The organism is Acinetobacter sp. ANC5681 (assembly GCF_023488045.1).
Taxonomy (GTDB): Bacteria; Pseudomonadota; Gammaproteobacteria; order Pseudomonadales; family Moraxellaceae; genus Acinetobacter.
The window spans coordinates 1-57,671 of record NZ_JAMFKZ010000005.1 but is presented as its reverse complement, the minus strand read 5'-3'; the positions used below and the strand labels follow the sequence as shown (position 1 = coordinate 57,671).

59 protein-coding genes and 1 pseudogene are annotated in these 57,671 nt (G+C 39.4%); 31 read left to right on the top strand and 29 right to left on the bottom strand.

All coding sequences use genetic code 11. The annotated features are described in order from the left end of the window. Nucleotides 1–88: 88 nt before the first annotated feature. Entirely contained in the window at nucleotides 89–1,030 is a 942-nt protein-coding gene (gene hemF / locus M5121_RS04750) for an oxygen-dependent coproporphyrinogen oxidase (protein ID WP_249570508.1), read from the top strand. Nucleotides 1,031–1,162: 132 nt separating this feature from the next. After that, nucleotides 1,163–1,951 (top strand): shikimate dehydrogenase, encoded by a 789-nt coding sequence (aroE, locus tag M5121_RS04745; protein ID WP_208728017.1) that lies wholly within the window; start codon nucleotides 1,163–1,165, stop codon nucleotides 1,949–1,951. Nucleotides 1,952–2,017: 66 nt separating this feature from the next. Here aroE and M5121_RS04740 read toward each other — a convergent pair whose 3' ends face one another. Continuing rightward, nucleotides 2,018–4,345: a hypothetical protein gene (locus tag M5121_RS04740; RefSeq protein ID WP_249570507.1), complete on the bottom strand. Its 2,328-nt coding sequence runs from the start codon at nucleotides 4,343–4,345 to the stop codon at nucleotides 2,018–2,020. 239 nt (nucleotides 4,346–4,584) lie between these two features. Between M5121_RS04740 and M5121_RS04735 the strand changes: the two genes are divergently transcribed. After that, nucleotides 4,585–6,408, top strand: coding sequence for an acyl-CoA dehydrogenase C-terminal domain-containing protein (locus M5121_RS04735; protein WP_087536039.1), 1,824 nt, complete (start codon nucleotides 4,585–4,587; stop codon nucleotides 6,406–6,408). A 53-nt stretch (nucleotides 6,409–6,461) separates the two neighbouring features. Here the strand turns inward: M5121_RS04735 and M5121_RS04730 are convergent, their stop codons facing one another. Continuing rightward, complete coding sequence (locus M5121_RS04730) at nucleotides 6,462–7,133, bottom strand: hypothetical protein (RefSeq protein ID WP_249570506.1); 672 nt, start codon at nucleotides 7,131–7,133, stop codon at nucleotides 6,462–6,464. A 346-nt stretch (nucleotides 7,134–7,479) separates the two neighbouring features. Here M5121_RS04730 and M5121_RS04725 point away from each other — a divergent pair, with 346 nt between their 5' ends. After that, complete coding sequence (locus M5121_RS04725; protein ID WP_249570505.1) at nucleotides 7,480–7,749, top strand: PspC domain-containing protein; 270 nt, start codon at nucleotides 7,480–7,482, stop codon at nucleotides 7,747–7,749. Nucleotides 7,750–7,810: 61 nt separating this feature from the next. Here M5121_RS04725 and M5121_RS04720 read toward each other — a convergent pair whose 3' ends face one another. From M5121_RS04720 to M5121_RS04705, 4 genes are all read right to left on the bottom strand, one after another. After that, nucleotides 7,811–8,923, bottom strand: a complete 1,113-nt coding sequence (locus tag M5121_RS04720; protein WP_087544136.1) for an HPP family protein — start codon at nucleotides 8,921–8,923, stop codon at nucleotides 7,811–7,813. Between the two features lie 111 nt (nucleotides 8,924–9,034). Beyond that, nucleotides 9,035–9,451, bottom strand: coding sequence for a lysozyme inhibitor LprI family protein (locus tag M5121_RS04715; RefSeq protein ID WP_249570504.1), 417 nt, complete (start codon nucleotides 9,449–9,451; stop codon nucleotides 9,035–9,037). 54 nt (nucleotides 9,452–9,505) lie between these two features. Continuing rightward, nucleotides 9,506–10,300 carry a TIGR03915 family putative DNA repair protein gene (locus M5121_RS04710; RefSeq protein ID WP_179994948.1) on the bottom strand — a complete coding sequence of 265 codons (795 nt, stop codon included), beginning with the start codon at nucleotides 10,298–10,300 and terminating at the stop codon, nucleotides 9,506–9,508. Nucleotides 10,301–10,302: 2 nt separating this feature from the next. Continuing rightward, a complete protein-coding gene (locus M5121_RS04705) occupies nucleotides 10,303–11,565 on the bottom strand; it encodes a putative DNA modification/repair radical SAM protein (protein ID WP_249570503.1) in 1,263 nt (420 codons plus the stop codon). Nucleotides 11,566–11,866: 301 nt separating this feature from the next. On the opposite strand from M5121_RS04705, the gene glyQ reads away from it, so the two are divergent. The 6 genes from glyQ to M5121_RS04675 all read left to right on the top strand — a co-directional run bounded on the left by glyQ (nucleotide 11,867) and on the right by M5121_RS04675 (nucleotide 17,750). Further along, nucleotides 11,867–12,856 (top strand): glycine--tRNA ligase subunit alpha, encoded by a 990-nt coding sequence (gene glyQ, locus M5121_RS04700; RefSeq protein WP_004660270.1) that lies wholly within the window; start codon nucleotides 11,867–11,869, stop codon nucleotides 12,854–12,856. Then, the gene (glyS, locus tag M5121_RS04695; protein ID WP_249570502.1) at nucleotides 12,856–14,925 is read left to right on the top strand and encodes a glycine--tRNA ligase subunit beta; all 2,070 of its coding nucleotides are present in this window, start codon (nucleotides 12,856–12,858) and stop codon (nucleotides 14,923–14,925) included. The genes glyQ and glyS overlap by 1 nt, the downstream gene beginning before the upstream one ends. Before the next feature lie 67 nt (nucleotides 14,926–14,992). Beyond that, nucleotides 14,993–15,952, top strand: coding sequence for a COG2958 family protein (locus M5121_RS04690; RefSeq protein WP_178883175.1), 960 nt, complete (start codon nucleotides 14,993–14,995; stop codon nucleotides 15,950–15,952). A gap of 198 nt (nucleotides 15,953–16,150) precedes the next feature. Further along, nucleotides 16,151–16,570: a hypothetical protein gene (locus M5121_RS04685; protein ID WP_249570562.1), complete on the top strand. Its 420-nt coding sequence runs from the start codon at nucleotides 16,151–16,153 to the stop codon at nucleotides 16,568–16,570. Between the two features lie 36 nt (nucleotides 16,571–16,606). Beyond that, on the top strand, nucleotides 16,607–17,053 hold the full coding sequence (locus M5121_RS04680; RefSeq protein WP_249570501.1) for a hypothetical protein: 447 nt from the start codon (nucleotides 16,607–16,609) through the stop codon (nucleotides 17,051–17,053). A gap of 154 nt (nucleotides 17,054–17,207) precedes the next feature. Further along, complete coding sequence (locus M5121_RS04675; RefSeq protein ID WP_249570500.1) at nucleotides 17,208–17,750, top strand: hypothetical protein; 543 nt, start codon at nucleotides 17,208–17,210, stop codon at nucleotides 17,748–17,750. Nucleotides 17,751–17,808: 58 nt separating this feature from the next. Here M5121_RS04675 and M5121_RS04670 read toward each other — a convergent pair whose 3' ends face one another. Further along, nucleotides 17,809–19,083 carry a hypothetical protein gene (locus M5121_RS04670; protein WP_249570499.1) on the bottom strand — a complete coding sequence of 425 codons (1,275 nt, stop codon included), beginning with the start codon at nucleotides 19,081–19,083 and terminating at the stop codon, nucleotides 17,809–17,811. A 121-nt stretch (nucleotides 19,084–19,204) separates the two neighbouring features. On the opposite strand from M5121_RS04670, the gene M5121_RS04665 reads away from it, so the two are divergent. Both M5121_RS04665 and M5121_RS04660 read left to right on the top strand, forming a co-directional pair. Further along, a complete protein-coding gene (locus tag M5121_RS04665) occupies nucleotides 19,205–19,984 on the top strand; it encodes a class I SAM-dependent methyltransferase (protein ID WP_249570498.1) in 780 nt (259 codons plus the stop codon). A gap of 19 nt (nucleotides 19,985–20,003) precedes the next feature. Next, entirely contained in the window at nucleotides 20,004–20,579 is a 576-nt protein-coding gene (locus tag M5121_RS04660; protein WP_249570497.1) for a hypothetical protein, read from the top strand. Between the two features lie 44 nt (nucleotides 20,580–20,623). On the opposite strand, the gene M5121_RS04655 is transcribed toward M5121_RS04660, so the two are convergent. After that, the gene (locus tag M5121_RS04655) at nucleotides 20,624–21,187 is read right to left on the bottom strand and encodes a hypothetical protein (protein ID WP_249570496.1); all 564 of its coding nucleotides are present in this window, start codon (nucleotides 21,185–21,187) and stop codon (nucleotides 20,624–20,626) included. Between the two features lie 169 nt (nucleotides 21,188–21,356). On the opposite strand from M5121_RS04655, the gene M5121_RS04650 reads away from it, so the two are divergent. Further along, a complete protein-coding gene (locus M5121_RS04650) occupies nucleotides 21,357–21,980 on the top strand; it encodes a class I SAM-dependent methyltransferase (protein ID WP_249570495.1) in 624 nt (207 codons plus the stop codon). Nucleotides 21,981–21,994: 14 nt separating this feature from the next. Here the strand turns inward: M5121_RS04650 and M5121_RS04645 are convergent, their stop codons facing one another. Then, nucleotides 21,995–22,462, bottom strand: coding sequence for a Holliday junction resolvase-like protein (locus M5121_RS04645; RefSeq protein ID WP_005156416.1), 468 nt, complete (start codon nucleotides 22,460–22,462; stop codon nucleotides 21,995–21,997). Nucleotides 22,463–22,590: 128 nt separating this feature from the next. On the opposite strand from M5121_RS04645, the gene M5121_RS04640 reads away from it, so the two are divergent. Beyond that, on the top strand, nucleotides 22,591–23,235 hold the full coding sequence (locus tag M5121_RS04640) for a ParA family protein (RefSeq protein ID WP_249570494.1): 645 nt from the start codon (nucleotides 22,591–22,593) through the stop codon (nucleotides 23,233–23,235). A 73-nt stretch (nucleotides 23,236–23,308) separates the two neighbouring features. Here the strand turns inward: M5121_RS04640 and M5121_RS04635 are convergent, their stop codons facing one another. Further along, a complete protein-coding gene (locus M5121_RS04635) occupies nucleotides 23,309–23,713 on the bottom strand; it encodes a hypothetical protein (RefSeq protein WP_249570493.1) in 405 nt (134 codons plus the stop codon). Between the two features lie 339 nt (nucleotides 23,714–24,052). Here M5121_RS04635 and M5121_RS04630 point away from each other — a divergent pair, with 339 nt between their 5' ends. Next, complete coding sequence (locus M5121_RS04630; protein WP_087544172.1) at nucleotides 24,053–25,150, top strand: AI-2E family transporter; 1,098 nt, start codon at nucleotides 24,053–24,055, stop codon at nucleotides 25,148–25,150. Nucleotides 25,151–25,253: 103 nt separating this feature from the next. Next, nucleotides 25,254–25,835, top strand: coding sequence for a superoxide dismutase [Cu-Zn] SodC (gene sodC, locus M5121_RS04625; protein WP_249570492.1), 582 nt, complete (start codon nucleotides 25,254–25,256; stop codon nucleotides 25,833–25,835). 65 nt (nucleotides 25,836–25,900) lie between these two features. Here the strand turns inward: sodC and craA are convergent, their stop codons facing one another. Together craA and M5121_RS04615 are read right to left on the bottom strand one after the other, a co-directional pair. Further along, nucleotides 25,901–27,130 (bottom strand): chloramphenicol efflux MFS transporter CraA, encoded by a 1,230-nt coding sequence (gene craA, locus M5121_RS04620; RefSeq protein ID WP_249570561.1) that lies wholly within the window; start codon nucleotides 27,128–27,130, stop codon nucleotides 25,901–25,903. A gap of 348 nt (nucleotides 27,131–27,478) precedes the next feature. Further along, nucleotides 27,479–27,850 (bottom strand): hypothetical protein, encoded by a 372-nt coding sequence (locus tag M5121_RS04615; protein ID WP_249570491.1) that lies wholly within the window; start codon nucleotides 27,848–27,850, stop codon nucleotides 27,479–27,481. 181 nt (nucleotides 27,851–28,031) lie between these two features. Here M5121_RS04615 and M5121_RS04610 point away from each other — a divergent pair, with 181 nt between their 5' ends. The 3 genes from M5121_RS04610 to M5121_RS04600 all read left to right on the top strand — a co-directional run bounded on the left by M5121_RS04610 (nucleotide 28,032) and on the right by M5121_RS04600 (nucleotide 29,930). Beyond that, on the top strand, nucleotides 28,032–28,904 hold the full coding sequence (locus tag M5121_RS04610) for a DUF4349 domain-containing protein (protein ID WP_249570490.1): 873 nt from the start codon (nucleotides 28,032–28,034) through the stop codon (nucleotides 28,902–28,904). Nucleotides 28,905–29,012: 108 nt separating this feature from the next. Then, nucleotides 29,013–29,603 carry an NAD(P)H-dependent oxidoreductase gene (locus tag M5121_RS04605; protein WP_249570489.1) on the top strand — a complete coding sequence of 197 codons (591 nt, stop codon included), beginning with the start codon at nucleotides 29,013–29,015 and terminating at the stop codon, nucleotides 29,601–29,603. A gap of 12 nt (nucleotides 29,604–29,615) precedes the next feature. Beyond that, entirely contained in the window at nucleotides 29,616–29,930 is a 315-nt protein-coding gene (locus M5121_RS04600) for a putative quinol monooxygenase (protein WP_249570488.1), read from the top strand. Between the two features lie 104 nt (nucleotides 29,931–30,034). Here M5121_RS04600 and M5121_RS04595 read toward each other — a convergent pair whose 3' ends face one another. Together M5121_RS04595 and M5121_RS04590 are read right to left on the bottom strand one after the other, a co-directional pair. After that, the gene (locus M5121_RS04595) at nucleotides 30,035–30,796 is read right to left on the bottom strand and encodes a nucleotidyltransferase domain-containing protein (protein ID WP_249570487.1); all 762 of its coding nucleotides are present in this window, start codon (nucleotides 30,794–30,796) and stop codon (nucleotides 30,035–30,037) included. Nucleotides 30,797–31,285: 489 nt separating this feature from the next. Further along, nucleotides 31,286–32,695 (bottom strand): D-2-hydroxyglutarate dehydrogenase, encoded by a 1,410-nt coding sequence (locus M5121_RS04590; RefSeq protein ID WP_249570486.1) that lies wholly within the window; start codon nucleotides 32,693–32,695, stop codon nucleotides 31,286–31,288. A 356-nt stretch (nucleotides 32,696–33,051) separates the two neighbouring features. Here M5121_RS04590 and serA point away from each other — a divergent pair, with 356 nt between their 5' ends. The 3 genes from serA (at nucleotide 33,052) to M5121_RS04575 (ending at nucleotide 36,219) form a co-directional block, all read left to right on the top strand. Beyond that, nucleotides 33,052–34,284 carry a phosphoglycerate dehydrogenase gene (gene serA / locus M5121_RS04585; protein WP_004909533.1) on the top strand — a complete coding sequence of 411 codons (1,233 nt, stop codon included), beginning with the start codon at nucleotides 33,052–33,054 and terminating at the stop codon, nucleotides 34,282–34,284. Nucleotides 34,285–34,389: 105 nt separating this feature from the next. After that, the gene (locus M5121_RS04580; RefSeq protein WP_249570485.1) at nucleotides 34,390–35,259 is read left to right on the top strand and encodes an EamA family transporter; all 870 of its coding nucleotides are present in this window, start codon (nucleotides 34,390–34,392) and stop codon (nucleotides 35,257–35,259) included. A gap of 93 nt (nucleotides 35,260–35,352) precedes the next feature. Further along, nucleotides 35,353–36,219: an EamA family transporter gene (locus M5121_RS04575; protein WP_249570484.1), complete on the top strand. Its 867-nt coding sequence runs from the start codon at nucleotides 35,353–35,355 to the stop codon at nucleotides 36,217–36,219. 25 nt (nucleotides 36,220–36,244) lie between these two features. Here the strand turns inward: M5121_RS04575 and M5121_RS04570 are convergent, their stop codons facing one another. The 3 genes from M5121_RS04570 to truB form a co-directional block, all read right to left on the bottom strand. Continuing rightward, nucleotides 36,245–36,703 (bottom strand): hemerythrin domain-containing protein, encoded by a 459-nt coding sequence (locus tag M5121_RS04570; protein ID WP_151831089.1) that lies wholly within the window; start codon nucleotides 36,701–36,703, stop codon nucleotides 36,245–36,247. 150 nt (nucleotides 36,704–36,853) lie between these two features. Further along, entirely contained in the window at nucleotides 36,854–37,624 is a 771-nt protein-coding gene (locus tag M5121_RS04565) for a sulfite exporter TauE/SafE family protein (RefSeq protein WP_005403299.1), read from the bottom strand. Between the two features lie 11 nt (nucleotides 37,625–37,635). Further along, complete coding sequence (gene truB, locus M5121_RS04560; RefSeq protein WP_249570483.1) at nucleotides 37,636–38,529, bottom strand: tRNA pseudouridine(55) synthase TruB; 894 nt, start codon at nucleotides 38,527–38,529, stop codon at nucleotides 37,636–37,638. A gap of 136 nt (nucleotides 38,530–38,665) precedes the next feature. On the opposite strand from truB, the gene M5121_RS04555 reads away from it, so the two are divergent. Next, complete coding sequence (locus M5121_RS04555) at nucleotides 38,666–39,709, top strand: lipase secretion chaperone (protein WP_249570482.1); 1,044 nt, start codon at nucleotides 38,666–38,668, stop codon at nucleotides 39,707–39,709. Nucleotides 39,710–39,814: 105 nt separating this feature from the next. Further along, nucleotides 39,815–40,786 (top strand): esterase/lipase family protein, encoded by a 972-nt coding sequence (locus M5121_RS04550; RefSeq protein WP_249570481.1) that lies wholly within the window; start codon nucleotides 39,815–39,817, stop codon nucleotides 40,784–40,786. A gap of 58 nt (nucleotides 40,787–40,844) precedes the next feature. Here the strand turns inward: M5121_RS04550 and rplS are convergent, their stop codons facing one another. From rplS to ispH, 12 genes are all read right to left on the bottom strand, one after another. Further along, a complete protein-coding gene (gene rplS / locus M5121_RS04545) occupies nucleotides 40,845–41,216 on the bottom strand; it encodes a 50S ribosomal protein L19 (protein WP_004660214.1) in 372 nt (123 codons plus the stop codon). Nucleotides 41,217–41,412: 196 nt separating this feature from the next. After that, nucleotides 41,413–42,153: a tRNA (guanosine(37)-N1)-methyltransferase TrmD gene (gene trmD / locus M5121_RS04540; protein ID WP_249570480.1), complete on the bottom strand. Its 741-nt coding sequence runs from the start codon at nucleotides 42,151–42,153 to the stop codon at nucleotides 41,413–41,415. 45 nt (nucleotides 42,154–42,198) lie between these two features. Next, nucleotides 42,199–42,747 carry a ribosome maturation factor RimM gene (gene rimM / locus M5121_RS04535; protein WP_249570479.1) on the bottom strand — a complete coding sequence of 183 codons (549 nt, stop codon included), beginning with the start codon at nucleotides 42,745–42,747 and terminating at the stop codon, nucleotides 42,199–42,201. 16 nt (nucleotides 42,748–42,763) lie between these two features. Beyond that, complete coding sequence (rpsP, locus tag M5121_RS04530) at nucleotides 42,764–43,021, bottom strand: 30S ribosomal protein S16 (protein ID WP_249570560.1); 258 nt, start codon at nucleotides 43,019–43,021, stop codon at nucleotides 42,764–42,766. A 149-nt stretch (nucleotides 43,022–43,170) separates the two neighbouring features. Then, nucleotides 43,171–43,599, bottom strand: coding sequence for a type IV pilin protein (locus M5121_RS04525; RefSeq protein WP_249570478.1), 429 nt, complete (start codon nucleotides 43,597–43,599; stop codon nucleotides 43,171–43,173). Between the two features lie 4 nt (nucleotides 43,600–43,603). Continuing rightward, nucleotides 43,604–44,149, bottom strand: coding sequence for a type IV pilin protein (locus tag M5121_RS04520; protein WP_283772259.1), 546 nt, complete (start codon nucleotides 44,147–44,149; stop codon nucleotides 43,604–43,606). Beyond that, entirely contained in the window at nucleotides 44,127–48,212 is a 4,086-nt protein-coding gene (locus M5121_RS04515) for a PilC/PilY family type IV pilus protein (RefSeq protein WP_502798269.1), read from the bottom strand. The genes M5121_RS04520 and M5121_RS04515 overlap by 23 nt, the downstream gene beginning before the upstream one ends. Nucleotides 48,213–48,298: 86 nt before the next feature. Continuing rightward, on the bottom strand, nucleotides 48,299–49,096 hold the full coding sequence (locus M5121_RS04510; RefSeq protein WP_249570476.1) for a type II secretion system protein: 798 nt from the start codon (nucleotides 49,094–49,096) through the stop codon (nucleotides 48,299–48,301). Next, nucleotides 49,093–50,040, bottom strand: a complete 948-nt coding sequence (locus M5121_RS04505) for a PilW family protein (RefSeq protein ID WP_249570475.1) — start codon at nucleotides 50,038–50,040, stop codon at nucleotides 49,093–49,095. Before M5121_RS04505 ends, M5121_RS04510 begins: the two co-directional genes overlap by 4 nt. Nucleotide 50,041: 1 nt before the next feature. Beyond that, the gene (gene pilV, locus M5121_RS04500) at nucleotides 50,042–50,557 is read right to left on the bottom strand and encodes a type IV pilus modification protein PilV (RefSeq protein ID WP_249570474.1); all 516 of its coding nucleotides are present in this window, start codon (nucleotides 50,555–50,557) and stop codon (nucleotides 50,042–50,044) included. Then, the gene (locus tag M5121_RS04495; RefSeq protein WP_249570473.1) at nucleotides 50,557–51,072 is read right to left on the bottom strand and encodes a pilus assembly FimT family protein; all 516 of its coding nucleotides are present in this window, start codon (nucleotides 51,070–51,072) and stop codon (nucleotides 50,557–50,559) included. Before M5121_RS04495 ends, pilV begins: the two co-directional genes overlap by 1 nt. A gap of 140 nt (nucleotides 51,073–51,212) precedes the next feature. Next, nucleotides 51,213–52,163, bottom strand: coding sequence for a 4-hydroxy-3-methylbut-2-enyl diphosphate reductase (gene ispH, locus M5121_RS04490; RefSeq protein WP_249570472.1), 951 nt, complete (start codon nucleotides 52,161–52,163; stop codon nucleotides 51,213–51,215). Nucleotides 52,164–52,265: 102 nt separating this feature from the next. Here ispH and gmk point away from each other — a divergent pair, with 102 nt between their 5' ends. From gmk to M5121_RS04455, 7 genes and pseudogenes are all read left to right on the top strand, one after another. Further along, nucleotides 52,266–52,889 carry a guanylate kinase gene (gene gmk, locus M5121_RS04485; RefSeq protein WP_004660188.1) on the top strand — a complete coding sequence of 208 codons (624 nt, stop codon included), beginning with the start codon at nucleotides 52,266–52,268 and terminating at the stop codon, nucleotides 52,887–52,889. A gap of 70 nt (nucleotides 52,890–52,959) precedes the next feature. Then, nucleotides 52,960–53,238 (top strand): DNA-directed RNA polymerase subunit omega, encoded by a 279-nt coding sequence (gene rpoZ / locus M5121_RS04480; protein WP_004660187.1) that lies wholly within the window; start codon nucleotides 52,960–52,962, stop codon nucleotides 53,236–53,238. A gap of 209 nt (nucleotides 53,239–53,447) precedes the next feature. Then, nucleotides 53,448–55,556: a RelA/SpoT family protein gene (locus M5121_RS04475; RefSeq protein ID WP_249570471.1), complete on the top strand. Its 2,109-nt coding sequence runs from the start codon at nucleotides 53,448–53,450 to the stop codon at nucleotides 55,554–55,556. Between the two features lie 172 nt (nucleotides 55,557–55,728). Next, nucleotides 55,729–56,118, top strand: a complete 390-nt coding sequence (gene ridA / locus M5121_RS04470) for a deaminase RidA (RefSeq protein WP_004660185.1) — start codon at nucleotides 55,729–55,731, stop codon at nucleotides 56,116–56,118. Between the two features lie 172 nt (nucleotides 56,119–56,290). Then, on the top strand, nucleotides 56,291–56,485 hold the full coding sequence (locus M5121_RS04465) for a bacterioferritin-associated ferredoxin (protein WP_004660183.1): 195 nt from the start codon (nucleotides 56,291–56,293) through the stop codon (nucleotides 56,483–56,485). Between the two features lie 266 nt (nucleotides 56,486–56,751). Then, nucleotides 56,752–57,216, top strand: a complete 465-nt coding sequence (gene bfr, locus M5121_RS04460; RefSeq protein WP_249570470.1) for a heteropolymeric bacterioferritin subunit Bfr — start codon at nucleotides 56,752–56,754, stop codon at nucleotides 57,214–57,216. Nucleotides 57,217–57,309: 93 nt separating this feature from the next. After that, nucleotides 57,310–57,671: pseudogene (locus tag M5121_RS04455) on the top strand (IS701 family transposase); the annotation flags it as partial.

Below are 57,671 nucleotides of genomic sequence, written 5' to 3'. Positions count from 1 at the left end.
TTCCAGTTTGAATCAAAAAATCAGCTTATTTTTTTTATGATTTCATGGTACATATCCTTCCATCTTTTTTAATGATTAGAAGGTTGAAATGCAGCATCCAACTTCAGCTGATATTCAACGTGTTCGTGAGTTTTTACTCGATCTACAGGCACGTATTTGTGCAGGATTAGAACAACAGGAACGTGCAGGCGGTGGTACCGCTGAATTTATCATTGATGATTGGCAACGAACCGAAGGTGGTGGCGGTCGCTCTCGTGTTCTGCAAAATGGTGACGTGATTGAAAAAGGCGGAGTGATGTTTTCCCACATCAACATCAGTAAACTTCCTGCTTCTGCAACGGAACGCCATCCACAGATTGCAGGCGCAAAAGCACAAGCCTTGGGTGTTTCTTTAGTGATTCATCCTAAAAATCCCAATATCCCAACTTCACATGCAAATGTACGTTTATTTGTTGCTGAACCTGAGGGTCAAGACCCTGTTTGGTGGTTTGGCGGTGGCTTTGATCTCACACCTTTCTATCCAGATGATCAAGATATTCAAAACTGGCATCAAACCGCTTATGACTTATGCCAACCATTTGGCGAAAATGTTTATGCTGAACATAAACAATGGTGTGATGATTATTTCTATTTAAAACACCGTGATGAGCAGCGTGGCGTGGGTGGTTTATTCTTTGATGATTTGAACCAATGGGACTTCGAAACTTGCTTTAAATATATTCAAGCCGTTGGTAATGGTTATTTAGAAGCAATCTTGCCTATTTTCGAAAAGCACCGTGAACAGCCTTACACCGAAGCTCAGCGTGAATTCCAATTGTATCGTCGTGGTCGCTATGTTGAATATAATTTAGTCTACGACCGTGGTACGTTGTTTGGCCTGCAAACAGGTGGACGTATTGAATCCATTTTAGTGAGTTTACCGAATCTTGCAGGCTGGTCGTATCGCCCTGAATGGGATGCCGACTCAATAGAAAAACGCTTAACAGATTATTATCTAAAACCAAGAGATTGGTTGAGTTTAAATAAGTAATTGACCGTAATTATTCAAAGCACCTGAATTTAGGTGCTTTTTTGTACCTAAAGATTATCGTATATTGTCTCAGCATAAGCATTCAAATATGTTTAATAGCCTCTGTCCTCTCTTTCAACTTTGGATAAAAGTATGACCAAACAATTTGCTGTCATTGGGAATCCAATTGAACAATCCCGCTCACCAGAATTGCATCATGCTTTTGCAGCAAAAACAGGCGTTGATTTGAATTATAAAAAAATTCTTGCTCCGCTAGATGGTTTCGAATCCGCAGTTAAAGCATTCTTCGATCAAAATGGTGTTGGCATGAATGTAACTGTGCCGTTTAAAGAGCAGGCATTTGCTTTATGTGATCAACTGACTGAACGTGCCAAAATTGCCAAAGCTGTGAACACCTTGTGGATGCAAGATGGCAAACTGTTTGGAGATAATACCGATGGTCAGGGTTTGGTTGCCGCCATTCAAGCCTTAGGTTGGGACCTTAAAAATAGTCGCATTTTAATCTTAGGTGCTGGTGGTGCAACACGTGGTGTCATTTATCCTTTAGTACAAGCAGGTGCAAAGCAGATTGTCATTGCCAATCGTACACTTGCTCGAGCTGAACAATTGGTCTCAGATTTAAAAGATGCCGTGCCGCAGGCGCAACTCTCAGCGCTCAGCTTGGAGCAACTCGCTGGTGAATTTGATTTTGTCATCAATGCCACTTCTGCCAGCTTAACTGGTGATACTTTACAGCTTCCTGAATGCTTGGTTTTTCACCATGCTTATGAAATGGCTTATGGCAAACCTTCAAGCTTTTTGGATCAAGCTCAAGAGCGTCAAGTTCCATCAACAGATGGTTTTGGTATGTTGGTGGGTCAAGCAATTGAAGCTTTTTCTATTTGGAATGGGGTCAAACCTGAATTAAAAGATTTCTTATAACCCATCTATAAATTAGTAAGCAAAAAAGAACCTGCATTGCGCAGGCTCTTTTCAAGTAATCGCCAATTATTTTGCCGTTAGCATTTTCAAATACACTTCTTTAAAGATTTCATAATCAATAAATTCATTGTGTTCAATCTTTAATGATTTAATGCTCTTTTCAGATAACTGATTTTTACGAGCATCGACATATACTTGTCCCAAAATCGTTGCGGTTTGTGCTAATAGTGGTTTTTCCTCACTCGAAACTCCATTATCACGCTCAAATTGAACTTGATACTGTTGAGCAAATAGCTGCTGTGGCTGCTTATATTGAGCTTGTAGCTTTTTCCAAGCTTGACGATCTTTATCACCATGCATCGCATCATTTACAATACGATTAACAGCTTGTCCCAACTTGTCATCAAACTGATCATCTTGCTCAAGATGATGTTTCTTCTGTAATGCTTCAATGCTCTTCAACGCCTTACCTTGTGGGTTATAGATGTCATCTGTGGCATACCAATAGGCATAAACAGCCGCGATTTCCTGCAATTCCTGACTTGTATAACGTTGTGCAATTTCTGCTTTATTTTCTATCAGCTTGGCAATAAATACTGCTTTAAATGTTTGCTCATAACTGTGTGTAGCATCATATCGCTGTTCTGCAATGATTTTGAGTTGATCTTCTAAAGATAACGTATAAGGTTCAGCTGAACGCTCTTGAATGCCTGTCTGTCCCAATTTCTCTGAGAAACTACCGATTGCTTGTTCCAACATTGAGCCTTTACTTGCTTCAGCCCATGTTTTCGCTCGTTTCAATTGAGCCTGATCAATTGGCGTTGCTTGGCCATAATTGGAAATCAACATATCTGCTTTAAGATTAAAACGAGACTTCAGTTCAGGGAGTGCATAATTCAAATCATAATCAATTTTAACTGCTCGCCCTTGCGCATCTAAACCAATATCCATGGTAAATGGATTACGTTTGTCTTGAGGAGGCAATGCTTTTTCAATCTCAGCCTGATACTTGATCCACAGCACTTTAAATGCCTGATCATCAATAAATTGATTTTGATCATATACAGCAAATTCTTTTTCTACGCTTTGTAATTTTTCGACATAAGATAGAAAACCTGATTCGGCTTTTTTCGTATTAAAAACATCAATATCGTAAATACTTTCACAGTACTGTACATCGCCATAAGCAGCCTGTTGAGCATTCTGAAGCGCTGTACATTGGGTCTCTGTTAAACCTTGCTCATCTTCCGAGGAAGAAGCTGCATCTGCGGCAGCATCAGCTGATTCTAAATCATCAGCAACTATTCCAGCTTCTTTGGCAACATCCATCGCTTGCTGCGCTGCATCGGATACCTTTGGAGCAGCTTCCTCTTCAACACCAAAGTGCTGATTCACTAAACGATATAATTGCTGACTGACGACACTTGCATCATCTGCGGAATCTTTACTCGCTAATATGGATGCCGCTGCATCAGGCTTGGTTTTGCTTACAGCATTGGTTTCATCAGCAATCAGCTTTTCTAAGTTTTGTTCTTTAATATTTAAAATGCTTTGCATTAAATATTTTTCATTCACTTTGCTGTACAAATTCGCTTGTAAAATTAATTCTTCAATCGATGTTTTTAAGCGAATTTTTTCGACTACTCCTAAATTTCGATCAGCAGCGGAGACAGACAATGCTTGAATGTTATTTTGATCAGCTAAACGGTAATACACAGCACTTGAAGCTTTCACATACTCTGCAAATTTTTTGTAATCCACTTGCTTAAACATTGCCTGATATTTTGAAAAATCCAAATAAGCTAAATTATTTTGATTTTCTTTGTTCACCAAATACGGCATCAAAGCAAAGTAATTGATATAAAACTTATAATTATTTAAATCTAGAACCATTGGCACTTTTGCTTGAACTAACAAGGTTGGTTTTTCATAACGTGCTGTCAGATTAAACGACCCCATTTTCTGACGATAATGCACAGAACCATCATATTCAAATTGCATATCATTCAATATATTGGCTATGATCCGAGCAAATTTATCAGCTTTAGAACCACCAGAACTTTTGGGCTGTTGTGCCAAAGCATTATAGAGTGCCTGCTTCTGTTTGCTGTTTAAATTAACCTTTTGCTCTTGTAAATATTGATCTACTTTTTGTTTGAGTGCTGCATCTAAGGTTGCCTTTTCTGACGAGGTGTTTGATTTATTTTGATCTAGGTCAACATGAACTTTAAATTTGCCACGATAATCGTAACTCGGATATTCATACATTGTATTCAGACTATTAATTGCCTTTTGCTCTAAATTCTGAGAACCTGAATTGGTTTTAATGACATGCTGTGAACATGCAGAAAGACTAAGACCTAACAAGCATAATGTTAAATATTTTAAATGCATAGCTTTACCAAACACCTTTATATCGTTATATTTTCAACTATAAAATAGATCATTTTTCACATATAATATATGCGAAGACTCTAACAGAAAAATGATTTTCTTACTCACAACTCATTTCGAAAATTAGCTTTTCTGACAATTTTTTCCCTAGAGTTTATCAATGTATTTTTATCACCATTGTGAATAATCAAAGTATCGAAACAGATAATCCAAAACGATTCAAATACAGGATTAAGATTATGCCAGCTTATAAAGCCCCGCTCCGCGATATTCGTTTCTTAATGAATGAAGTGTTTGATTATCCTGCACACTACCAAACTTTGGCAAGTGGACAGAATGCTGATAAAGATACAGTTGATATGATTCTTGAAGGTGCGGCAGATTACTGCGAAAACGTCCTTTCTCCACTGAACCAGTCAGGTGATGAAGAAGGCTGTACCTTTAACAATGGTGAAGTCACTACACCTAAAGGCTTCAAGGAAGCTTATGACCAGTTCGTCATGGGTGGATGGCAAGGTCTTTCCTATCCTGAAGAGTTTGGTGGTCAAGGTCTACCAATGTCTTTAAACCTCATCAAGTCTGAAATGATGGGTACTGCAAACTGGTCATTCACCATGTACCCTGGTTTAAGTACAGGTTGTATGAACACCATCATCCAGTTCGGTACAGATGAGCAAAAAGCGACTTATATGCCTAAACTGGTTGAGGGTACCTGGTCTGGCACAATGTGCTTAACTGAACCACAATGTGGTACGGACTTAGGTCAAGTAAAAACTAAAGCTGAACCTGCTGCTGACGGTACTTATAAAATCTCTGGTACTAAAATCTTCATCTCTGCGGGTGAGCATGATTTAACTGAAAACATTATCCACATCGTACTTGCGCGTCTTCCAGACGCACCTGCTGGTACCCGTGGTATCTCGTTATTCATCGTGCCTAAGTTCATCCCAACTGCTGACGGCGGTGTAGGTGAGCGTAATACCGTATCTTGTGGTTCAATCGAACACAAAATGGGTATCCGTGCATCAGCAACTGCGGTATTGAACTTCGATAACGCTACTGGTTACCTCATTGGTGAAATCAACAAAGGTTTGCATGCAATGTTTACTTTCATGAACACTGCACGTATTGGTACAGCGGTTCAAGGTATCGCACACGCTGAACTTTCTTTCCAAGGTGCTTTACCTTATGCGAAAGACCGTATGTCCATGCGTGCCCTTTCTGGCAAGAAAGAGCCTGAGCGCGTAGCTGATGCGATTATTCACCACGCAGACGTTCGCCGCATGCTTTTAACTCAAAAAGCTGTAGCTGAAGGTGGTCGTTCAATGATTTATCACGCTGCCAAACTTGCAGATAAAATGGCGGATGCATTGGCAAGTGGTGATCAAGCTGCTTATGAAGCTGCTGATGACAAACTAGGTTTCTATACACCGATTTTAAAAGGTTTCTTGACTGAATTAGGTTTAGAAGCTGCAAACCATGGTATCCAAGTATATGGCGGTCATGGTTTCATCAAAGAATGGGGCATGGAACAAATCGCACGTGATGCACGTATCTCAACATTGTATGAAGGTACAACGGGTGTTCAAGCACTTGACTTATTAGGTCGTAAAGTTCTTTTAAGCTCAAAAGGTAAAGTTGTTCGTGACTATACTGCTGAAATCTTAAAATTCTGTGCTGCACATGCTCGCAACAAGTATTTACGTCGCTTCGCTTGGGACTTAACTAAGGTTTGCGCTCAATGGAACACATTAACTGTTCGCATCATGCTTGCAGCACGTAAAGACCGTGACATCGTATCTTCTGCTTCTGCTGATTTCTTGATGTTCTCTGGTTATGTAATGATGGCTTACTTCTGGGCTCAACAAGCAGTGATTGCTTCTGAAAAACTAGAAGCTGGTAACGGCATTGAAACGCCTGAATTCTATAAAGCAAAAATCAAAGTTGCAGATTTCTACTTTGACCGTTTATTGCCACGTGCACAAGGTCACGCAGAATCAATGGTAACGACTTCACGTACTTTGACTTCACTTGCTCCAGAACACTTCAGCTTCGATTACTAATCGGAACTGACAAAAAAGAGCGCTTGATGCGCTCTTTTTTTATACTCATTTTTCTATTCCGCCTTTTCAAACAAATAGGCTTTTTTAGGAAATGGATATTCCTTAAAGAACTTACGGTTGCGACCCTGATCCCCATTCCAGATTTTATCCAGATCCATCACAAGATTCTGGTCCTGATTGATCCGATAATATAAATTCACATCCACCGCATCACAGCGCACAACGATCTCTTGTTCTGTGGGCTCAACATGCCATTGCACCTGCTTACAGGTTCGCTCTATTTTGGCCATATTGCGCGATGGATCTGAACCCAAACGCCCGAAACTGGTATTGGTCCAATAAACTGAACCATCTTCTAATAAATTTAAGATATATTCCGCTTCTTTTTCATCTTTGACACAACCAGCAAATGCATCAGTACAAGGAATACGCGCATGATAGCGCCCAACATATTGCATATCTTGTTGAGTCGGTTGCGTCATATGTTTAGAAGCAACATGAGGAACTGTTGCTTGTCCAGCTACCTCAGTCAGTGACATTCCTTCACTTGCACTTGTTCGTGCTTGCTCAGCATCTAACATGACTGGAATAGAACTTTCATCACTAGTTGGCTGCGCTTGGTTTGATGTTTTCATTGAATCTGGATGATAGCTATCACAAGCACTCAAGCCCAAACTCAATAAAAATCCTACACTAACATGCTGTAAGAAGAACCTGAACTGCATATCCACAAATCTCTAATATCAACATCGTTGTCACACTTTTTTCAAAAACATCCGATGGTTCTGCAAAATATAGGAAGCATTTGAATATTCGTCTATTCCCTCAAATGGGTAATTATGGCGGACGTAACTTAATGAAATAGCAAATTAACAAAGCAGTATGCTTTAAGTCGGTGCATTTTAGGTGATACTGTCGTTTTTTCCATCAGCCTTTTACACACCGTAACGATTCTCCCATCTGTTTAAACTTTAAAAAAACCAGTTCATCCCTATCTCATTATTAACAGCGGCTTATCATGAATGAAGCCTCATTCTGTTGCTGTATCAAATATTTTAGGAGAAAAATTAAATGACCAATTCTGGTTTATATCGCTCAAACCGACAAAGCATGATCGCTGGTGTAATGGGCGGTATTGCGGAACGTTTTGGTTGGAATGCAAATTTATTACGCTTGATCTTTGTAGTGATTTCACTCATGAGCGCAGCTTTCCCTGGTATTTTGGTTTACCTGATTTTGTGGTTAGTAATTCCAAAACAACAGCAAAGTCGCATTGATTATGTACAAGGCTATAATCAGCCCGTAAAAACCGTTTATGAAGACCAAAGCATAAAACGTTAATTTCTTTGCCTCTTTTGGTCGCTACGGTTGAATTTCCCCCTAATACAACCGTAGCTTTTTTTTATTCTGATTGAAGCTTTTGACGATTGAGTTGTTGTTGAAGCGCAGCGATCATATCCGCACGACTAATCATGCCAATCAAACGTTGATTTTCCACGACAGGAATATAATTAAAAGATTTTTCTACAAAATAAGGAATAAGATCTTGAATCGGTTGTAGCGGATCAACCGTTACTACGCGATGACTCATAATTTGATGGACATAGTGTTGCCATGAATTTCTTGGATCTGTTGCACCTTTAAACCACTCCACAACCTCATACAAAGCAAGTGTCCCGACCAAATTATGCTCTGAATTTACTACAGGCAAACTCATTAAATTTACCGCTTTGAATTTATCTAAGGCTTGCTGAATATCATCATCCTCATGTAGCTTAATCACATCACGACTCATAATATCTTGGCAAACAAATGAGTGATTCAAACGTTCATTGGCATGCTCTTGTGCCTCTAAAATGATCTTTTCTAAATCATACTGACTAATATCTAATAATTCTGTGTGGTGTGCTAAAGCATGTTTAATATCTTTAGGTTGGATCGAAACTTTCTGAGTTGGTGTCGGGTCTTTGGAACGCTCATTGACATGCGCTGTAATCGGATAATGACGTCCAATCAAACGATTGAAAAAGACAGCAATCAACAAAAGTAAAATTGAGTTGAGTAATACGGGATATAAAATAAAGTGGAATCCTAAACGATGTACAGCATCACCGCCTAAAACCGCGGTAATCGCCACTGCACCGCTTGGAGGATGCAATGAATCAGTTGTCATCATCATAAAAATGGCTAACCCAACTGCGACACTAAAAGCAGAGGTTAAATCAGGTAATAACTGTGTGCATGTCACACCAATTAAACCAGCCAATATGTTGCCAACCACAACATTCCACGGTTGCGCTAAAGGACTATTCGGAACTGCAAAAAGCAGTACAGAAGAGGCACCCATCGGGGCGATATACCATGCATTCATACCGCCCAATACATACCAACTGATTAAAGAGGATATTGCTAAACCACAAAGCGCGCCAAATCCTGAAAGTAAACGTTCTTTCAAAGGTAATACTTTGTAATTCGGTTTTAAGAAATTTAGCCAGTCTGATTGGGTTAAGCTCACAATGCACCTTGCTGGAATAGTGTTGTTTCATTGGTTGCAGCAGTATACGCCGACTCAGACTGAAGATGCATTTAAATTACAGTTTTAAATAATAACGAAAACTGATCAAGGTTAATTTAAATACTCCTCCAATTGCTCCAATCGCTCTGCATATTTTTGCATGGGGCAAAACTCATACATCGGCGAACCGATATAAGCACCAGCATTACGGCACTCTTGATCGACAAAATTTTTCCAGAGTTGTTGTGATTTCATGATGTCCTGATAGCGTTCAAGCTGCTTGTATTCCTGACTCTGTTTTTTTATTTGATCCAATACCTGCACAATCTGCTTTGCATATAAAGTTTTGGTTCTGGTACTACAGATCTCCACCACAGCATTATTGATATTGCCCAGTTTTAGCTGTTGAATGGTGTCATCGACACATTGGCTATAAGGATCTATCGCTTTATCTTGCGTTTTGGCAAATACCAAAGTACTCAAACAAGCCATAATCACTACTGCTGTTTTTAAAACTAATTTAGTCATGAATGTGCTCTTTTGTTATGTTGGTATTTTTAAAATAATAATCAAAAAAATGCCTTAAACATATTTTTCATTCAAATATCGCCAATAACGTTTTGGCAAATATTGCACATGCAATTTCACATTCTGACGTTCTTTAATATTGATACTATTGAAATAATCTTTCCAAAGCTGATCATATAATTCTTCTTGTTCATCTAATTCTAATTGGAAGTTTTGACTAGCCCCATTTTCAATATTACGGTCAATCTGATGAGCATCTAGAGACACCTCATGAATCTCGTGTAAGTCATAATACAGTCCATATTTGCGTTGTTCGTCATAAATGAGCCAACGTTGATCTTGATAACGACGCTTAAAATGCGGCTGTATCAAAGGTAATACATTAAAATCAGGTCGAACTAAACTTAAAAATAAACCATCTGTGGTTTTCTTAAACCGCACAAAAGCTTCCATACGATGCTTTTCGCGCCCGACCTTTTTCGTCCATTGCGAAATCGCTAAAACACTGGGATGAGAGTAATTTTTTTCGACTGAATGTTGATGCCGAAAAACATAGATACAGTAATTAAATAAATGCTGATAGGCATCCAACGATTCCGACAAATAAGCAAAATAAAATTGTCTCAGAGATGAATGCGAAAGTTTCTGCTGTAAAGCTGACCAAACACGTGCTGCATGTTGCTCGTGATTTGGAATTTCAACTACAGTGGCAAATAAACCATGCTGTGCACCTTGGTTTAAACACAGTTGCACGTGAAACTCTTTGAATTGAAAAGCACGAAATACGCAGTTGAGTAAACCGACCATAGAGCCATCAAAGTAGTAATAAACCACCGCATCACTGAGCATGTTTAAAATCCTAAACTCAATTGCGGTGACAGTTGTTTAACGTATTTAGATGAACCCTGCGTTAATATTTGCTGACGAATATCAGTCGTAGAAAGTTCCTTTTGAAACCGTGGACTGTCTTCACAGCGAATAAAAAACTGGGCACGTGAATACGCCACACCGAGTTGCTTCAATAAATCAGTATGTATCTTGCCAAAACGACGCGCTTGCACGATTTTGTTGGCTGACTTTACGCCGATGCCTGGTACACGAAGGATCATGCGATAGTCAGCACGATTTAAATCCACTGGAAACTGCTCGGGATGACGCAACGCCCAACTCAGTTTGGGGTCTACATCCAAATCTAAATGTGGGTGTTTTTCATTGACGATTTCATTGACTTCAAAACCATAAAAACGCATCAACCAATCACTTTGATAAAGACGATTTTCACGCAACAAAGGTGGTGCTGAACCGACAGCAGGAAGATAATTATTTTCCGTGTTGATTGGAATATAGCCTGAGAAATACACCCGTTTGAGTTTAAATTCCTTGTAATGTCGATCTGCCATCACAAGTACGTCTTGATCAGTTTCCTGATGTGCGCCGACCACCATTTGCGTGGTCTGTCCTGCGGGTACATATTTTGGCACATGCTTGATAATTTGACGTTCATCTTTGAGTTGAATGAGTCGATCACGCACGAGCCCCAAGTCTTTTTGTACTTCTTGATGTGATTTTTCAGGCGCAAATGCTTTTAACCCAACCTCGGTTGGCATTTCCAGATTAATGCTCATACGGTCAGCATAAAGCCCTGCTTCATGAATCAGTTCAGGCGATGCTCCAGGAATAGTTTTGAGATGAATATAGCCATTAAAATTTTCCTCTAGACGTAGTTTTTTCACTACTTGAAGCATCCGCTCCATCGTATAGTCTGCGGATTTAAAAATACCTGAGCTAAGGAATAATCCCTCTATATAATTACGACGATAAAAATTAATGGTCAGATCAACCACTTCTTGTACGGTAAATGCAGCCCGTTTCACATCATTAGAACGGCGTGACACACAATAAGCACAATCAAAAATACAGACATTACTGAACAAGATTTTCAGTAAAGAAACACAACGCCCATCTTCGGTATAGCTATGGCAAATCCCTGCCCGACTGGCATCGCCTAAACCTTTGTCTTTATTTTTACGGTCACTACCACTAGAGGAACAGGACACATCATATTTAGCTGCATCGGCAAGAATTTGTAATTTTTCACGAATGCGATCAGACATAGCAAACACCTCAGTGACAACATCATTTCAAAGCTAACATTTCATGATTTGAAAATTAAGATTGATAAAGATGTTATGCGTCATGAGGTGACGTTTATGTGAATGGTTTCCTATTCAGGACTTTGCCAACTGGGAAAATATGTCGGCTATGGGCTACGTTTTGAATTAACTCGAAAATTAAACAAAAGCGTTTAAATAATTTATTATCAGAACTTGTCGCTGAAACGCTCGAATCCTTTGCACTGCACCCGAAAATCCTTATACTTAAGCACAATTTTTGTTTGATTCCAGTGGATGCACCATGAGTCGTGCTATATCGCATATTGATACATTTCAGGGCTTAATTCTTGCCCTACAAAACTATTGGGCGGAGCAAGGCTGCGTCGTATTACAACCATATGATATGGAAATGGGCGCAGGGACATTCCACACTGCAACCTTCTTACGTGCATTAGGGCCAGAAACTTGGAACGCGGCTTACGTTCAACCTTCACGTCGTCCGAAAGACGGTCGTTATGGTGAAAACCCAAACCGTTTACAACACTACTATCAGTTCCAAGTGGTACTTAAGCCAAACCCAGATAATATCCAACAGCTGTATCTTGATTCATTAAAAGCAATCGGCATAGATACACTAACGCATGATATTCGCTTCGTAGAAGACAACTGGGAATCTCCAACACTGGGCGCTTGGGGCTTAGGTTGGGAAGTTTGGTTAAATGGTATGGAAGTGACTCAGTTCACTTACTTCCAACAAGTCGGTGGTGTTGAATGCTACCCTGTGACGGGTGAAATCACTTATGGTTTAGAACGTCTGGCGATGTATCTTCAAGGTGTAGACTCGGTTTACGATCTTGTTTGGACCAAAGGTCAATTCGGTACAGTCACTTATGGTGATGTATTCCATCAAAATGAAGTGGAACAATCGACCTATAACTTCGAATATGCACCAGTCGATAAAATGTTTGAGCTATTCGATTTCTATGAAGCTGAAGCATCTCGTTTAATCGAAGCTGAACTGCCACTCCCTGCTTACGAACAAGTGATCAAAGCATCGCATTGCTTTAACTTGTTGGATGCCCGTGGTGCGATTTCGGTAACTGAACGTCAACGTTATATTTTACGTGTCCGTACTTTGGCGCGTTCAATTGCTCAAAGCTATGTAGCTGCACGCGCGAAACTTGGTTTCCCAATGGCAGAACCACATTTGCGTGATGAAGTATTGGCTCAACTTAAAGCACAAGTTGAGGCAGAAGCAGCCCAAGCTGAAAAAGCGAAGGAGAATAAATAATGACAAAGCATACTGTTTTATTCGAACTTGGCTGTGAAGAACTTCCACCAAAAAGCTTAAAAACTTTACGTGATGCTTTAAAAGCTGAAACAGAAAAAGGCTTAAAAGATGCAGGCTTAAACTTCACTGCAATTGAAGCTTATGCTGCACCACGTCGTTTGGCACTCAAAATTGTTGATATTGATGCAGCTCAAGCAGACACACAAAAACGTTTTGACGGCCCTGCGGTACAAGCCGCTTATGATGCTGAAGGCAAACCGACTAAAGCACTTGAAGGCTTTATGCGTGGTCAAGGCATCACGGTTGATCAGCTTTCGACGTTCCAAGCAGGTAAAGTAGAAAAAGTTTGCTTCTTGAAAGATGTCAAAGGTCAAAGTCTTGATGCTTTGCTTCCACAGATTTTACAAGCAGCATTGGATAATTTACCAATTGCTAAGCGTATGCGTTCAGCGGCAAGCCGTACTGAATTCGTTCGTCCAGTAAAATGGGTGGTATTGCTTAAAGATGATCAAGTGATTGACGCAACCATTCAAGATCACAAAACAGGTAATGTGACTTATGGTCACCGTTTCCACGCGCCTGAAGCTGTAGTTTTGGCACATGCAAACGACTACTTAACAACATTAGAAAATGCGCATGTTGTTGCTGATTTTGAAAAGCGCCAAGCGACGATTCAAGCACAAGTCAAAACTTTGGCAGATGAAGTCAATGCGACTGCGATTGTACCAGCAGACTTACTTGATGAAGTCACAAGTTTGGTTGAATGGCCTGTTGCGTTACGTGCAACTTTTGAAGAGCGTTATTTGGCTGTTCCTCAAGAAGCTTTGATTACCACCATGCAGGATAACCAGAAGTATTTCTGCTTAATCAATGCTGAAGGTAAATTACAACCTTACTTCATTACCGTTTCAAATATTGAGTCTAAAGATCCGACTCAAATTATTGAAGGGAATGAAAAAGTTGTACGTCCTCGTTTGTCCGATGCAGAATTCTTCTTCTTACAAGACCAAAAGCAACCGCTTGCGTCTCGTAAAGAAAAACTCGCGAATATGGTATTCCAAGCACAATTGGGTACGCTTTGGAACAAATCAGAACGTATTGCGAAATTAGCCGTTGCGTTGTCACCAATTACGGGTGCAAATGCAATCGATGCGGAGAAAGCAGCGTTACTGGCGAAATGCGATTTGACCTCTGAACTTGTGGGTGAATTTCCTGAACTTCAAGGGATTGCAGGTACGTATTATGCGCGCCTTGAAGGTGAAAATCATGAAGTTGCCGAAGCGTTGGGTGAACAATATCTACCGAAGTTTGCAGGTGATGTGTTACCGCAAACCAAGACAGGTACAACGATTGCCCTTGCTGACCGTTTAGATACGCTGGTTGGTATTTTCGGGATTGGTCAAGCACCTACAGGTTCTAAAGACCCATTTGCATTACGCCGTTCTGCTATCGGTATCTTACGTTTGATCATTGAAAATGAACTTGATGTGACGATTGAAGAACTGGTTAACTTTGCGCTTCAAGGTTATGGCGACGTTGTTCAAGATCATGACAAGACCCGTGCGGATGCCGTTGCATTCCTTGAAGGTCGTTACCGTGCTAAGTATGAAGACCAAGGCGTTGCGGTTGATGTGATTCAAGCGGTTCAAGCACTTGCACCAAAATCTCCACTTGATTTTGATAAGCGTGTGACTGCGGTCAATCATTTCCGTACATTACCAGAAGCTGCTGCACTTGCTGCTGCAAATAAGCGTGTTGCCAATATTCTTGCCAAAGAAGCGACACCAGAAGGTGCTGTGGTTGAAGCGCATCTAGTTGAAGCTGCTGAAAAAGCACTTTATGCAGAACTTCAAACATTGACACCAGTGGTTCAGCCTTTACTTGCTGCACGTAACTATACAGAAGCGTTGTCTAAACTGGCTGCGCTTCGTGCACCGATTGATGCGTTCTTTGAGGGCGTAATGGTCATGGCAGATGATGCTGAATTAAAAGCCAACCGTTTACGTTTACTCGCTCAGTTGCGTGATTTATTCACAACGATTGCAGATGTAAGTGTATTGCAGGGTTAATGTTAAGTCATTGATGAATATGATAGACCCTGCTATAAATTAGTGGGGTTTATTTTTAGAGGCAATAATGAGCAAACTTTCTCAACCACAGCGTGTATTTGAGCTTTTAAAACAATCACCGTTAAAAAAATTTAAAGCTCGAGATATTGCCGAAGGAATTGTTACTTTATTTCCCGAAGATTATGTGGAAAAACGAAAAAACCCACGCTTCAAAACCGATGACGAGTTTATTAGTCAAGTGTTTGCTGAAATTGGCGCACACAAACATGGCATCCTAAAACTATCACCCTATATTCATGTACAAGACAAACCTCGACCGCGTGTGTATTGGTACGACCCAAATCATCAAGCTGAACATGGCGAATCTTTTGCCAATGAAGAATTAACTTCAAACGAAAATTTTGAAGAAACTGAAATTAATCTCCCATTGATTAAATCAGGAAATTTATCCGAGCATGATTTATACCCCCTACTGATTGAATTTTTAAGAGTACAGTTCGGTTTATATTGCCTGAGAATTGATGAAAAACGCTCTAAAAACTCTCGTGGGCAAAACGGCAATCAATGGTTACACCCCGACATTGTTGCCATGCAACCTTTAGATAAACACTGGCATGAACTCGTTAAAAGCTGTGTTAAACATGGCTCTGGTCAAAATGTGCGTTTGTGGTCATTTGAAGTCAAAAAAGAACTCAACAGCTCCAATATTCGCAGTAGCTTCTTCCAAGCAGTCAGTAATTCCAGTTGGGCAAATGAGGGCTACCTCGTAGCAACATCTATATCAACAAATGAAGTTGAAGAGGAGTTGCGAATGCTTTCGGCTTTGCATGGTATTGGCGTTATTTTACTCACTCCAGAAAATCCGACTGAAAGTGAAATTTTACTTCCTGCCAAACGCAAACAAGAACCCGACTGGCAAACGATAAATCGAATTTTGAAAGAAAATAGCGACTTTAAACATTTTATTGATTTAGTCGCAAATTACTTTCAGACAGGTCGCACCTACCAAGAAAATTGGAATAAATAAGGCATAGGACATTTGCCTACATTTAGCGATGTTAAAAGCAGGCAAACCGTCATCCTTGCGACTGATTCATACAAAGGACATCAAAGCACAACGGTTTACGCACTGTATCAATTTCACATCACCTACATTCTTTTCTTGAACTTGGCGATAAGCTATAAAACTTGAATTGCAACATTATTGCCAAAAGGATAAAAGATGATGAAGAAAATACCCGCATTGTGTTTAGCGACTGCAGTGATCGCATCGTCTTCTCTCTGGGCAGCCGAAACAAATACAACTACGGCGAATGCAAATACTGCAACGGCTGAAAAAACACTTCCTTATGGTGACAACCCTAGCCTTGGTCGTGTATTGCTGTATAAAACAGGCAAAGGGCTACAAAACTTAGGTGGCTCGATACAAGGTGCATCTGAAAACACATCGCAAAAAATCAGTGAAAAGTGGAAAACCACCAAAGAATACACTGCTGAACAATCCGTCATTGTTCAGGAACAAACCGAAAAAGCCAAACAATATACTGCTAAAAAATGGCAAGACACCAAAGATGCAGTTGTGGGTACCAATGATGGAAATGTTCCTATTGAGCGTGCTGAACTGAGCCAACCCTCATCAAATTAATACGATTGAACAAAATTTATAGGAATGAATGAAACAATGACAGTTATGCCTTTTAAAACCATTTTGCTTTGTTTAGTCAGTAGTATTGGCTTTACCGCGTGTTCAACGCTCTCCAGCCAAGCCGAGCAGCCTTTACAACAACTGCAAGTGGTTCAGAACATTAATGCCCTACCCGATACCAAGACCAATGCCGCATCCTTAAATAAATACAAGAATCATTGCATGATCCAGTTTACAGGTTATTTTGATGGTGGGCAGAGTACGGAATCATGGGAATTTAAAGGCAATCAGTTGAGTCGGGCTTTTTCTGAGACCTATCAATATGTGCCGAATCGTTTATTCAATGCCGCCACTGAAAAACCTGTATTAGATCAGAAAACGCGAAAAACCACAGTATTTGACATTCAGAAACCTGAGGTAAAACATAACTTTGACAAGTTAAAAAGCTACTTTAACCAAACCGTTTTGGACCAATGTAGCTAAGTTTGCCATCTCCATAATTTCTATCCAAAGTGTTTTTAAGCTGTAATGTGCTTGTAAAGTTTTGCTGAAATGCATACATTTCTGCTTTTTGCCCGCTATGATGCAGTTGCGTTGATGAAGTACCCCAAACGGTACATCGCTTAAGGAAATCGCAATGAAGAAAATGATCAAAACAGCTATCGTCACAACAACTCTACTTGCTTCTGCCTCTATTTTCGCACAAAATGTTGGGGTCAATGCCAATGGCTCAGCTCAGGTTAATGTCCAGTCTGGTGGCTTGATTAGCGGTGTTGCAGGTGCGGTCAAAAATACTGCTCAGGGCGTAGGTCACGCAGCTCATCATGTTGGTCATGCTGCTGTACACACAGGTGTAAATGTGGGTTCACAGGTGGTAGACAAAACCGCGAAAGTGGTTAAAAACACTAAGGATTATGCGGTAGAGAAAGCTGCTGATGGCAAGGAGTTTGCTGCTGAAAAAAGAGCAGAAGCAAAAAAACGTCATCAGCAACATCAGGCTGAGCAAAAGTCGATTGGCCTGAATACCCAAGCAGGGGTTAACGTTGGAAACTCATCCATTCAGGCACAAACGGGCTTGAATGCAGACAGGAAACAGGCTCAGGCAGGTGCAAATGTTGGCGTGAAAGTCTTGGGCGTAAATGCCAATGTCGGCACCCATGCCAAAGTGGGTGCAAATTAATTTTCTAACCCATCGTTAAAAGCCCTTTGCTTAAGCAAAGGGCTTTTGATTATGTGATTTAGTCTATCAATTGTAGTTTGGTCTGCTCATCTGCATGATTTTCAACAAACTGACCCAATCCCTGTGCATCACAACTCAAGGTCAAGTTTTTATAACTGAGTTGATAAAATTCAGGATAGCGTTTAAAAATCAATAAAGACTGATCCAAAGCCAAAGCTTCACCGACTTTAACTAATTTATGAATCCCACGATCATTCATCGTCAAAACATAAGATTCTGCATTTAACTCAAGTTCAACAACGGCATTCGCACTAGCTTTCAATGGCAGCAAATATTGTTGATTCGCCTGAATTGCTTCAGCGTTATAAGCCTCTAGCTTTAAGCTGACTAAATTAAAAACTAACCATGTATTCTGAATCGTGCGAATGGTCAGCACTGAGCTGTCCATCTGTTGCATAAAATGCGGATGAATACCTAACTTCCGTAAATTTTGCTCAGTACCCTGTTGTAGATTAAATAATTGTTGAACCAATTTTTGCTTAAGAACAGCATCAAAATAACGTTCATCTAATTCAAAATTGTTATTTTGCAAGATTCGTAATAAAGCTTGATGATGCCTGCTCAATAATGCATCTAGTACATGGCGATAGTAGAACTTACTTTGCTTTTTAACCTCTCGAACACGCTTATAAAAATAAGTAATCTCAAAAGGTTGCTCAACAAAATCATTGAGTAATTGCGAACTTGCCAAAACCGAGAGTGCTTCATGTCCTGTAAAAGGCAAATGAATCACATGCATCTTTGGTAATAAGGGCTGTATTTTTAAGAAATGTTCTTTATCTTCTGCATAGTATGGATCATAGACAATGATGTATTCACGAGACGAATCCACTTCATCTGCCTGAATCTGCATATTTTGATGAATAGATGCGTCAAAAAATTCTGCATAACGGCGATCATGAACCACATCAGGGTCTATCGAATATTGTGGTACAAAAGCAACGATTTTATGCATATTCAATAAATTAGAATATTTAATCGCGGCGTAGCCTCCCATTGATCCACCATAACCCACAATCTGCTCAAACTGTTCTAAGATCGGCTGAATCTGTCGCTGCATCTCAAGCATGCTGCTTTGAGGAAACCAAGATTTTTGCTTCGGCATAATACCGATGACATTGTATTGATATTTTATGAGTGATTTTTCAGCATTAATTGACATTCCTTTGGCACGACTAATCAAATCGCCAAACGAAACCACTAAAGTGTCACTTGAACCTTTTAAAAAAATAACGCGAATATGTTCATCTTCAAATATTATTTGCTTATCCATGCTCACACTGAAAAATTAATCCTAGGCTTGTCGCAAAAAGCCATCAAATGATGTCTTTGCCAAACCCTATTTGCGGAGTATCTTATTTTATAGAGATAAGACAGATTAAAAAGCGCAAAAAATGACACAATCCTTACATCCTTCCGCTCAAAAAGGCTTTAGTTTAGGGGCTGAACTGTATCAGCAAGTTCGTCCCAGTTACCCGCAAGAAATAGCGGTTTGGCTACAAGATCGCCTCCATATAGGTGAAAGTTCCACTGTTATTGACCTCGGTTCAGGGACTGGCAAATTCTTACCTTTCCTACTTCAGACACAGGCAAAAGTGATTGCCGTTGAACCTGTGACAGCCATGCGAGAACAACTGGAGCAAAGCTATAGCACAGTCGAATGTCTACAGACTTCAAGCGATCAACTTCTGGTGAAGGATGAATCCATTAACGCCATTATTTGTGCCCAATCTTTTCACTGGTTCTCAAATATCGAAACGCTCAAGGAAATGTATCGGGTATTAATTCCTACGGGGCATCTTGGACTGGTTTGGAATCAACGTGATATTACTGTTGACTGGGTCAAAGCGTTGGCCGATGAAATCGCCCGATTTGAAGCAGATACACCACGTTATCATAGTGAGAAATGGAAACAGGTTTTCGAGCAACAACAGCTCTTTCAATTCAACGGTCTTCAGACCTTTCAACTCCAACATACAGGCACAGTAGAACAAGTGGTCAGCAAACGGTTACTTTCCACGAGTTTTATTGCAGCAATGCCAGAACATCAACAACAGCAACTGAAAGCAAAATTTGAACAAATTGTATTTGATTTTACAGGCCAAACTGCTCAAGATCAGATTGATTTTCCTTATACAACATTTGCCTACCATTTCCAAAAAATAGCAAAGTAACAATAAATCAGGTGTTTCTATGACCTTTAAATTTAAAACCACGATTGCACTCAGTTGCTTGATCAGCTCTACACTATTACTGAGTGCTTGTAACAAAGATCCTAAAGCACCCTCTCAGCAAGAACAGCAAACTCAAAATGCTAATGATGCCATTGGTCAGCTTAAACAAATCCCGATTAAACAGTTCCCTACAACGGCTGACGATGCGCATGATATTGCGATTTTAGATGACTATGACCGTCGTTTTACCGAAATGAGCGATAGCATGGAAATAGAACTTGCAAAGATGAAAGAAGCCAATACGCTCACTCCAGCGTTTGAACAGCAACGCCAAAAAGATAATGTTCAATCGGCATTGAATATGCTGAAAGAGTTAGAACTTAAAACAGAACAAGGTCGATATATTCAAGGACTTTTATATGAATACTGGGATAATCAAGCCAAAGTACTTGAGCAAAGTACCTTAGCGAGTACCACAGAAAATACTGATACGGCCAAACAAGTTGATCATTTAAATGAATATCTACATGCGCAAAGCCAACTACACCATTGGAAAAGTTCTCAACCAACAGAAACTAAAAAGGCTGGTGAGTGATATAAAAAATTGAGGGTCATACGACCCTCTCTTGTTCAACAAGATTAGATTTTTTGTTTTTCTATCCACTGAATTGAATTAACACGGAATAACTCACAAGCACCATCACCCGTATCCGTAGCTGTTAAAGAAGATCGCCAAACCAAATCTTTATCCCGAATCTCAACCAACTCACCTTTCAACTGCACCAAATCTCCACGCTTCACTTGTTTGATTTGCTGGGCAATTTCAGGATTTGCGGGAATAATATGCATATTGGAAACCATTTGCATGGCTTGATTTGCAGGAACAGGTAGTTTATCTATTTTCCAATTCAAATAGCGGTCATATTGATTTACTGAGATTTTACGTGCGATCTCGGGCTTGGCAAACAAACCCCAACTCACGGCATAATCAATCGGAGAAAATTTTGCTTGTTCGTCATCTTGGTACATTTTAGAACCAAGAATACGGAAGTTGCCATAAAAAGGCTGTAACACCGAAATAGACTGATCCTTTGCGATCGGCGATAAACCATTGGCAATGTTATATTCTATTCCGCTGGTCGATGCATGTGTCTGCCCAAGCATAACCACCATGCCTAAACTCATCCATAGACGTTTTTTCATGGCTCATCACCCTCAAAATCTAACTAAATTCTTAGAAAAGCGTATATCTTCATAGTATGCTTAGACGATGAAAAAAATTACTTTTTTTAGTAACAATCAAACTTACTTTAGTCATATTTTTGTGGCTTTGTTACTGATTTCTCTAATCTGAATCAACGAATGGATCTCTATGATTTATCAATTCTATCAACGTCGAGTTTTCCCATATTTACTCAATCAAGTCATGCAGACTGCAAGTTTGATGGATAAGCGTCGTGAATTATTGGTTCCTATCGAAGGTGAAGTCCTCGAAATAGGTTTTGGTACAGGTTTAAATATTCCTTTCTATGGCAATGTTGACTCACTTTATGCTTTGGAACCCAATCCAGACATTTATCATCTTGCCGTTGAACGAGTTCAGCATGCGCCTTTTTATATTAAGCATGTACAATCCAGCGCAGAAAAACTTCCATTCGCCGATGCAAGTTTAGATCATATTGTTTCCACATGGACTCTCTGTAGTATTCCAAAACTTGATGTCGCCTTAGCAGAAATTTATCGAGTATTGAAACCTACAGGCACCTTTCATTTAATTGAGCATGTGAAACATCCTGACTCGATCAAATTACAATCCTTACAGACCCTACTCACTCCGCTACAAAAAAGGATTGGAGATGGATGCCATCTCAATCGCGATATTGAACGACACCTTGCACAAGCTAAATTTAAATTTCTTGAAAAAGAATATTTTGATGCAGATGGTATTCCTGCGATTGCACAAAAAATGCTGTTGGCTCGCGTGCAAAAGTTATAAATTCAAAGCAGTCATTAATTTTCAAAATCAATTCTTAGCGTTTCAAAACGAATACGTCCTTCACGTACTGCTTGAGCAATTGCCTGCTGTCCTTTGCTCAAGCGCGCACCACCACTTTTAATATCAAGTAGAATCACTTCAATATCGTCTGCAGTCCCATCACCATCACGAAAATCGGTATAGCCATCAAAAACCACGTAATCGACAGGATCACCGAGAAATTTTGCATCACTGGGTAAATACTGAAATTCAGGTAAAATCGGCGCAAACTGTTCTGCCATTTTTCCTTTTAACACCGCACGACTTGTATTTACACTACGTTTCTGTGCATCTAGCAAAGCTTGCTTATGTTCTAATTCTAATTCAGCAATATATTTTTCATATTCCGCCTGAATACGACCATTCCGCGTATTGGACAAAATCAGCGTGGTAATCACAACACCAATACAACCACCAATTAACATTGCAAGCCAAACTGACATAAAACTTTCCTTTTTCTGAATCTGCTATTTAACTGCAACATTAAACTTTTGTCATGTGTCACACACTCTACTGAAAAAGATGCTAAGGTATAGTTGAATACAAAACGCTTGTTAAAAAATCTAATTTCATGAAGACAATATTAATTGCAAATCAAAAAGGTGGCTGTGGTAAAACCATGACAGCCATTACGCTTGCCACAGCACTGTCACAAAAGGGCTATAAAGTCGCGTTGGCTGATGCTGATAACCAAAAATCATCATTACAATGGTTAAAACAACGCCCTGAAACTGTTGCTGCCATTCAAAGCCTCGACTGGAGGCATGAGAAATCAATTGGTGATGCACCCAAACATCTCGATTATTTAATCATTGATGCCCCAGGCGCACTGTCAGGTGAGCATGCAGAACAATTGGTCAGCGAAGCCCATGCCATTGTGACGCCTTTACAGCCCTCATTCTTTGATATTGATAGTACGCGTCGGTTCCTAAAACATTTACAAGACATCAAACGTATACGTAAAGGAAAAGTACAAATTCTGTTGATTGCCAATCGCGTGAAAGCGAATAGCTCTAGTTCAAAAGACATTCAAGACTTCTTTAATAAGATTGAACAAGAGCCTGTCGCATGGATTTCAGAACGTAGTGCTTATGGCACGTTGGCTATGCAAGGTTTAAGTATTTTTGATAAACCACAGAAAAATTTTGTGAGTATTCAAAGCCAATGGCAACCCGTTCTGAATCAGTTAGTCGATGATCCAACCCAATGGTTTTAAGCCGCCTTGCTCCATTAGCAGGATGGAACAAGGCATGAGGCCATTGATGTAACTGCATTAATAAAACTTATCTTTATTTAGGTTCAATGAAAGGTGCGGGATTTGGGCTAGGTTGGTCTGTGTCATCACCTTCATCTTTCAGGTTATGCCTCATTTCATCACTATCGAGGTTTTCCATAGCTTTACGGATGGTCTCGTTACCGTGACTTCCATCATTTGACTGGATTGCCTGTTCACGTTCCGCACCTTGCTCCTGTAGTGCATTTTCAGGATTTTTAGGAATATCTTCCCTTTCTATAGCCTGCTGTAATTGATCACTGTCCGTCAGGCCTTCCACTTGCTGATAACTGAGTTTATCACCGTTCAAGAGGGTAGTCACTGCGCTTTCGGCTTGTGTACGATTGCTGTTATTCGGTTGTGAATGATGGTCCTGACCTGTTTTTGGAGAGGTATTGTCCTGATTATTTAAATGTGTCATCGAACTGCTCCTTAAATTCACTTTATGGATGTGTGATGAATTCAATATAACAATACGCTTTGTAACTCTTTGCCAACTCTTGTATTAAAGTCGATAGCAAATGTTGCTATGGTAAGTTGCTGTATTGCAGTCTTAAAACTTTCGTAAATGCTGAGATATACATATTGCCGATCACGGGCCACTCCATTGAAAATAATCGGCTGGCTGAAACATGCCAGCGGTTTAGCCCCTGATTCCATTTAGAGATTTCAACGTGAAATTACTGAATGAAAATTTTACTGGACGCATTTTTCAGTTAATATGATTTTATTCAACTTTTAGCCCTAGAGACGGAAGCTTGTGCAACAATACGCTCCCACATTACAACGTGTTTTATTGTTTGGACTGTTCTTTGTCTTAATGTATTTGGGATTCAGCATTCTCAAATACTTTATCGTCCCTGTTCTTTGGGCAGCGATTATTGCTTATATGACATGGCCTGTTTATTTATGGGTACAACGTCGCTTTTTTGGTGAAAATCGACCAACGCTAAATGCAACGATCATGATTACGTTGGTCATTTTAGTGATTGGGGTTCCCTTTGTTTGTGCCATTTTCATGCTGCAACTCGAAGGTCGAAATTTATATTTTAATTTACAAAAACAATTATTTTCAGGTCATATTCAAGTCCCCGAGTTTATAAAAACACTTCCGATTGTTGGTAAGGATATCAGTCGTACAGTCAATGAATTAAGTGCCGATCCGAATAGTATTGCGAAGAATGTTGCCGAATGGATACAAGGTCATTTGAGCTATGGCCGTTTTGTACTGAGCGAGATTAGTCGGAATTTAGTTAAACTGACCTTTGCAATCATGACGTTGTTCTTTTTCTATCGTGATGGGCAAATGATTTTATCTCAGGTGAGTCGCGCCTTAGAAAAGATCATTGGTCCTCGCGTACATCATTATTTAGAAACCATTTCAGAAACAACACGCGCTGTAGTGTATGGCGTGGGATTAACTGCTGTGGCACAAGCCATTTTAGCAGGTCTCAGTTACTTTGTAGCAGGTGTGCCTAACCCAATGCTACTCACCATGGTGACGTTTATCTTGGCCTTAATTCCATTTGGAACTCCTATCTCCTATTTAGGGGTTGGTTTATGGTTATTTGCTCAAGGCCAAACTGTCGAAGCAATTGGTGTGATTACATGGGGTGTCTTGATTGTAAGTAGTTCAGATAATGTGATTCGACCTTTAGTTATCTCAGGCGCAACTCAAATTCCATTCATTTTAATTATGTTTGGTGTGCTAGGAGGAATCGCAAGTTTTGGTTTAGTGGGCTTATTTATTGGTCCAGTCATCTTAGCTATTTTACTGGCAATCTGGCGTGAATGGCTGCATGAGAATGTTCAGGAGCCAATCGCTGCCATTGAAGCGCCACCTGAAACAAAGTCGTAATCTATTTACACGATTTACCATTTAATCTTACTGACAACTTGCGAGTTATCCCATACTTTATTTGAATCAAACAAATAAAGCTGATAGATAAGGATAATTTGCAATGACTTCAATGATTCAAAAGTTTTCCCTACTGAGTTGCCTCGGCCTAAGTATCGCCGCCTGTTCATCGGTTAATCTGGATAACAACGCAGATAAAATCCAGACACAGCCTACATCAGCAGACCAAAAACAACTGATCACAGTGCATCAGGTGGATGCCAATGGTGTGGGTGTCTCCATTGGCACCGTGTCTTTCCAGCAAGCACCGAAAGGCCTGCTCATCACGCCTGCACTTGGAAAACTGTCTCCAGGTGAACATGGTTTTCATATCCATGAAAACGGCTCATGTGAAGCTGCGGAGAAAGAGGGCAAAATGGGAGCCGCCCTCGCTGCGGGCGGGCATCTTAACCCAGAGAAAGTTGCCCATCACGGTACGCCACTGGATGGACATTTAGGTGATCTACCAGCCCTAACCGTGAATGACAAGGGTTTTGCAACAACGCCTGTGCTTGCCCCACGCCTGAAACTTACCGATATTCAGGGTCGGGCAATCATGATTCACGCAGGTGGCGATAACTATTCAGATTCACCTAAGCCTTTGGGCGGTGGCGGAGATCGGGTTGCCTGTGGTGTGATTAAGTAAGGATATTTAAATACTGTGGGTATCCTAAAAGATATCCACAGTTGTGTTGATATTTTAAACAGGCCCTAATGGATTCCCTCAGCTTGACGCTCCAGCATAATCTGTTTCAGCACTACCCTCGGCTGGGTAAACCAGAGACCAATCAACACCACACTTGCCAAGGCAAAAGCCCAAATATGGAAATGCGTATAAAGTACACGCACCAATTCTATAATCACAAAGAAACTCATCATCAATAGCATTGAAACAGCCGCAGCGACTGTCCCTTTGGATACTTCTGAAGACATTAATGCAAAACGATATAAAACTGAAAAACTAATCCCCTCTCCTAAGCTTATTAAGGTCATACCGATCAATAAACACGGCACTAGATAAGTTTGCCAAATCACACCTAATACCAGAAATAAGGTTCCGAGCAACATAATGGGTAGACCCATCAAAATCGTTTTACCTAGAGGAAAACAATCAATAATCTTAATCAGAAGAATATTTCCCGCAATAAGCCCGAAAAATACAGGAAATTGCGCTAAACCATATTGCACACTACTGAGCTTTAACTCATCGACCAAGACGATGGGTGACAGCGCAATCCACAGCATTAATGGCATCCCAACCAAAGGTAAAGCAATGCTTAACCCTAAGAAACGGCGATTGGTGAATACTTTTTTAAAATCATCAAAAATATAAATAAAAGGTTGTCTCGCTCGACGCTCTGGGGTTGCTGGCATAAATTTATTTAGACCAAACCAACTCAGGAATGAAAAGATTGCAATCGCAACAAAACCCCAATGCCAAGAGACATAATCAATCAGAAATGCACCCAGAACAGGCCCAAGTAATGGCGCAAGCAAGGAAATATTGGCCATTAATGCCATCACTTTAATGGCATCACGTTCCTCAAATGTTTCCTGAATTGCAGCATAACCCACTGCCGAAATGACCGTAAGGCCAATTCCCTGTAAGAAACGTAAAATCAGGAATTGTTGGATATTCTGCGTCAATAAGATGAGCAAACAACAGATCGTAAAGAATGCCACGCCTACCAATAATACTTTCTTACGTCCAAGACGGTCTGACAGAGGTCCAAGCAACCAAGCAACACTTGCTCCACCCAATAAATAAAAAGACATGGAAGATGGTGCCCATGTTGCACTAACACCGAATTGTTCTGTAATTGCCAACATTGCTGGCTGAATTAAGTCATTACCAATATAGACTGAAAATTCGAATAGCACTAAAGCTAATGGAAACATGAGCGTTATACGGTTTAACGTCATGCTTTGATTGTTCGTCATCATGTTCTATTCACAAAAATAACCAATTCGCGTGCATCCATTTCCTTGAAAAACAGAAAATAGATTCCGCACCACGTCATTTTATGGTTCTGATTTAAATTAAATTTTGATTTTCATGCAGTGAGAACGCATGTAATAAATGTGAAAACACCGTATTCACAAGGTGTATAAATTGCGTGAGATTCGTAAATATTTTACCTATCGTAAAAATTTACAAGCGCAACTTTAGCACTTTTTAAAAATGCCTGCAATTTAAGCAATAAAATGAATTGTGTGGATATGTGAATAACCAAAAAGTTATCCACATTTTTGTCTATGTTTTATCCAGCACCAAATTACAGCTCAGGTTTAAGAGCACAATTCAAACTGGAATTTATTGGTATTGTCCCCTCTCGCACACTGATAGCTTTGTTTTTTATTTACAATCTTCCAGACTTCTTGATCGCGCTTTAACTCATATTCGGTACGAATAGCTGCAACAGAATCATCTAATTGCGCTTGTTCAACAGTGATTTCCGCATCTGTTGGGTTTTCAGCACGATTAAACTGCTGATCAATTTTGAGATTAGTTTCATCATGAAATAAATTTGGTTGATCGAGTAAAACCGCATGTATTGCTGTACTTTTTTGTACCGCTGCTTCTTGCTGTGACTGTGCAATCGGCTGATTACATGCGGCTAAAAATAAGCTACACCCTAAAACCATCCAAATTTTATACATTTTGTACCTTTCCTATTTACCACATGCATTTATGCTACTATGCAAAACTGGATTTCAAAGCAACAAAATGTATGTGACTTATGAGAGATTTGTTGTATTGATCAATCATTTGAACATCATCACAAGTCAATAAAAAAACAAATTTTATAACATGAATATCACCACGGATTAGGCATCACCAATGTCAGATTTAGCAAAAAAATTAGCAATTATTTTAGTCGTCAGTAGTACGATTGTCGGCTGTTCGAAAAAAGAAGAAGGTGCTGCAAGCGATGCATCTGTAGCGACAGAAAGTGCGGCGCCCAATAGTGAAACAATTCGAGCAAATGCAGCAAAAAACCCCGAACAGTTAGTAAGCACACAACAAAGTGCTCTCGAACAAAATCGGCAATTAATTAAAAGTGCTGAATTAAAATTTGAAGTGAACGATGTATTAAAAACCACATCTACGCTTGAGCAACAGTTATTGCAATACAATGGCTATATTGAGAATAAGCAAATTGACTATCAAGTGAGTGACCGTTCTCAACATGATCGTATTGATGGAACCGTGGATATTTATGAAAAAATCACGCCGACGGTACAACTGACAGTACGTATTCCAAATGATCAGGTGACAACATTTCTAAATCATTTACTGCCTTTAATGCTGAACTTTAATACACAAAGCTATGAAGCAAAACGTTATGAATTAAAACTGTTAGAAGAAAAACTCAATACAGCGAACCAAAGTAATAGCGCATCCAATACAGTAAATAATCAATTACAACAGCTCACTGATTTAGAAGTGAAAGATCGCCTAGCGTATAGCACCATTCGTTTAGAATTTTTCCAACAGCCAAAAGTGCGTAAGAGTCATGACCTCAATATTCATCGTATTGCATCACTAGACAGCGATCCATTACTCACCCGAATAGCCGAAGCATTCAAAATTGGACTATCCTATTTTAAAGAAACGCTCATCTGGTTGATCCAATTTTGGGCATTTTATATCGTGATTATTGCAATTTGGTTGATCCGTAAAGCTTATAAAACACGAAAACAGAACTCATAATTATTGATTTTTAGTCAATAGTATTTTGCTTATTTATACATTTTTACTCATGAATAGATTTTCTAAAATATATCCAAGTTTTAGAAATCTATTTTTGAGTTTAATTTTATGAGCAATATTTTAATTATTAATGGTGCTAAACAATTCGCTCACTCGAATGGTGAATTGAATGACACCCTGACTGACTTTTCCGAATCACATCTAAAAGCTTTAGGTCATACAGTACAAGTGACACGTACCGACAGTGACTATGACATCCAAGCCGAAATTGAAAAATATTTATGGGCAGATGTAGTGATCTATCAAATGCCAGGTTGGTGGATGGGCGCACCATGGACAATGAAAAAATACATTGATGATATTTTTACGATTGGTCATGGCTCACTCTATGCCAGTGATGGACGTAGCCGTTCTGATGCATCGAAAAAATATGGTTCAGGTGGCTTGCTGCAAGATAAAAAATACATGTTATCGTTGACATGGAATGCACCAATTGAAGCGTTCACTGATCCAGATCAATTCTTTCACGGCGTTGGCGTTGATGGTGTGTATTTAGCTTTCCATAAAGCCAATCAATTCTTGGGTATGCAATCATTACCTACATTTATCGTGAATGATGTAATCAAAATGCCCGATGTACCAAGCTACATCGAAGCGTACAAAGCCCATTTAGATCAGCTTTTTGCGACGGCCCATTAAGAGAGAAACCCTATGTTGACGATTATTGCAGAAATTCAGACACATGCAGGTGCAGAACATCGCCAAGCAGTTTTAGATGCTTTCCAAAAAATCATTCCAACTGTACTGGCAGAGGATGGTTGTCATGGCTATGCCCCATTGATTGATCACCTGCCAGCGATTGCTATGCAGACGCAAGATGAAAATAGCATTGTGATGTTAGAAAAATGGCAAAGTACTGCTCATCTCGAAGCACATATGCAAACTGCGCATATGCAGCAGCATTTTGAAGCAACTAAAGACCATGTTGCTGATGTGAAAATCCGTATTCTAAACAGTGGGATTTAATAGATAAAACCATTAACCTAAGTTCGACATTAAATATAATCTTCAGAAATGCGTTCACTGAATATTTAAGTCGAACTTAGATAATAAATAAGCGAATCATTTTATTAATAATAATATTGTTTTAAATGGCGACTATATTCAGTTAAATAACACGCTAAGCCCTCTCGACGATCAGCTTTTTGCATTTCTTTAGCGGCTAATTGCTCAATTTTGATTTCCAATAAATTCAGAATCGCGGCTTGTTCCACTTCAGGAAGTTGGGCTTTTTCTTTCTGCTGTTTTTTAATTTCTAAATAATCCTCTGCCCAATGACGTAATGGATCGTGCTCAGAGACTTGTGCAAATAAATCGGTAATCAATAATTCAGGCATGACTTTTTGGGTAGCTAACTCTGCCGACATCAAACCACGAATTGAATAAAATACTTTCTTATAAGTAAAATTATCCGCAGTTTGCATCACTTTTATGCCACCTTTCGCCAGTGATAAATAATGATGATATAGCGCACTATAATCGATTCGCTCAAGTAATCCATCGCGAAAGGTTTGCCATTCTGGAAAGGCATTAAAATAAACAATATGCGCTCGCACCCATTCCAGAACTGTTGGGTTACTTTTTGCCAATAAGCCAAACATTTTATCGAGATCATATGAAACGAAATCGAAATCCCCATCCATGATCTCAATCAAATCACGGTATTTTTTATAGTCAAAATATTGATCTTTGCTCGGCAAATGGAAGCCACGCACATCATAGTCACTGTCAGGGCTAGCCATACCCCATAGACGACTCCCACTTTCAATATAAAATAGTGGAATATCTTGGCGTTGTTCGAATAGTTTTTCGATTTCGTGATGGATGTTCATATTTCCCTCTAAGATTCGATTAAACGAGAATTTTATTATTTGTAACCTGTCAATTTGATTCTCTACTCTTAATTTATCTAATAAAAAGTAGCATTTTTAATTTACTAGCTAAGTTAACCTATAACACATCAGTAAAATAGATAAGTCCTATCCGTTCATTTTTTAAGTTATGGAGCTCGTAATTCTTAAAGAAATTTAATTCTCCCTCATAACAAAGAAAATTTATCTCACAATGAATAAGCTCTCCTAATATCCATGAAGAGAAGTCTTTGAATATAAATGAACCGGAGTAAAATAAATTTCCAATTTTTACTCTCAACATAATACGCATACACTTTATATTATGTTCATTATAAAAATGATCAATATAGTCTCCATATACTTGATCACTCTCTAGATAAATATAAGCTTGAATTTTCATATTGGTTTTATAAAAAAAGCGCATCTTTCGATACGCTTTTAACAGAAATTCTTTTATTTAATCAAGCATTAAAGATCAAATAATTTTCCTGGGTTCATAATCCCATTCGGATCAAATGCCAATTTCAATGCTTTCATATATTCAATTTCTTCAGGCGAACGAGAATATTCTAAATATGGCTTTTTAGTCATCCCCACACCATGTTCGGCAGAGATCGAACCATCATATTTTTTCACAGTCTCAAACACATATTTATTCACCACCTGACACTTCGCAAAGAATTCGTCTTTAGTTAGGTTTTCAGGTTTTAAAATATTTAAGTGCAAGTTACCGTCACCAATATGACCGAACCAGCAGATTTCAAAATCTGGATAGTTCTGTGAAACGATTGCATCAATTTCTGAGATAAACGCAGGGACATGCGAAATTAACACTGAAATATCATTCTTATAAGGAATATACGGCGCAATTGACTCTGAAATATCTTCACGTAAACGCCATAAGCTTTGAGCTTGTTCTAAGCTTTGACTCATTACGCCATCAATCACCCAACCCTGTTCCATACAATGCTCAAAAATCTGCATTGCTTTGTCCATAATCGGCTCATACGGCGCTTCAAATTCAAGTAATACATAGAATGGGCAAGTTGTTTCAAATGGACGTTGTACATGACCACGATCCAACACTTTTTGCATTGCCACTTCACCAAAGAACTCGAATGCGGTTAAGTCGATTTCTTTTTGGAAAGCATGTAATACAGGCATCACCGCTTCAAAGTCAGGCGTACCCAATACCATGACTTGTAGGTTTTGTGGTTGACGCTCAAGTTTAATCTCAGCCTCTGTCACCAAACCTAATGTGCCTTCTCCACCGATAAACAAATGCTGCAACGCATAACCCGTCGCATTTTTAATCATGCCTTTGTTTAAACGTAAAATGTCACCTTTACCCGTAACAACCGTTAAACCAAGCACCCAGTTACGTGTCATGCCGTATTTGATGACTTTAATACCGCCCGCATTGGTACCAATGTTTCCACCAATTTGACTAGAACCTGCTGAAGCGAAATCTACTGGATAATACATTCCTTGTTCTTCTGCAAAATTCTGCAATTGCTCAGTCACCACGCCTGCTTGAACACGAACCATACGATCCGCTGGCAAGAATTCTAAGATTTGATTCATCTTGTCAAAGCTAATCACGATCTCGCCATTGTTCGCTACCGCACCAGCCGATAAACCTGTGCGACCACCTGATGGCGTGATTGCCACTTTAAAACGGTTCGCCAGTTCTACAATCTCTTGAACTTGTTCAGTGCTTGATGGAAAAACGATGACTGATGGGTTCGGATCAAAGTGCTTAGTATGATCTCGTCCCCAATTTTCCAAGCTATCGGCATCAGTTTTAATACGGTTTTCACCCACGATTGCCGTTAAGAGGGTCAATAACTCGGGTGTTAAAGCGACTGGAGCATTCATCGTTTTCAGGCCTAGTAAGAAAGAGATATAGGACTTCTGGATGATCCTGAATGTATTTCAATGGCTTGAAAACAAAGGATTCAAAACATCCAAAATATAGAAACGCTAGCGAACTATCAAACTGTCTACACAACGAGTTCGAGCTTCGTATTCCTTTATTTTACATGTAAGCAAGCGAGGGATAAAGCACAGGATAAACATCTCGTCATAACAAAATGTGTATATGAACTAAAATTCATGCGAAACTGAAAAAATCTCAACAATTATGCTGAGCTAATTTTAAACGAAATATCTATAACACAAAGCTCTATGCTATGATACCGCAACTAAATTTTGGCCTTTGTAGCGGAGCCGTAATGAGCCAACATCTATCACTACCTAAAGACAAAATCCGTTTCCTTTTGCTTGAAGGTGTGCATCAAAATGCCATCGATACATTAAACGCTGCGGGTTATACCAACATCGATTACCACAAAACTGCGCTTGAAGGCGAAGCTTTGAAAGAAGCGATCAAAGATGCGCACTTTATTGGTATTCGTTCGCGTACTCAATTGACTGAAGAAATCTTTGAAGCAGCGAATAAATTGATTGCGGTTGGTTGTTTCTGTATTGGTACTAACCAAGTTGATTTAAAAGCAGCAATGTCTCGTGGTATTCCTGTTTTCAACGCACCGTATTCGAATACGCGTTCTGTAGCAGAATTGGTTCTTGCTGAAGCAATTTTATTACTTCGTCGTGTACCTGAAAAATCAAAAGATACGCATGCAGGTGGTTGGAACAAATCGGCTGTTGGTTCATACGAAACTCGTGGTAAAACATTAGGTATCGTAGGTTACGGTTCTATCGGCTCTCAACTTTCAGTTTTAGCTGAAAGCTTAGGTATGAAAGTTTGCTATTATGATGCGGTAACTAAATTACCGTTAGGTAATGCACGCCAAGTCGGTTCTTTGGATGAGCTTTTAGAAACTGCTGATGTGGTTTCTTTACACGTTCCTGATGTTCCTTCTACGCGTAACTTCTTCAAGAAAGAACAATTTGCGAAAATGAAGCCTGGTTCAATCTTCATTAATGCTGCACGTGGTACATGTGTAATCATCGAAGATTTAGCTGATGCGATTAAATCTGGTCACATCGCTGGTGCTGCAGTAGACGTATTCCCGAAAGAGCCAAAAGCAAATGGTGAAGAATTCCAATCTCCACTTCGCGGCTTGGACAACGTGATTTTAACACCGCACGTGGGTGGTTCTACGATGGAAGCGCAAGCAAACATCGGTTTAGAAGTTGCTGAAAAATTCGTTGCATATTCAGATAAAGGTATGACACTTTCTGCGGTGAACTTCCCAGAAATCGCATTACCACTTTCTGATGGTCAACATCGTTTACTTCACATCCACAAAAACGTTCCTGGTGTATTGTCTAAGATCAATACATTATTCGCTGAACAAGGAATCAATATCTCTGGTCAATCTTTAATGACTAAAGGTGATATCGGTTACTTGGTAATGGATGTTGATGCTTCTGCATCTCAAGAAGCTTTGGATACTCTACATAATGTAGAAGGTACAATCCGAGTACGTGTATTGTTCTAATTTAGACAATTCACTCAAAAGCCACGGCACTTGCTGTGGCTTTTTTATTGGTGATTGAATTATTATGTGAATATTAAACCAATTGTTCTAATAATAAGTGTCCCAATGCTAAAAACACCTGTGCACGCTCTCCTCCTCTTAATGATCGCCATGTTATGTGTACAAGGTAGCGGTTCTTTAGCCAAAATTTTATTTCAAAGTTTTCCAGTATTGACCGTATCCGCAATGCGCCTATGTTTTGGTGCGATCATTTTGGCAATTATTTTTAAAATTTGGACCATCAACTTCAAAGTGGTTCGTTGGAAAGCAATTCTCAGCTATGGTTTTGCACTTGCTGGAATGAACGCCCTGTTTTATTTATCACTAGAGCGTTTACCTTTGGGCTTAGCGGTTGCCTTTGAGTTTATCGGCCCTTTAAGTGTTGCACTATTTCATGCACGACAGCGCTATGATTTTATTTGGGTGGGTTGCGCCATTCTAGGTTTAGTATTGCTATTTCCTCTACAACAAGCACAACAACATTTAGATTTAGTCGGTGTCTTTTTTGCTGTGGCTGCGGGTGCATGTTGGGCGCTATACATTATCGCAGGTCAAAAACCATCAGGTATTTCAGGTAATCATACCGTTTGTTTAGGCATGAGTATTGGTATGCTGTGTTTATTGCCCTTCGCACTCGCTGCTGGTGCCATCGATCGAGTGTTTGAACTGCCCAATTTATACTATTTTATTGGGCTTGCGATTTTAGCAAGTGCATTGCCCTTTACTTTAGAAATGATCGCTTTAAGAAGCCTAACTCCTTTAAGTTTTGGAACACTCATGAGTCTTGAACCTGCAGTAGCTGCATTATCAGGATTTATTTTTCTGGGTGAGACTTTATTGTGGAATCAATGGCTTGCGCTTGGCACGATTATCATCGCATCGATCGGTTGTACATTTACCACTCAACATGCTCGACAGCAAAAAGTGAATAAATAAAATGAAAGCGTTCCACCACGATGTACCGTCTTCAACTTATAATCAAACCACCTATCTTGTAGGTATTTTTTACTTTGCTTTTGTAGATCTTCCATGAAAAATATCCAGTTGGTCGCGGTGCTGTACATGGTTCTTTCCATGGTGTCTTATCAAATCAGCGCTTCATTCGCCAAACAACTTATTGCAACACTTGATCCACTGACCGTCACGATTCTACGACTCTGTTTTGCAACGATTTTGGTTGCGATCATGTTCCGCTCATGGAAAGTATTATCTAAGCTAAAGTATTTAAAATGGCGCGATTTATTACTTTATAGTGCATCCTTAGGTTGTATGAATATTTTGTTTTATACATCTTTAGGCAAACTGCCTCAAGGGATTGCTGTTGGCCTAGAATTCATCGGTCCTTTAGGATTAGCATTACTATCAATCAAACAGCGCAGTGATTATATTTGGGTGGTTTTTGCTATCTTAGGAATCGCATTAATGGTTCCTTGGCACGATGCGAACTCGGAAAATTTCTCCTATTTTGGAGCTGCTTGCGCTTTAAGTGCTGGACTCTTTTGGGCCTTGTATATTTATTTTGGGCATCGCGTGGTACAACAAAATATTGGGATGCATGCGCTTACTCTTGCGATTGGTTTGTCTGCACTGACCTTATTACCCTTCGGACTTTGGAACAACACGCCTGCCTTAATCGATACGCAATATTGGGGCAAAGCCCTAGTGATTGCAGTATTAGCCACCGCCATTCCCTATGCGCTTGATTTGATGGCATTGAAACGGTTAAGCAAACTCAGTTATGGAACACTGACTAGTCTTGCACCTGCGCTTGCTGCTTTAGCAGGACTCGTGTTACTGCATGAACAAATTAGCTTCATCCAGTGGATCGCACTTGCATGTATTATGATTGCATCGATTGGAGTGACCTTACGTGCTGAAAAATCTCGAACACAGTAAGAGCACTCCTTTCTGCTCATTTTCGTTATAACGAAAATGAGCGATCTGCATTTTTATATTTCTGATATTCAGTAAGATATTTTTTACCTAGTTTTTCCTTTTCATCATCCTCTAATATTTTTCCAGCCTGTTGGAAAAATTTATGTTCCTCTTCCTTTAAATGATGATGGACTTTTTCACTTAATTGTTTTGCTGTTGCTAACCAACTCGGATTACTCATATCAGTTTCTTCTAATTTTTCAACCAGTTCATCCATTTCATGATGCTCAGATAAAGCATGGCGGGTAATGTCTAAACCCACATCATCAAACATTAGAGGAATATATAAATAACGGTCTTCGGCAACTGAATGCGCATAGAGTTCATTCTTAAGCTGTTTAAATAAATCTTCCCTTTCTTGAGTATGTCCGCTGGTCTGAATTAATCGTTCAGCTAAGTTACGTTGTTGTTCATGGCTTTCTCGAAGTGCTTCAAATATATTCATTTTTACCTCTAAGATTGGCGAACAACCACAGTACGAGATAGTAATTATCTTGTTACTGCGGTTTTTGGCTAAACATCCATCTTAGAAAGTGTTGATTTTTTAAACAGCATTATTTAGGTATGTTTTTGTTGTGAAACTTTATCTTTTGGTTCAAACAGTAACTATCATTTGATAACCCAATCGACAAATCAAAATACTCACCAAAATTAAAAACAATATTCTAATAAATCCGCTTCCATATTTTAAAGCAAGGCGTACACCCAACAATGAACCAGCAATATTTGCTAGTGCCATCATTAAACCCAATGCAAATAACACATGACCTGTTGGAATAAAGAAGCTTAATGCCGCCAGATTCGTCATGAAATTGCCAATTTTGGATAGTGCAGAAGCATGCAAGAAATCAACTTGCAAAAATCGAATGAAAAAGAAAATAAAGAAGCTGCCTGTTCCAGGTCCAAAGATTCCATCATAAAAGCCAATTGCTAAACTACCGACCGCTGCAAAGATCAGCAGTTTAGGAGTAATGCGTTGATCAACATGTACTTGCCCAAACTGCTTTTTCATAAAAGTATAAATCGCAATCACGACCAGCATGACCAATACAAAAGGTCTTAGAATATGAGTGGGGATCATGGAGACACAAGCAGCTCCAGCGAAAGAACTTATGAATGCAAAAATGGCAATCACAAGTAAAAGTTTCCAGTTTAATTTGACCCGCCTAGCAAAAGAAAATGCCGCCGATGCTGTACCACAAATTGAAGCAAGCTTATTGGTACCAAATATTGTTGCAGGTGAGGTATTTGGTAGTGCCCCCATTAGGGCAGGGATTTGTATGAGTCCACCGCCACCTACTGCTGCATCAATTGTTCCAGCACAAAAAGCAAAAAAGATTAAACTCAGAATGAGTTCCCACTCCATGAGTTATATCCTTATAAATTCAATAAACGTTTTGGCACTAATCGTTTTTTATCTGTAATTTCAGCTAAGCCCAAACAACGATCACCATTAAACACTAACACTTCCGCTGCCGCCTCGTGATCGATATTACTTTCTTGTCCATTACCAAAATATTTTTCGCGTCCCTCAGGAAGCTGTACACGAGGGAAATGCTCAACGGGTGCATAGACAGGTAGCAATAAAGCATCCCGTTGTTCAAGTGACAAACTTTCCAAATATTCAATGGTATAGTTTGGATCAATCTCAAAATGCCCTGTTTGAACGCGGTGTAATTTTGTCAAATGTCCGCCACAGCCCAAAGCCTCACCAATATCCTCCCCCAACACACGGATATAAGTTCCTTTTGAACAAGTCACATCCAGAGTTAAGCTATCTTCGGTAAAACTCACTAATCGTAGCTCAAAAATCGTAACGGGACGTGCTTCGCGCTCAATCTCAATTCCTTGGCGCGCTAACTCATACAAAGGGCGACCTTCTCGTTTCAGTGCCGAATACATGGGTGGAACTTGCTGAATATCCCCACGGAATTTTGTTAATACCTGCTCAATAGTTTCTTCAGTCAGTTGCGGCACTGCTCGTTGCTGTAAAACTTCACCTTCAACATCACCCGTAGCAGTTGTTTGTCCAAGTTTTACTGTTGTTTGATAACGCTTGGTAGAATCCAATAAATAATGCGAAAACTTGGTTGCCTCCCCTAAGCAAATAGGTAATAAACCTGTTGCAAGCGGATCTAAAGCACCTGTATGTCCTGCTTTCTGTGCATTAAAAAGTCGACGTACTTTTTGCAATGCCGAATTAGAACTTAAACCCAAGGGCTTATTAAGCAAAAAAACACCACTCAGATGGCGATAAGAACTTTTTTTCATAAATGAAAAGTCAAAGTATAAAACGGTATTTTATCAAAACTATTCATCGGGTTTTTAAAAATTAAACGCTCAAAAAAAAACACTTATGATAAATTTATATTAGTTTCCGAAATTAAAAGCAAATGGATTATGCTTAATGAATAAAAATGGAAAAAAAATAGCATTATTATGTAGCTTATTGATCATTTCAGCAGTCACGCTGAGTGTATTGTATTGGTTATATCCTCAAGATCAGCAGTCACGGTTCAAATCAACTGCTCAATCCAGCGGCACCTCCAATTCAGCAGAACATTCTGAAAATTTAGGGCAGGCACAAGCACTTGATGCAACATTCAACAGCACAAGCCAGCTCGATACTGAAATCAACTGCAAACTACAGTTTAATGCATCACAAAAATTAGTGGTGAATGAGCTGACCCGAAACTGCTTTGAATATTTCATTTCCCAATATGGCGAACGGAATATTGATGAAATCCGTCAGAGTTTTCAGCGCTATATTGCCAAGGGTTTTCAGGCATCGGAGCAACAGCAGATTTTAGCCTTGTGGTCACGCTATGTAGATTATCGCAAAGAGCTGAGTAAATTACAGGTGCAACAGCCTGCTCAGGAAAGCTATCAATATTTCCAGACTGTTTTTAATGCCATGCATGATTTAAAACAACGTTTCTTTTCAAAGCCTGAAATAGAAGGCTTATTTGGCGCTGAGGATATTTATCAGCGATATACGCTCGACCGTATGCAAATTTTAGAAAATAATGCACTGGATGCTGGAGCAAAAGCGAAACAATTACAACAACGCTTTGAACAACTTCCTCAGGATTGGCAAGACAATCTTAAGGATTTATCCAAACTTGATGATTTGCACTCCTTAACTGCACAAATCAAGGCCAGAAATGGTTCAGCGCAGGAACTTCGGGATATGCGGGTCAATCTGGTTGGAGAGGCAGCCACCCAACGTTTAGAGCAGCTTGATCAACAACGTTCTGACTGGAAGCAACGCGTACAATCCTATCTGGATGAACGTAAAACCATTATGGACAGCAATATGAGCACTTCAGCCAAGGATCAAGCCATTCAACAGCTCAAACAACAACAGTTCCAGTCTCCACAGGAACAGCAACGTCTACAAACATTTGAAACGGTTCATGACCAAGGAGGCATCTTACCTTTTAGCAACTAGAAACACGTAATACAAGACATTGAAATAATGCGATTTAGCAAGGATGCAATGTCAGTTCGCAAGAACATCAAGACCCTGATGAAAACAAAAATTGAGAGAAATATCATGCAAAAACTAATCCGCTGTCTTGCACTATCCATGATAGCAATGGGCGTATCAACAAGCTACGCATCAAACGCAACACAAGTTACAGGTACGGCCTCCTCTACTTATGCTAAAACCAAATACCCAATGGTTTTTGTACATGGAGTGGCAGGTTTTTCACGCGCAGGAAGTGATCCATTAGGCGTTGATTATTGGCATCAAATTCTTCCTGACCTTGCTCGTAATGGTGCAAATGTATGGGCGACACGACTTTCACCTTTTAACTCAAATGAGGTTCGTGGTGAACAACTCGCGCAACAAGTTGAAGAAATTATTGCGATTACTGGACAACCTAAAGTTAATTTAATTGGTCATAGCCAAGGCGGTCCAACGATCCGTTACGTGGCTGGCATTATGCCGAATAAAGTTGCATCATTAACCAGTGTAAGTGGCACTCATAAGGGTTCACCTGTCGCTAGTTTAATTATGAATGTAGATGGTACTGTCTTAGGTACAGCTGGCTCTGCCGTCGTGAACTTTTTCTCAGGAGCGATTACATGGTCACAAGGACTTGATCCAAAAAGCTATCCTCACGATGCTTTAGCTGCTGGACGTAGTATTTCGGTAGAAGGTTCAACCAAATTCAATACACGATTCCCAATGGGCGTACCAACTACAACATGTGGCGAAGGTAATTATCAAGAGAAAGGAATATATATGTATTCATTCTCAGGGACTCAAGCAGTCACAAACATTCTTGACCCTCTTGATCCACTATTTGCAGGTACGAGCCTAATTGTCGATATTAAAGGAGATAATGATGGTATGGTAAGCCGTTGTAGCGCTAAGTTTGGACGTACGATCAGAGATAATCTCCCTTGGAATCATGCAGATGAAGTGAATCAGGTTTTAGGTTTGAAATCACTGTTTGCACCTGATCCAATTGATATTTATCGTCAACATGCCAATCGACTAAAATTACAAGGACTATAGAATAGCCATAAAAAAATGCGCCAAAGGCGCATTTTTTTGCTTTACAACAAAGTTAAAATTAACCTTGTTTACGAGCTGGTAACTTTTCACGAATACGTGCAGCTTTACCAGACAACTCGCGTAGGTAGTAAAGTTTAGCACGACGAACGTCACCACGACGTTTCACTTCGATTTTAGCAACGATTGGAGAGTGAGTTTGGAAAACACGCTCAACACCAACACCGCTAGAGATTTTACGAACTGTGAAAGCAGAGTTTAAACCACGGTTTTTCTTCGCGATTACAACACCTTCAAATGCTTGAAGACGCTCACGGTCACCCTCTTTTACTTTAACTTGAACGATAACAGTGTCACCAGGAGCAAAAGCAGGGATATCAGTTTTTAACTGTGCATTTTCAACAGCTTGAACTAAAGGATGTTTACCACTCATTGTGGAATCTCCAATATGTGCGGGAGAGAAGAGGTCTCTTACACCGCTGAGGATAGAGGCTAAAACGCATATCGCTCGTTTAACTTTCCCTTTAAAGCAAAATTACCCTAAAGAGCCTATTTTCAACTTAAACTCAGTTTAAGTAGTAACTCGAAGCAAAGCTTCTCGTCTGTTGCAAACACAAACTTCTAACAGTTTAGTCTTGCGAATTTTTAAGCCATTTTTTTTGCTGTTTAGTCAACTCAACTTTTTCCACCAACTCTGGTCGACGATCTAAAGTTCGTTGATAACGCTGCAAAAAACGCCATTTCTCAATATTGGCATGATGTCCTGATTTCAGTACCTCAGGCACATCTAACCCTTCGAAATGGTCTGGCTTGGTATATTGTGGACAATCCAGTAAACCATCCACAAAAGAATCTTGGATCGCAGATTGCTCGTCAGACATGACATTTGGCAATCGACGAATAATACTATCAAGCAACACCATCGCTGGCAGTTCACCACCCGATAAAACGTAATCCCCAATTGACCATTCTTGATCAACATAATGCTGGATTAAACGCTCATCGACGCCCTCATAACGCCCACACAATACAATCAAACCATCATAATCAACGAATTGTTGTACTGCCTGCTCATTCAAGGTTTTGCCTTGCGGTGACATATACACCACTGGGGCATGAACACAGCCTGCTTGTGAAGCAAGTTGTTTGGCATGATTAATTGCTTTTGCCAAAGGCTCAGCCATCATCACCATACCTGGGCCACCACCGAAAGGACGTTCGTCCACCCGTCTGTAATTGCCCTCAGCAAAATCTCGTGGGTTAATGCAAGTCACTTGCACGATGTCACGCTTTGCTGCACGTCCGCTAATCCCGTACGCTGTAATCGCTTCAAACATTTCAGGAAACAATGTGATGACTGCAAAAAACACCGCAGACTCCTCTATTTTCCTGCTGCGCTACTTTCCCTAAAAGGATTAGTAGTCTACGCCCCAATTGACGTAAATACGACCAGCTTCAAGATCAACGCGTTGTACCACATCTTTATGCCAAGGAATCATTCGCTCTTCAGCATCAATACTGTCAGGGGTCGCTTTGACAACCATGACATCATTGGCACCTGTTTCAAACAGTTCATAGATTTGACCGAGATTGACTTCTTGTTCTTCATCATCAAGACCTAAGACTGTTAGACCTTTAAGATCAGACCAGTAGTACTCGTCTACATCTGCTTTAGGAAGCTGAGATTTGGCAATCCAGATATTTGCACCAACTAAGTTTTCTGCACCCGTGCGATCATTCACGCCTTTTAATGCAACAACCAAGCCTTTGCCATGTGGTTTCCAACGTTTTACATTTATGGTTTGCCAACCTGCATTGGTCTCAATGTACCAAGGCAGGTAGTCAAACATATTGCTCATAGGTTCTGTATTAGAATAAACCCAGAGCCACCCATTCAATCCATAAGCTGAACGTAACTGTCCAATCTGAATACGATCTTCTGGCACATTCTGTGTTGATGTCATGGGCTACCTACGACAATTATGCAGTAGTTGCAGCTTTTTTAGCTTGAGCAGCTAAAGAAGCAACGCGATCTGAAGGTTGAGCACCTTGAGCAACCCAGTGAGCAAAACGGTCAGTATCTAAACGAACTTTTTCAGCTTTACCTTGTGCAGTTGGGTTAAAGAAACCAATACGCTCGATGAAACGACCATCACGTGCATTACGGCTATCAGTAACGATGATTTGGTAGAATGGACGTTTTTTTGCACCACCGCGCGCTAAACGAATAACAACCATGAGAACAACCTTATAATTTTTACGGATTATCCCTGCGCCGACCATCGGCAGCACTTCAAACCCCTTTCATAGAGGGCGATATTCTACGTTATATTTGCTCTGAAAGAAAGACTAAATTAAAAGTTATCCACAGTTTTGAATTTTGTTTTTTAACTGCCAGTCCAATCTGTATTAGGAGCAGGAGTACATGTCGTAGCCTTAATCCAACATTTATATCCTTTATTATTTAAAACAATATCTCCATTTCCTGCTTGGATACCGGTTGTAATTGGTGATGCAGTTAATGTCCAAGAAGAGTTATTAGATGCAATATCTAATTTAATTGTATATTGCGCTGTTCCCGTTAAAGGATAGCTCTCTGTGAATGTACCATTTTTTAATTTTGCATTCGCATATGTACCTTTAGCCGATTTATAATTTTCAAGATCTCTATAAATCAATAACATTTCAGTCTGGACATCAACTCGATTGGTTTTTTTCACATAATTCTGATAAGAGGGATATGCAACAGCAGCTATAATACCAATTATTGCTACTGCAACTAACATCTCTATTAATGTAAAGCCTTTATGAATCATAATCTCACCACGCTGACGAATTTGAACCACAAGATGTATAGGTTATATTGCTAGTATTTTTACAGCGTAGCCCCTGACTCGTCATCAAAAAATTATAATTTTTAGGATCATTAACTGCCAATGCTTGAATACTCCATCCTCTACCAGCAGCAGAACTATCAGTTAAAGGCTTTGTTGTATCCTGTAAATCACGGATCGTAATTTTATACTTTATAGCAGAGCCAGTTGCATTCAAAGGCAATATAATTTCCGTAAGGCTTGGAGCATTAGCATCTGTGCTGTAGATATAATTAGGATCAAATTTACGATAGGTAAAATTTTTAGCCTTATATCGTTCTAATTGCTCTGCAATTTTCTGCATTTCTTGTTCAGCACTAGAAGCTACACCCTTACGCACCTGATCTTGATAGCTAGGTATACCAACTGCGGCAATAATTGAAAGTATAAAAATTACAACCATAAGCTCTATCAGTGTAAAACCCACCTGATCTTGGTACCCTCGGTTAGAGGGTACTCCGCCGATATCATCATTTTGTTTGTGCTGTAACATAACGTTCATACCACCGTATTGGATTTAATAGTCGTTTACATTCCCAAGTACCCTTACCTTCTGTATTACCAATGAGTGTAAGACTTCCACAACTGTTTGGAGATGGATTTGAACCGCTAGGTGGTTTAGGTCCTAATGTAATTCCTCGGATACCAATACCAACTACATTCAAATTTTTACCGCCTGAGATTCGGAATCCAGTTTCTGCTTCTGCCGTACTATTTTTCTTACCATCACTATTAAGACATACACCAAAAGGCAAGCAGAACTGTTGAATATCCGTTTCACCAATGATTCGTGGCTTACAAGGATCTTGCACCTCCACACCAGTACCTTGAGGGTCATAAACGGGAACGTATAAATAGTTCGTTATGGCCATCGGCTCTTCTTCAAATGCCTTAATACCACCAGCTGTACGACCGCTCACTTCTGAGCCAGTATAATCACTTGATAAGGAACGGTACCAACCTTCTTTTCCTCCACCAAAAAATACTGTTGCAATATCACCAGATAAGTTCTGAGGATTCTGTTGTAAAGAACTTAATGCAATATCCTTCGTTTTCAAGTCACCATCAACAACCTGATTTACACCTGCTGAAGCCACATTCAGTTTCTTATTAATGAAATCTCGGTCAATTAAACCAAAAACCTTATTGGTTGGACGTCCAGTTAATGCAGCAGAAGGCAACATTCCTTCTCGACCTACGGTTGGACTCACATCCAATGGTGTACTTCTATCGCCAGAAGCAATACCAACTAGAATAAAAGTATTAGTGCCAGAATCATGAATAGTGATCGTTGGCGGCTGGTAAAAACGAGGTTGATTACCACTCGCAATCGTATCACTTCCTAGATTTGCTAGTCTTACAACACGCAATGCTAAATTACTAGTCGGAGTATCCTTGGCATTATTTAAATCCACTCTGAAAACTTGCCCACCAAGATCACCAACATACAGATGATCTACCAAGCCATCCGCATCTCGATCGAGCGTACTTATACGACTCACAATACTATGCTTCATATTTGAGTTATTTATATTGGCACCAGAGGAGCTAGCCCACCATAAACGCTTACCAGTTTGAGCATCAATAATGTAGATTGCATTACCTTGCGCTTCAGTCTTATTACAGCCACCACCATATTCAGTTGGATTTGCATTCCCCAATCTAAATTGTGGATTCTCATAACACGCATCATATCCACCACCAACAATCATCACTCTAGTGATCTTGTTGTTATAACGAATATTTGCAAGTACTGGTTTAGACCATGTTTGCCCCATTCTGCTATAATCGGCTAAATCACTACCAACTCGGAATAAGAATTTAGGGGATTTAGGCGTTAAGACATCTAAACCGTAGTAACTTTCCCCTCCCATACGCATTCCACCATAAACATTCATTTGTTTCGCAATTACAGATGATGCTGAGGATGTGCTACTAAATTTATATGCTGAATCAGCAACCCAAGCTCCATCAACACCATAAGTAAGACTACCCGGCTCACTACGTCTTAATGCTCGGGATGCATCTTTATTTAGGATATCAGCCGGAAGGAAAACCATTTGTTCCGCGCCCGTCTGAGCATCTACAATACGTAAACCGCCTTCCATACTGGCATAGAGTACAGATTGTTGTCTTGTATCTGTGAGATCGCCATTTGCGTCTAAATCACCAGAGTAAGTAAGCTGTACTGGATAGGAATGAATACTTGCGCCCATGGATACAAATGGATCTTTAGGTGGAGTTAGAGTTGCAGGCAATGTTGTTGTTGTTGCTAAGTCTAAGTCATATCCCAAATAGTTAAGTAATCTGACTTTGAGACTTAACGAAAGATCTTTCAGAACATTTTTGTTCTTAAAATCATCTAATAATGTGGTGCTACTAGTGGTTGAATCCTGACTAGAAATCGTTAATAGGCTGCTATTTGGTGTTGATGTTTTAACTATAGCACCATTATTAACACCAGCAATATCAGTCACTACTGTTCTAAATGTACTTGGAGAAGTCACTGTAGGTAAACGTAATTTTTCATATACGCCACCCTTCTCTATCAAACCTTGATCAGATAACGCTGTAGTATTCCAAAGATCCTTGGTATCTTTATTTAATGCACCTAAAGCCGTGAATACAGTTTTTCCGCCATCCTTTAAGGCACCATCAATAATATTATATTTTTTCAAGTTGCCCTGCCAAATCAGATAGTTCTTACCTGGCTGAGGTTTTAATGCCCTTAAATAACCATAAGGTTGAAAACCATTAGGGTTCAAAGCATCTACAGGGACAGAAATAGCACCCGTTGACAATGGATCTGGTGGGTTTGCACCAAGTGAGTTAATAAATTGCACAACACTTTTAGTTACATCATCAGATGTTGACGCTTGGAAAAATCCACCATTTCCATATCCACCATCATAGTTATAACCATCACTTCTTGCGGTTCCACTGGTATTCGCTGTAGGACTGCTGACAGCTAAACTTCCCCCATAGCCAGGAGAACATTTATCATTCGGAGCAGCACCCGTTAAAGGATCGTTATAAGCCCGTGAACTCATTCGACAAGCATTTTGTGTATCAACACTTGAGGTCTGTTCAATATTAGAAGTAAAGAAAGTACTACCAAAGCCTACAAATGCTGTTTGAATTGAGCGTCCTTTAGGGTTCTTAGACGGGTTAAATAATGATTTTGCATATGCCCCCATACAGTTCCATGCACTATTTGCATCATTCTGATTTGGTAAATCAGTTGAACACTGAAATGCAAGGCTTCCTAAAGATTTCTGCATCAATGCACTAGCACGATCATTACTACTTGAATTTGCGGCGCCATCAGATAAGAAATATACACCCTGACCATCACAACTCGCCTGATTTGCTGGTAATGGTGATTTATACTGCGCATCCGCATCCGTCGCAGCTCTATTGACTACAATATCAGGGTTACTTAACGTATCATTTAACTTAGAAGTTGGAGTACCACTATCACCATTCACGACAGTATAAGGGTAGTAATCTCCCGCATAGAATTCGTTAGTACTAGGATATGAATCTATCCAACCCCCTGTGGGTTTGATAACTGGTTGATTCGTCCAAACAGGGTTGTTTGAAACTGTATCCGTACTTGTCCCAGTGGTCTGTGTTGGACTATTACTCCATCGGCTACAAGTTTGTGTACTGGTATCTAAATTCACAGAGCTATATCTACTACAAGTATAAACATAATAGGTATAAGTATAGGTATAGAGCCTTTTGGAGGAACTATAACTAGTCGTATAACTTTGACTTAAATACCTTGTGTACCTTTTAATATTATAATTCTGTTCTGAATAAGTGGTTGTCCCCATTAAATATGAAGCTGCTTCAGCATACGCATGGGCAGAAGGTGTTCCATTATTTGCAGTTAATCCAGCAATTGCAGTTTTTAGTGCCGTCCGCTGCGTACTCCCCACATCACCGAGTTTTTTTGATGGGACTAATATCTGAGCAGTTTTACCATCACCATTTGCTGAGAAGTTACCGACCCCCACAAAGGTTTCCGACAGACTTGCCTGAGCATCTGTTCCTGTTACAAACCTCCTCGCATCGGTATCTGAGCTATTTAATAACGCAAACATACCATCTTTGAGTCGCGTCAGACGATCATAACAACGATAGCCAGTTATTGAAGTTCCAGTTGCACCAAGCGGTTGTGCTTCACAACCAGTCACGCTATTTGTTACCGCTGTATTTGCATTTGCTTTTGATACATAACAGAAGTTGCGATCATAATCTGGAGTTGTACCTGCTTTTACAGAATACAACTTACCATTTGAATAGCTTGTACCTGAAGTGATCGTATTTAGACCTGCACAAACTCCACCATAATCATCATAGATAGCAAATCCAGACGAGTTACCATTACTATATCCAGCCCCATACCCCATGGATCCAGATGTATCCAACATCATTACAATTGTCTTTTGACCTGCTGTTGGGGATGCATAAATCTGCATATCAGAAGCTTGCGCCACTGATGATAAAACTAACAACCCGCTTAACGTCGTCGCACAGGCAACAGCTATAGGACTTAACTTAAACCTATAATCTCTGATTTGAATAGAGGGTTTTTTCATTTGTTTTTTCATCTCAATATCCTCTTAACCCACTCTCAAGACGTTTTAGAAAAAATTGTCTGTAAATTAAATTCTTGTACCTGACTAATTACAGGCACACCCAAATTTGATAAACAATCTGCTGCTGTCGTAAAACCGACAGTCGTTTTATCCAAGTTGTCATTAATATATCCAGGGCTTGTTGCATCTTTTCCAATACAAGCTTGTGCAGCTTTAATATCACTCGCAAAACTTGGCAAAATGGCAGTTGTAGTGACACGAATACGTTGTTGCTCAACCATATTTTTAGGAGTCATGGCACCTTCAGTTAAATTACTTCCTCTACCTAAAGTAACGCCAGGAGGTAGTGTTTCTAAATCAATTGGATCAACAGGAACTTTAACCGCCACTTGTGTTACTACAGCTTCACGCTTACTTCCAAAATCTTTAGTTAAATCACAGAAACCTGAAGCCCCACCATCAGCGACTGTCGCTTTTGCATCTTTTGTTGCAGGCGGGCGTAATGTCGTCACATTAAAAGCTGCACCAAACTTTTGCGTCGAAGTCGGTCTAAAACAAAAAATATATTCATTTCCTGGTTCAATTTTATTATCACTCAGTGCGTAGCCTACTGCTCCACTTAAATCAACCATAGTCGATAAATCACTGGTATAAATCTGATTAATTGGTGTATCTGCTGTCTGGCTTAGAAATTGATTAACCTGAGCATTAGTCGCTATATTCAAAGAAGTCATTGCAACACGTATAGCTAATACTCCAACAATCGTGATAATGAGTAGCGTAAATAAAGTCGCAATTAAAGTTACACCCTTTTGTTTAACTGAAGAAATCATATTTTTTCTCCTAAACCATTTCGTAACGATACAATCGTATTGTATTCACGTCTGAGGTATTTAGTCTTTGTATCTTTTGGTGTAACAGTTCCATTAGAAAACTGTAGAGGTTGCTCTGGATCAATATAATTATTTTTTGTGTCATCTTTAGAGCGGACTAAAACAGACATCTTAATAGAAACGACTCTAGGTACACTTTGAGCAGGAACAGCTGTTCGTGCTGCTTTGGCTGCTGCAATATATTGATCAAATGTATAGTAAGCAAAAGTTGTTGTTGTTTTTGTGCCTAATAAGAACTGAACCTGATCAACTCGAGGCATAATTACTTCACCAGCCCCATTAAAATCTTGTATATCAGTGGCTAATTTAGGCCAACCAGTAACATCACCTCTATTTGCTTTTGGTTTGTTTGCATCACAGACTAAAGCGTAATCTGTTGCACTACCACTCGTATCTTGTCGCAAGAAATATCGTTGAATAATATAATCACCGGCAAAAACCAAAAGGCCTTCGCAGTTCACCATATCATTTGGAGCTAAAAACTGTATAACTAGTTGATCGCTTTTAGATTCATTTACATTAGACACACCACTATTTGTCGTACTAACTGCATTTGAAATACTAAAAGGCAAATTTGAAGTACTGGAACCACTGGTTAAAACAACGCCAGCATAAGGAACGACATCAGTTAATGCTGGTTGATTTATATTTCCATAATTTGCTAAGCGAATATCACGTGCAATATAGTCTAAACCAAAGACACCGCTATCTTGCAACTCCGAACCAGCTTGCTGTAATCGTGTATTAATAATTCCACTTGTAAATAGTTGTAATGCTGCACCAGTAATAATTAAACCTAGACCCAAGGCCACAACTAGCTCAACTAAGGTAAAGCCAACTTGGGCTTGAATTCTTGATTTTGAATAAAAGCTTTGTCTTGTCATTTTAATAAGCCTCCATCATCAAGCATCTTGAAAACATTACATAAACACCACTATCACTCATACATTTACTATAGTCCGTAGCCTTTAACTCAGTATCATCCCATGCAGCAAATAAACATTGTCTTTTTACTTTCCCTGCAGCACCAGGACAGTTTGTCATCGTTATACTTATGCCCAACGCTGACGCAGAACGAGCGACTTGATAAGCATCATAAGTGGCTATTTCATTAAAAGTACAGGTCGCGTTAAAACACGATTTTGGCGCGCTTTTTCCTTGAATACTTACATAACTTTGGATAGCTGTGGCATATGAACTTTGACCACCATTATTCGCCCTCATACTTTCCGTAAGGCTGCGCAAGAGAACAGTTGCTTGGGAACGAGTCAAAGCTTCATTACTTGCATCTACTGCACGAAGTTGCAGAGCGGTATAACCTAGAACACCTATAGCGAGTAAGACCAAGGCGACTAACACTTCTACCATTCCAATACCCAACTCGCTCGTTTTTAGTTTCATTAGCAGGTTCCTTGACTTTGGCTTACAGTTCCCAAAATTGTTATTGAAACAATCTTAGAAGTTCCATTGGAACAAAATACAAATTTTTTTATTCTATTGGAGTCTGTTATATCATTTAATGAGGTATCCAATGTTCCCGTAGGAGTAATTACAGCACCTTTAATTGCGCTTGTAGAATCAACATTAGCTTTATTAGGTATACTGACCATAACTACGCGATTTTGACTAATATATTTATTCCCATCTGCACCAGAAATTGCAGTTTCTACACAACTTTTTGCAGTAACTTCACTACCGTCAGCTTTTTTGTTTGGACAAACAACAACTGTAGCTCTCATTGCCGAAGCACGCCCTCTAGCCTCATTCAGCCCAACTGACATTAAACGAGTAGCTTGATTTAGCTGTTGAGTTGCTATCATTTGTACAAAAGAAGGTGCGGCAATAGCTGCAACGACAGCTAACACCGCAATCGTCACCATCAACTCTATTAAGGTGAATCCTCGATTGTTCCCCATCGCTTTACACCTAGTTATCCAAATTCCCTTACTCTATATTAAATCTTATTTTTACAGAACCAATACAAAGCAGATAAACTCCATAAAAAAACGGATAGGCTGTACCCTATCCGTTTCTAGTTCACATTTTTCTATAGGAATTAGGCTTGTATCACCTGAATACGCAACTCTTTAGGTAAGCTAAACGTAATATTTTCTTCTCGTCCATCCAACTCTTTAGGAGGGGTTGCACCCCAATCTTGTAACCGTTGAATCACTTGTTTAATCAGTATCTCTGGTGCAGATGCACCTGCAGTCACACCGATTTTACTTTCCTGCTTAAACCATTCTTTTTCAAGCTGATCAGCATTATCCACGAGATAAGCAGATTTACCCATCCGCTCGGCTAGCTCACGTAAGCGATTTGAATTCGATGAATTCGGAGAACCTACCACCAACACTACATCACATTGTTCCGCCAAATCACGTACCGCATCTTGACGATTTTGAGTGGCATAACAAATGTCATCTTTCCTCGGACCTTGGATCTTAGGAAATTTAGTTCTTAAGGCATCGATGACCTTAGCCGTATCATCAATCGAAAGCGTCGTTTGAGTGACAAATGCAACTTTATGAGGATGCTCAACCACCAAAGCGTCAACATCTGCTTCATCTTCAACCAAATAAATCTTTCCACCACCAGATTTATCATATTGCCCCATTGTGCCTTCAACTTCAGGATGCCCCTCATGCCCGATTAGAATAGCTTCAGTGCCTTCACGAGCATATTTAGTCACTTCGATATGAACTTTGGTCACCAATGGGCAAGTAGCATCGAATACTTTTAAACCTCGACGCTCTGCTTCTTGTTGTACGGCTTTTGATACACCATGAGCACTAAAGATTACGATTGAATCGTCAGGAACTTGATCCAGCTCATCCACAAAAACAGCACCACGCTGACGTAGATCATCAACCACAAACTTGTTATGCACCACTTCATGACGAACATAAATTGGCGGATTAAAACATTCTAGTGCCCGATTGACGATTGCTATCGCACGGTCAACACCAGCACAGAAACCTCGCGGATTGGCCAATACAATTTCCATAACATCCTCTCTTATCACCTGAATATTTATGCCAAACTATTTCGTTTAATGGCACGCTACACTACAATAGCCAAGATATTTTATCATATCAGGAAAAATATCATGTCGGGTCTATTGTTTGTCGTTTCTGCGGCATCAGGAACAGGCAAAACATCTCTCGTTAAAGCCCTACTCGATCGAGTCAGCAATTTACACGTTTCTGTCTCTCATACTACACGTGGTCAACGCCCTGGTGAACTTGATGGTGTTCACTATCATTTCACTGATACTGAAACTTTTTTAGCTCAAGTAGAACAAGGTGGTTTTATTGAGTATGCAGAAGTATTTGGTAATTACTACGGTACATCTCAAGCCAAAGTCAAAGAACAATTACAACAAGGTCATGATGTGTTACTCGAAATTGACTGGCAGGGTGCCGATCAAGTTCGTCGACTTTTTCCTGAATCAAAACAAATCTTTATCTTGCCGCCAACTCAATATGATTTAAGACAACGATTGTCTAATCGCGGAACAGATTCAGTTGAAGTAATTGAACATCGTTTAAGTTGTGCTGTAGAAGATATGCGTCATTTCGCAAATTTCGATTACATCATCATCAATGATGATTTCAATAAAGCTGTTCATGATTTAGAAGCAATTATTACAGCAAATCGTTTAGTTACCTTACAGCAAAGTGCTCGTCACCAGCAATTAATTGAAAAGTTAATCACCCTTAATCGTGAATAACTTGAGTCTTATTTAAAAGCCTTTTATACTATTTAGTCTTTTCAAATGTAATGTTCAAACGAGACAACTTATGGCACGTGTAACCGTTGAAGATTGTTTAGACCACGTAGATAACCGTTTTGAGTTAGTACTGGTAGCGAGTAAACGTGCACGCCAATTAGCACGTCAAGGTATGGAACCAACTGTAGAATGGGATAATGATAAACCAACAGTCGTTTCATTACGCGAAATTGCGGCAGGTCATGTCACTAAAGAAATTTTGAAACAACGCGATCAAGATTATCAGACTTCAAATCTTGATATGGTGTTGTCTACAAACTCATTAAATTTAGAAGGTTTTTCTTTCTAAATTTAATTTGCTTTGTGCAAAAGCCCATTGTGAAGACACTGGGCTTTTTTGTTTCTTGAAAAATCAGCGCCATATTGGTAAAAACAATATATTTCATTGAAAAAATTTACGAGTTTTTCTAATGAACAAATTGACAAGTTTCACAATATGCTTTTCATTAGAAGCTAGTCTTATTTATTCCTGAATTCATGTTATAAAAGGTGTTTTCTATGCCAGGCGAAGAGGTCAGCCAAGCCAAGCAACAACTCAAAGTCATCATTGAAGCCTATCTCAAAGATAGCGAAATTCAGTGTGTGCTTGCTGCCTGTGATTTTGCCGATTTAGCGCATAGTGGTATCACTCGAAAAAGTGGTGAACCTTATGTACTGCATCCTATAGCTGTAAGTTGCATACTTGCACATATGCGCTTGGATGCCGATACTTTGATGGCAGCCTTATTACATGACGTTATTGAAGATACCGCATTTACCAAAGATGAAATCGGACAAAAATTTGGAATAGTTGTCGCCGAATTAGTCGATGGTGTAACAAAATTAAGCCACTCCAGTGATAAAGAATATAACAAAGCCGCTTCTTTCCGAAAAATTCTGCAAGCAACCTTACAAGATCCTCGTGTCATTATTATTAAATTAGCCGATCGTTATCACAATATGACGACCTTGGATGCTTTACGCCCCGATAAAAGAGCACGTATTGCACAAGAAACTTTTGATATTTTCGTACCGATGGCACGTTTGGTTGGTATGAATGAGATGGCTGATAACTTGGAACATCTCTGTTATCAAAATCTTGATCTTGATATGTTTAACGACGTACAAGCAGCCCTACTTGCAACAAAACCAAAGCGCTGTGAATATCAAACAGTATGGGAACAAAAACTAACTGATTTATTAAAGACATACGACTTAAAAGGCCGTATTAAAAAGAAAAACAATAATATTGAATTGCTACGCCATTTTGTAAAAAATGAAATAGACTTAAATGAATTAAGCCACAGCCATGCCTTTGAAATTATTTTAAACAGCATTGCTGATTGTGATCGCTTCGTCGATGCACTCAAAGAGAACTTCCAAGTTTTACAATACAAAGATCACATCCGACGTCCACTTCCAGGTGGCAACCAATCGTTAATGATCAAATTAAAAGGTGAAAAAACAACATTATCTTTGACGATCCAAACCGAATTAATGCGTAAAGCTGCTCGTTTTGGTGTAGTACTCGGAGAGAATGCACCTCAAGCATGCCGTTCGGCAATTCAAGCTTCGATGCAGAACCTAAATACGCTCATAGACAGTGATTGTGCAAAAACCACTTTTAGCGATTTACTTGATTATTTACATCAGGAAAAAATTTGGGTCTATACGCCGCATGGTCAATTACATGAGCTTCCTCAAGGCGCCACTGTCGTTGATTTCGCCTACTCAGCTAGCCTATTTTTAGGTAATCATGCCGTTGGCGCAAAAGTGGATGGTGAAATTCGTCCTCTTTCAACCCCATTGCATAGCGGACAAGTAGTTGAAATTATCACAGACGTATTAGCAACACCGAATCCAGATTGGCTCAGTTTTATTAATACTCAAAAAGCACGCCGTGCATTACAAAATTTGTTAAGAGAACAAGACATTGATGAGCAACGTCTTGTCGGTCAGCAAGCACTTAATCGCGCTTTAAAACTATTTCATCGCTCTATAGATGACCTTTCAGCAGAAGACTGGATTAGTGTACTTGAGTGGCGACATTTAGCTAATAAAGATACGCTATTTGAACAAATCGCAGTTGGGGATTTATTACCTCAATTGGTTGCCAATCATTTATTTGCTCAAGATTATCAATCTCAGCATCATGAAACTTCTGATCGCTTGATTTTAGGAACTGAGGGTGTTGATGTAAAATATGCACATTGTTGCAATCCTGTGCTTGGCGATCCAATTCAGGGACATTTATCTCGACGTGGTTTAATCGTACACCGTTCACGCTGCCGTAATTTACTGCATGAACAGCACCTCCATCCTGAAAACATTATGCCTTTACACTGGCAATCAGAAGAAATTGATGATGTTCGCTTTAGTGCTTTCTTATGTATTCATATGACGATGAGTGACGAACAAATTTCTGACCTGATTTATCAATGCCGAAAGGCCAAAACAGGCGTAGAAATGGTCTATTCACAAGACCAGAAAACCTATGTGAATATAGTCGTGAGCAATCGAAATCAAATTGCCCAAATTATTCGTGATTTACGCATGCATTTTGGCTTCCCACGGATTGAACGCTTAAATATGCCAATCGCCCAACCAGAGGTTGCAAAAGTCAGTTAATCGTTTAATACACGATGTTCGCCCAGACCTAAAATTGAAAGATTCCTTATTCTTAAAGCTAATGAATCATTTGCAAACAATTGCGACTAAACAGTATTCGACCGTTTCGGAGCCAAACTTTTGTGTTAAAGTCACATTGTTTAAGATAGAAACAATGACATAGGAGAGCTTAATGTCACGTCAAGTTATTCATACTGAACACGCCCCTGCTGCTATCGGAACATATTCTCAAGCAATTCTTGTTGGCAATACGCTCTATCTTTCAGGTCAAATTGGCTTAGACCCATACAGTATGGAACTTGTAGAAGGTATTGAGGCTCAGATTCGTCGTGTATTCGACAATCTAAAAGCAGTATGTGCAGCCGCAGGTGGCAGCTTAGCAGATATCGCTAAATTGAATATCTTCCTTACAGATCTTTCTCACTTCCAATTGGTGAATCAAATTATGGGCGAATATTTTGCCCAGCCCTATCCAGCTCGCGCAGCATTAGGTGTCGCAAGCCTACCTAAAGGCGCACTAGTAGAAATGGATGGTATTGTTATTATTCCAACACAGAATTAAATACGATATTTATCAAATAGATAAAATAAAGAAAGAATACTACCGATCAGGTGGTATTTTTTTATTCAAATTCTCAATAAAAATATATTCACTCTAAGAATGAAATTCATTGACAAACGATAACAATTATCAATAATATCAATTATCGCATTAATATTTGTGGATCACTCCCATGTATGTCTGTTTATGCCGTGGAATCACAGATCAAGATATCAAAGACGCTGTTGCAAACGGCGCTGAAAGTTATCGTGAAATTCGTGATTTACTCGACTTAGGCACTTGCTGTGGTCGTTGTGCACCCGAAGCCCGTTCTATTATTAGTGATGAGCTCGCAGAAATAGCTGCTCGTATTTCAGTTGCTGCATAATCTAAATTAATCCAATATCTCAACAACCTCATTTAACGATTTGTTTACGACTACACCGCTTCTTGTCGAACTTTAACCATTCCTCAGATAAGCGGTTTTTTTTATTTCAGTTATTCACTTTAGTACGAATCCAAAATGCTTTTCGTATTTTGATTGTGATTTTCATTTGCCGTTCTATAATTTACTCGTCAGATTATTATTTGTTGATTAAAATCATATAAATTGCCTTAAAAACTAGGGCATCATGGTGTTATGGAGTAAGTGCAATGAAAGGCAATCGTGAAGTCATTAATCAACTGAATCAGGTGCTTTATCACCATTTAACTGCAATCAACCAATATTTTTTACATTCCCGCATGTTTAATGACTGGGGAATTGAAAAACTTGGCTCCGCTGAATATAAAGAATCAATTCGTCAAATGAAGCATGCGGATAAGGTCATTGAACGAATCTTATTCTTAGAAGGCCTACCTAATTTACAGCATCTAGGTAAATTGTATATTGGGCAACATACCATCGAAGTCCTCAATTGCGACATTCGTAAAGTAAAAGAAAACATTGAAGCGATTAAACAAGCTGTTGAACTTGCTGAAGCACAACAAGACTACGTTACACGTGATTTAGTTCAGGAAATTTTAGAGAAAGAAGAAGAGTATTGGGATTGGCTCGATACACAACTTGATTTAGTTGAAAATGTTGGCATCGAAAACTATATCCAAAACCAAATTTAAAGCATGTCATCTACTTTATCCCTTAAAAGATAAAGTATAGGACTTACGCATTGACGGATTCAAAAAAGTACTAAAATACTTTATAAAGTATCTGTGATCAGACGAATTAAACATGCTTCTACAGCAACTTGTACTCTACCCATTTATATGGGCTTTCTCATGACAGAACCGAACTCTATTAGCTGCACACAACTTGCCGAGACTTATAATATCTCGCATGATAGTGTAAATCGCTTTCTAGAGCGTGAAGATTACACACCTCACGACCTATATCAAGAATCAATTCAACATATTGATAATAACAAACTTATAGTCAGTATTGATGATACTGTTTTAGATAAACCATATAGTCAACATATGGACTTAGTTAGTTATTTTTGGTCAGGCAAACACCACCGATCCGTCAAGGGTATTAATCTCATTACCTTGTATGCGACAGATCAAAATGGTCAAAA

Excerpts from the sequence above, each read along its gene's own strand:
- M5121_RS04730 (WP_249570506.1), bottom strand. The coding sequence starts at position 7,133 with ATGCAGTTCAGGTTCTTCTTACAGCATGTTAGTGTAGGATTTTTATTG.
- M5121_RS04570 (WP_151831089.1), bottom strand. The coding sequence starts at position 36,703 with ATGAATATATTTGAAGCACTTCGAGAAAGCCATGAACAACAACGTAAC.
- M5121_RS04565 (WP_005403299.1), bottom strand. The coding sequence starts at position 37,624 with ATGGAGTGGGAACTCATTCTGAGTTTAATCTTTTTTGCTTTTTGTGCT.
- M5121_RS04600 (WP_249570488.1), top strand. The coding sequence starts at position 29,616 with ATGTTGACGATTATTGCAGAAATTCAGACACATGCAGGTGCAGAACAT.
- M5121_RS04525 (WP_249570478.1), bottom strand. The coding sequence starts at position 43,599 with ATGATTCATAAAGGCTTTACATTAATAGAGATGTTAGTTGCAGTAGCA.
- M5121_RS04520 (WP_283772259.1), bottom strand. The coding sequence starts at position 44,149 with ATGTTACAGCACAAACAAAATGATGATATCGGCGGAGTACCCTCTAAC.
- glyQ (WP_004660270.1), top strand. The coding sequence starts at position 11,867 with ATGAGTCGTGCTATATCGCATATTGATACATTTCAGGGCTTAATTCTT.
- glyS (WP_249570502.1), top strand. The coding sequence starts at position 12,856 with ATGACAAAGCATACTGTTTTATTCGAACTTGGCTGTGAAGAACTTCCA.
- M5121_RS04610 (WP_249570490.1), top strand. The coding sequence starts at position 28,032 with ATGTCAGATTTAGCAAAAAAATTAGCAATTATTTTAGTCGTCAGTAGT.
- M5121_RS04590 (WP_249570486.1), bottom strand. The coding sequence starts at position 32,695 with ATGAATGCTCCAGTCGCTTTAACACCCGAGTTATTGACCCTCTTAACG.
- M5121_RS04725 (WP_249570505.1), top strand. The coding sequence starts at position 7,480 with ATGACCAATTCTGGTTTATATCGCTCAAACCGACAAAGCATGATCGCT.
- aroE (WP_208728017.1), top strand. The coding sequence starts at position 1,163 with ATGACCAAACAATTTGCTGTCATTGGGAATCCAATTGAACAATCCCGC.
- M5121_RS04595 (WP_249570487.1), bottom strand. The coding sequence starts at position 30,796 with ATGAACATCCATCACGAAATCGAAAAACTATTCGAACAACGCCAAGAT.
- gmk (WP_004660188.1), top strand. The coding sequence starts at position 52,266 with ATGTCGGGTCTATTGTTTGTCGTTTCTGCGGCATCAGGAACAGGCAAA.
- M5121_RS04495 (WP_249570473.1), bottom strand. The coding sequence starts at position 51,072 with ATGGGGAACAATCGAGGATTCACCTTAATAGAGTTGATGGTGACGATT.
- M5121_RS04555 (WP_249570482.1), top strand. The coding sequence starts at position 38,666 with ATGAATAAAAATGGAAAAAAAATAGCATTATTATGTAGCTTATTGATC.
- M5121_RS04575 (WP_249570484.1), top strand. The coding sequence starts at position 35,353 with ATGAAAAATATCCAGTTGGTCGCGGTGCTGTACATGGTTCTTTCCATG.
- M5121_RS04550 (WP_249570481.1), top strand. The coding sequence starts at position 39,815 with ATGCAAAAACTAATCCGCTGTCTTGCACTATCCATGATAGCAATGGGC.
- rplS (WP_004660214.1), bottom strand. The coding sequence starts at position 41,216 with ATGAGTGGTAAACATCCTTTAGTTCAAGCTGTTGAAAATGCACAGTTA.
- ispH (WP_249570472.1), bottom strand. The coding sequence starts at position 52,163 with ATGGAAATTGTATTGGCCAATCCGCGAGGTTTCTGTGCTGGTGTTGAC.
- M5121_RS04665 (WP_249570498.1), top strand. The coding sequence starts at position 19,205 with ATGACACAATCCTTACATCCTTCCGCTCAAAAAGGCTTTAGTTTAGGG.
- serA (WP_004909533.1), top strand. The coding sequence starts at position 33,052 with ATGAGCCAACATCTATCACTACCTAAAGACAAAATCCGTTTCCTTTTG.
- M5121_RS04690 (WP_178883175.1), top strand. The coding sequence starts at position 14,993 with ATGAGCAAACTTTCTCAACCACAGCGTGTATTTGAGCTTTTAAAACAA.
- M5121_RS04705 (WP_249570503.1), bottom strand. The coding sequence starts at position 11,565 with ATGTCTGATCGCATTCGTGAAAAATTACAAATTCTTGCCGATGCAGCT.
- M5121_RS04660 (WP_249570497.1), top strand. The coding sequence starts at position 20,004 with ATGACCTTTAAATTTAAAACCACGATTGCACTCAGTTGCTTGATCAGC.
- truB (WP_249570483.1), bottom strand. The coding sequence starts at position 38,529 with ATGAAAAAAAGTTCTTATCGCCATCTGAGTGGTGTTTTTTTGCTTAAT.
- rimM (WP_249570479.1), bottom strand. The coding sequence starts at position 42,747 with ATGACATCAACACAGAATGTGCCAGAAGATCGTATTCAGATTGGACAG.
- M5121_RS04675 (WP_249570500.1), top strand. The coding sequence starts at position 17,208 with ATGAAGAAAATGATCAAAACAGCTATCGTCACAACAACTCTACTTGCT.
- M5121_RS04710 (WP_179994948.1), bottom strand. The coding sequence starts at position 10,300 with ATGCTCAGTGATGCGGTGGTTTATTACTACTTTGATGGCTCTATGGTC.
- M5121_RS04715 (WP_249570504.1), bottom strand. The coding sequence starts at position 9,451 with ATGACTAAATTAGTTTTAAAAACAGCAGTAGTGATTATGGCTTGTTTG.
- M5121_RS04605 (WP_249570489.1), top strand. The coding sequence starts at position 29,013 with ATGAGCAATATTTTAATTATTAATGGTGCTAAACAATTCGCTCACTCG.
- bfr (WP_249570470.1), top strand. The coding sequence starts at position 56,752 with ATGAAAGGCAATCGTGAAGTCATTAATCAACTGAATCAGGTGCTTTAT.
- M5121_RS04505 (WP_249570475.1), bottom strand. The coding sequence starts at position 50,040 with ATGACAAGACAAAGCTTTTATTCAAAATCAAGAATTCAAGCCCAAGTT.
- M5121_RS04670 (WP_249570499.1), bottom strand. The coding sequence starts at position 19,083 with ATGGATAAGCAAATAATATTTGAAGATGAACATATTCGCGTTATTTTT.
- M5121_RS04475 (WP_249570471.1), top strand. The coding sequence starts at position 53,448 with ATGCCAGGCGAAGAGGTCAGCCAAGCCAAGCAACAACTCAAAGTCATC.
- M5121_RS04655 (WP_249570496.1), bottom strand. The coding sequence starts at position 21,187 with ATGAAAAAACGTCTATGGATGAGTTTAGGCATGGTGGTTATGCTTGGG.
- M5121_RS04580 (WP_249570485.1), top strand. The coding sequence starts at position 34,390 with ATGCTAAAAACACCTGTGCACGCTCTCCTCCTCTTAATGATCGCCATG.
- rpoZ (WP_004660187.1), top strand. The coding sequence starts at position 52,960 with ATGGCACGTGTAACCGTTGAAGATTGTTTAGACCACGTAGATAACCGT.
- M5121_RS04640 (WP_249570494.1), top strand. The coding sequence starts at position 22,591 with ATGAAGACAATATTAATTGCAAATCAAAAAGGTGGCTGTGGTAAAACC.
- M5121_RS04685 (WP_249570562.1), top strand. The coding sequence starts at position 16,151 with ATGAAGAAAATACCCGCATTGTGTTTAGCGACTGCAGTGATCGCATCG.
- M5121_RS04465 (WP_004660183.1), top strand. The coding sequence starts at position 56,291 with ATGTATGTCTGTTTATGCCGTGGAATCACAGATCAAGATATCAAAGAC.
- sodC (WP_249570492.1), top strand. The coding sequence starts at position 25,254 with ATGACTTCAATGATTCAAAAGTTTTCCCTACTGAGTTGCCTCGGCCTA.
- ridA (WP_004660185.1), top strand. The coding sequence starts at position 55,729 with ATGTCACGTCAAGTTATTCATACTGAACACGCCCCTGCTGCTATCGGA.
- M5121_RS04635 (WP_249570493.1), bottom strand. The coding sequence starts at position 23,713 with ATGACACATTTAAATAATCAGGACAATACCTCTCCAAAAACAGGTCAG.
- rpsP (WP_249570560.1), bottom strand. The coding sequence starts at position 43,021 with ATGGTTGTTATTCGTTTAGCGCGCGGTGGTGCAAAAAAACGTCCATTC.
- M5121_RS04615 (WP_249570491.1), bottom strand. The coding sequence starts at position 27,850 with ATGTATAAAATTTGGATGGTTTTAGGGTGTAGCTTATTTTTAGCCGCA.
- M5121_RS04680 (WP_249570501.1), top strand. The coding sequence starts at position 16,607 with ATGACAGTTATGCCTTTTAAAACCATTTTGCTTTGTTTAGTCAGTAGT.
- M5121_RS04510 (WP_249570476.1), bottom strand. The coding sequence starts at position 49,096 with ATGATTTCTTCAGTTAAACAAAAGGGTGTAACTTTAATTGCGACTTTA.
- craA (WP_249570561.1), bottom strand. The coding sequence starts at position 27,130 with ATGACGAACAATCAAAGCATGACGTTAAACCGTATAACGCTCATGTTT.
- M5121_RS04740 (WP_249570507.1), bottom strand. The coding sequence starts at position 4,345 with ATGCATTTAAAATATTTAACATTATGCTTGTTAGGTCTTAGTCTTTCT.
- hemF (WP_249570508.1), top strand. The coding sequence starts at position 89 with ATGCAGCATCCAACTTCAGCTGATATTCAACGTGTTCGTGAGTTTTTA.
- M5121_RS04645 (WP_005156416.1), bottom strand. The coding sequence starts at position 22,462 with ATGTCAGTTTGGCTTGCAATGTTAATTGGTGGTTGTATTGGTGTTGTG.
- M5121_RS04650 (WP_249570495.1), top strand. The coding sequence starts at position 21,357 with ATGATTTATCAATTCTATCAACGTCGAGTTTTCCCATATTTACTCAAT.
- M5121_RS04735 (WP_087536039.1), top strand. The coding sequence starts at position 4,585 with ATGCCAGCTTATAAAGCCCCGCTCCGCGATATTCGTTTCTTAATGAAT.
- pilV (WP_249570474.1), bottom strand. The coding sequence starts at position 50,557 with ATGAAACTAAAAACGAGCGAGTTGGGTATTGGAATGGTAGAAGTGTTA.